Annotated in this window: 63 protein-coding genes and 1 tRNA gene (1 of these 64 only partly in view); 47 read left to right on the top strand and 17 right to left on the bottom strand. The window is 71.8% G+C overall.

Translation table 11 applies throughout. The annotated features are described in order from the left end of the window. The 10 genes in view from EKO23_RS25405 to EKO23_RS18650 are tightly spaced (at most 39 nt apart) and all read left to right on the top strand, a layout consistent with a single transcriptional unit that may run on beyond the window. Positions 1-66 carry the final stretch of a histone protein gene (locus EKO23_RS25405; protein WP_167880550.1) on the top strand. 774 nt of this gene lie to the left of the window's left edge, so only the last 66 of its 840 coding nucleotides appear in the window; the start codon falls outside the window, past its left edge; the stop codon is at positions 64-66. A 6-nt stretch (positions 67-72) separates the two neighbouring features. Then, positions 73-1209: an SRPBCC family protein gene (locus EKO23_RS18690; RefSeq protein WP_134719646.1), complete on the top strand. Its 1137-nt coding sequence runs from the start codon at positions 73-75 to the stop codon at positions 1207-1209. Positions 1210-1248: 39 nt separating this feature from the next. Continuing rightward, positions 1249-1653: a gas vesicle protein GvpJ gene (gvpJ, locus tag EKO23_RS26740; RefSeq protein ID WP_134719645.1), complete on the top strand. Its 405-nt coding sequence runs from the start codon at positions 1249-1251 to the stop codon at positions 1651-1653. After that, on the top strand, positions 1646-2428 hold the full coding sequence (locus EKO23_RS18680) for a GvpL/GvpF family gas vesicle protein (RefSeq protein ID WP_134719644.1): 783 nt from the start codon (positions 1646-1648) through the stop codon (positions 2426-2428). The genes gvpJ and EKO23_RS18680 overlap by 8 nt, the downstream gene beginning before the upstream one ends. After that, complete coding sequence (locus EKO23_RS18675) at positions 2419-2673, top strand: gas vesicle protein GvpG (RefSeq protein WP_134719643.1); 255 nt, start codon at positions 2419-2421, stop codon at positions 2671-2673. Before EKO23_RS18680 ends, EKO23_RS18675 begins: the two co-directional genes overlap by 10 nt. Further along, positions 2670-3104, top strand: a complete 435-nt coding sequence (locus tag EKO23_RS18670) for a gas vesicle protein GvpO (RefSeq protein ID WP_134719642.1) — start codon at positions 2670-2672, stop codon at positions 3102-3104. The genes EKO23_RS18675 and EKO23_RS18670 overlap by 4 nt, the downstream gene beginning before the upstream one ends. 1 nt (position 3105) lies before the next feature. After that, positions 3106-3456, top strand: a complete 351-nt coding sequence (locus tag EKO23_RS18665; protein ID WP_134719641.1) for a gas vesicle protein — start codon at positions 3106-3108, stop codon at positions 3454-3456. After that, positions 3456-4211: a GvpL/GvpF family gas vesicle protein gene (locus EKO23_RS18660; RefSeq protein WP_134719640.1), complete on the top strand. Its 756-nt coding sequence runs from the start codon at positions 3456-3458 to the stop codon at positions 4209-4211. The genes EKO23_RS18665 and EKO23_RS18660 overlap by 1 nt, the downstream gene beginning before the upstream one ends. Then, entirely contained in the window at positions 4208-4450 is a 243-nt protein-coding gene (locus tag EKO23_RS18655) for a gas vesicle protein (protein WP_134719639.1), read from the top strand. Before EKO23_RS18660 ends, EKO23_RS18655 begins: the two co-directional genes overlap by 4 nt. After that, the gene (locus EKO23_RS18650; RefSeq protein ID WP_134719638.1) at positions 4440-4742 is read left to right on the top strand and encodes a gas vesicle protein K; all 303 of its coding nucleotides are present in this window, start codon (positions 4440-4442) and stop codon (positions 4740-4742) included. Before EKO23_RS18655 ends, EKO23_RS18650 begins: the two co-directional genes overlap by 11 nt. Before the next feature lie 7 nt (positions 4743-4749). Here EKO23_RS18650 and EKO23_RS18645 read toward each other — a convergent pair whose 3' ends face one another. The 3 genes from EKO23_RS18645 to EKO23_RS18635 all read right to left on the bottom strand — a co-directional run bounded on the left by EKO23_RS18645 (position 4750) and on the right by EKO23_RS18635 (position 6140). Next, a complete protein-coding gene (locus tag EKO23_RS18645; protein ID WP_134719637.1) occupies positions 4750-4968 on the bottom strand; it encodes a hypothetical protein in 219 nt (72 codons plus the stop codon). Between the two features lie 260 nt (positions 4969-5228). Further along, positions 5229-5834 (bottom strand): GAF domain-containing protein, encoded by a 606-nt coding sequence (locus EKO23_RS18640; RefSeq protein ID WP_167880549.1) that lies wholly within the window; start codon positions 5832-5834, stop codon positions 5229-5231. Between the two features lie 217 nt (positions 5835-6051). Further along, positions 6052-6140: transfer RNA gene (locus EKO23_RS18635), tRNA-Leu, on the bottom strand. Between the two features lie 79 nt (positions 6141-6219). On the opposite strand from EKO23_RS18635, the gene EKO23_RS18630 reads away from it, so the two are divergent. Both EKO23_RS18630 and EKO23_RS18625 read left to right on the top strand, forming a co-directional pair. Further along, on the top strand, positions 6220-7548 hold the full coding sequence (locus EKO23_RS18630; protein WP_134719635.1) for a M20/M25/M40 family metallo-hydrolase: 1329 nt from the start codon (positions 6220-6222) through the stop codon (positions 7546-7548). Positions 7549-7708: 160 nt separating this feature from the next. Beyond that, entirely contained in the window at positions 7709-8755 is a 1047-nt protein-coding gene (locus tag EKO23_RS18625) for a hypothetical protein (RefSeq protein ID WP_134719634.1), read from the top strand. Between the two features lie 76 nt (positions 8756-8831). Here EKO23_RS18625 and EKO23_RS18620 read toward each other — a convergent pair whose 3' ends face one another. Together EKO23_RS18620 and EKO23_RS18615 are read right to left on the bottom strand one after the other, a co-directional pair. Beyond that, entirely contained in the window at positions 8832-9056 is a 225-nt protein-coding gene (locus EKO23_RS18620) for a DUF5703 family protein (RefSeq protein ID WP_134719633.1), read from the bottom strand. Between the two features lie 4 nt (positions 9057-9060). Further along, the gene (locus tag EKO23_RS18615) at positions 9061-10011 is read right to left on the bottom strand and encodes an aldo/keto reductase (RefSeq protein ID WP_134719632.1); all 951 of its coding nucleotides are present in this window, start codon (positions 10009-10011) and stop codon (positions 9061-9063) included. A gap of 68 nt (positions 10012-10079) precedes the next feature. Between EKO23_RS18615 and EKO23_RS18610 the strand changes: the two genes are divergently transcribed. Beyond that, positions 10080-10904, top strand: coding sequence for an undecaprenyl-diphosphate phosphatase (locus EKO23_RS18610; protein WP_134719631.1), 825 nt, complete (start codon positions 10080-10082; stop codon positions 10902-10904). Here the strand turns inward: EKO23_RS18610 and corA are convergent. Continuing rightward, a complete protein-coding gene (gene corA, locus EKO23_RS18605; RefSeq protein WP_134719630.1) occupies positions 10901-11881 on the bottom strand; it encodes a magnesium/cobalt transporter CorA in 981 nt (326 codons plus the stop codon). The two genes, EKO23_RS18610 and corA, sit on opposite strands and share 4 nt — an antisense overlap. 33 nt (positions 11882-11914) lie before the next feature. Between corA and EKO23_RS18600 the strand changes: the two genes are divergently transcribed. The 8 genes from EKO23_RS18600 to EKO23_RS18565 all read left to right on the top strand — a co-directional run bounded on the left by EKO23_RS18600 (position 11915) and on the right by EKO23_RS18565 (position 21396). Continuing rightward, the gene (locus EKO23_RS18600; protein WP_134719629.1) at positions 11915-12619 is read left to right on the top strand and encodes an MSMEG_4193 family putative phosphomutase; all 705 of its coding nucleotides are present in this window, start codon (positions 11915-11917) and stop codon (positions 12617-12619) included. 9 nt (positions 12620-12628) lie between these two features. Beyond that, positions 12629-13213 (top strand): DUF3090 domain-containing protein, encoded by a 585-nt coding sequence (locus EKO23_RS18595; RefSeq protein WP_134719628.1) that lies wholly within the window; start codon positions 12629-12631, stop codon positions 13211-13213. 35 nt (positions 13214-13248) lie between these two features. After that, positions 13249-14025, top strand: coding sequence for an SCO1664 family protein (locus tag EKO23_RS18590; RefSeq protein WP_134719627.1), 777 nt, complete (start codon positions 13249-13251; stop codon positions 14023-14025). 24 nt (positions 14026-14049) lie between these two features. Then, positions 14050-15276 carry a cysteine--1-D-myo-inosityl 2-amino-2-deoxy-alpha-D-glucopyranoside ligase gene (mshC, locus tag EKO23_RS18585; RefSeq protein ID WP_134719626.1) on the top strand — a complete coding sequence of 409 codons (1227 nt, stop codon included), beginning with the start codon at positions 14050-14052 and terminating at the stop codon, positions 15274-15276. Positions 15277-15317: 41 nt separating this feature from the next. Continuing rightward, a complete protein-coding gene (locus EKO23_RS18580; protein WP_134719625.1) occupies positions 15318-16172 on the top strand; it encodes a PAC2 family protein in 855 nt (284 codons plus the stop codon). 110 nt (positions 16173-16282) lie between these two features. Then, a complete protein-coding gene (metH, locus tag EKO23_RS18575) occupies positions 16283-20002 on the top strand; it encodes a methionine synthase (protein ID WP_134719624.1) in 3720 nt (1239 codons plus the stop codon). Between the two features lie 5 nt (positions 20003-20007). Further along, positions 20008-20658 carry an HAD family hydrolase gene (locus tag EKO23_RS18570; protein WP_134719623.1) on the top strand — a complete coding sequence of 217 codons (651 nt, stop codon included), beginning with the start codon at positions 20008-20010 and terminating at the stop codon, positions 20656-20658. Positions 20659-20667: 9 nt separating this feature from the next. Then, positions 20668-21396: a Type 1 glutamine amidotransferase-like domain-containing protein gene (locus tag EKO23_RS18565; RefSeq protein ID WP_134719622.1), complete on the top strand. Its 729-nt coding sequence runs from the start codon at positions 20668-20670 to the stop codon at positions 21394-21396. Positions 21397-21476: 80 nt separating this feature from the next. Here EKO23_RS18565 and EKO23_RS25400 read toward each other — a convergent pair whose 3' ends face one another. Next, the gene (locus tag EKO23_RS25400; RefSeq protein WP_167880548.1) at positions 21477-21629 is read right to left on the bottom strand and encodes a hypothetical protein; all 153 of its coding nucleotides are present in this window, start codon (positions 21627-21629) and stop codon (positions 21477-21479) included. 146 nt (positions 21630-21775) lie between these two features. Here EKO23_RS25400 and EKO23_RS18560 point away from each other — a divergent pair, with 146 nt between their 5' ends. The 5 genes from EKO23_RS18560 (at position 21776) to EKO23_RS18540 (ending at position 26558) form a co-directional block, all read left to right on the top strand. Beyond that, positions 21776-22336, top strand: a complete 561-nt coding sequence (locus tag EKO23_RS18560) for a CGNR zinc finger domain-containing protein (RefSeq protein ID WP_217702693.1) — start codon at positions 21776-21778, stop codon at positions 22334-22336. Positions 22337-22364: 28 nt separating this feature from the next. Continuing rightward, positions 22365-24059 carry an aminotransferase class V-fold PLP-dependent enzyme gene (locus tag EKO23_RS18555; RefSeq protein ID WP_134719621.1) on the top strand — a complete coding sequence of 565 codons (1695 nt, stop codon included), beginning with the start codon at positions 22365-22367 and terminating at the stop codon, positions 24057-24059. Between the two features lie 99 nt (positions 24060-24158). Then, the gene (locus EKO23_RS18550) at positions 24159-24548 is read left to right on the top strand and encodes a hypothetical protein (RefSeq protein ID WP_134719620.1); all 390 of its coding nucleotides are present in this window, start codon (positions 24159-24161) and stop codon (positions 24546-24548) included. A 91-nt stretch (positions 24549-24639) separates the two neighbouring features. Then, complete coding sequence (locus EKO23_RS18545; protein WP_134719619.1) at positions 24640-25914, top strand: sensor histidine kinase; 1275 nt, start codon at positions 24640-24642, stop codon at positions 25912-25914. Then, a complete protein-coding gene (locus EKO23_RS18540) occupies positions 25911-26558 on the top strand; it encodes a response regulator (protein ID WP_134719618.1) in 648 nt (215 codons plus the stop codon). Before EKO23_RS18545 ends, EKO23_RS18540 begins: the two co-directional genes overlap by 4 nt. 10 nt (positions 26559-26568) lie before the next feature. Here EKO23_RS18540 and EKO23_RS18535 read toward each other — a convergent pair whose 3' ends face one another. Both EKO23_RS18535 and EKO23_RS18530 read right to left on the bottom strand, forming a co-directional pair. Continuing rightward, a complete protein-coding gene (locus EKO23_RS18535) occupies positions 26569-27000 on the bottom strand; it encodes a hypothetical protein (RefSeq protein ID WP_134719617.1) in 432 nt (143 codons plus the stop codon). Between the two features lie 180 nt (positions 27001-27180). Next, entirely contained in the window at positions 27181-28140 is a 960-nt protein-coding gene (locus tag EKO23_RS18530) for a RecB family exonuclease (protein ID WP_425464409.1), read from the bottom strand. Between the two features lie 122 nt (positions 28141-28262). Here EKO23_RS18530 and EKO23_RS18525 point away from each other — a divergent pair, with 122 nt between their 5' ends. The 5 genes from EKO23_RS18525 (at position 28263) to EKO23_RS18505 (ending at position 33017) form a co-directional block, all read left to right on the top strand. Continuing rightward, complete coding sequence (locus EKO23_RS18525) at positions 28263-29429, top strand: site-2 protease family protein (RefSeq protein WP_246051179.1); 1167 nt, start codon at positions 28263-28265, stop codon at positions 29427-29429. A 43-nt stretch (positions 29430-29472) separates the two neighbouring features. After that, on the top strand, positions 29473-30489 hold the full coding sequence (locus EKO23_RS18520) for a tRNA (adenine-N1)-methyltransferase (RefSeq protein ID WP_134719616.1): 1017 nt from the start codon (positions 29473-29475) through the stop codon (positions 30487-30489). A gap of 121 nt (positions 30490-30610) precedes the next feature. Continuing rightward, the gene (arc, locus tag EKO23_RS18515; RefSeq protein WP_134719615.1) at positions 30611-32350 is read left to right on the top strand and encodes a proteasome ATPase; all 1740 of its coding nucleotides are present in this window, start codon (positions 30611-30613) and stop codon (positions 32348-32350) included. A gap of 42 nt (positions 32351-32392) precedes the next feature. Beyond that, the gene (locus EKO23_RS18510) at positions 32393-32743 is read left to right on the top strand and encodes a hypothetical protein (RefSeq protein WP_134719614.1); all 351 of its coding nucleotides are present in this window, start codon (positions 32393-32395) and stop codon (positions 32741-32743) included. 85 nt (positions 32744-32828) lie between these two features. Next, positions 32829-33017 (top strand): hypothetical protein, encoded by a 189-nt coding sequence (locus EKO23_RS18505; protein ID WP_134719613.1) that lies wholly within the window; start codon positions 32829-32831, stop codon positions 33015-33017. Between the two features lie 9 nt (positions 33018-33026). Here the strand turns inward: EKO23_RS18505 and EKO23_RS18500 are convergent, their stop codons facing one another. Both EKO23_RS18500 and EKO23_RS18495 read right to left on the bottom strand, forming a co-directional pair. After that, positions 33027-33800 carry an MBL fold metallo-hydrolase gene (locus tag EKO23_RS18500; protein WP_134719612.1) on the bottom strand — a complete coding sequence of 258 codons (774 nt, stop codon included), beginning with the start codon at positions 33798-33800 and terminating at the stop codon, positions 33027-33029. 72 nt (positions 33801-33872) lie between these two features. After that, positions 33873-34493, bottom strand: coding sequence for a class I SAM-dependent methyltransferase (locus EKO23_RS18495; protein WP_134719611.1), 621 nt, complete (start codon positions 34491-34493; stop codon positions 33873-33875). A gap of 214 nt (positions 34494-34707) precedes the next feature. On the opposite strand from EKO23_RS18495, the gene EKO23_RS18490 reads away from it, so the two are divergent. From EKO23_RS18490 to EKO23_RS18425, 14 genes are all read left to right on the top strand, one after another. Beyond that, entirely contained in the window at positions 34708-34917 is a 210-nt protein-coding gene (locus tag EKO23_RS18490) for a hypothetical protein (RefSeq protein ID WP_134719610.1), read from the top strand. Between the two features lie 30 nt (positions 34918-34947). After that, positions 34948-36456: a depupylase/deamidase Dop gene (gene dop / locus EKO23_RS18485; protein ID WP_134719609.1), complete on the top strand. Its 1509-nt coding sequence runs from the start codon at positions 34948-34950 to the stop codon at positions 36454-36456. 24 nt (positions 36457-36480) lie between these two features. After that, a complete protein-coding gene (locus EKO23_RS18480; protein ID WP_134719608.1) occupies positions 36481-36678 on the top strand; it encodes a ubiquitin-like protein Pup in 198 nt (65 codons plus the stop codon). Then, the gene (gene prcB, locus EKO23_RS18475) at positions 36675-37517 is read left to right on the top strand and encodes a proteasome subunit beta (protein WP_134719607.1); all 843 of its coding nucleotides are present in this window, start codon (positions 36675-36677) and stop codon (positions 37515-37517) included. Before EKO23_RS18480 ends, prcB begins: the two co-directional genes overlap by 4 nt. A gap of 72 nt (positions 37518-37589) precedes the next feature. Beyond that, positions 37590-38591 carry a proteasome subunit alpha gene (gene prcA, locus EKO23_RS18470; RefSeq protein ID WP_134719606.1) on the top strand — a complete coding sequence of 334 codons (1002 nt, stop codon included), beginning with the start codon at positions 37590-37592 and terminating at the stop codon, positions 38589-38591. Positions 38592-38668: 77 nt separating this feature from the next. Further along, positions 38669-40030, top strand: coding sequence for a Pup--protein ligase (pafA, locus tag EKO23_RS18465; protein WP_134719605.1), 1362 nt, complete (start codon positions 38669-38671; stop codon positions 40028-40030). Between the two features lie 65 nt (positions 40031-40095). Then, positions 40096-41016, top strand: a complete 921-nt coding sequence (locus EKO23_RS18460; RefSeq protein WP_134719604.1) for an FKBP-type peptidyl-prolyl cis-trans isomerase — start codon at positions 40096-40098, stop codon at positions 41014-41016. 20 nt (positions 41017-41036) lie between these two features. Continuing rightward, positions 41037-42029, top strand: coding sequence for a helix-turn-helix transcriptional regulator (locus EKO23_RS18455; protein WP_246051178.1), 993 nt, complete (start codon positions 41037-41039; stop codon positions 42027-42029). Then, positions 42026-43000, top strand: coding sequence for a helix-turn-helix transcriptional regulator (locus EKO23_RS18450; RefSeq protein WP_134719602.1), 975 nt, complete (start codon positions 42026-42028; stop codon positions 42998-43000). Before EKO23_RS18455 ends, EKO23_RS18450 begins: the two co-directional genes overlap by 4 nt. 46 nt (positions 43001-43046) lie before the next feature. Then, positions 43047-43316, top strand: a complete 270-nt coding sequence (tatA, locus tag EKO23_RS18445; RefSeq protein ID WP_134719601.1) for a twin-arginine translocase TatA/TatE family subunit — start codon at positions 43047-43049, stop codon at positions 43314-43316. Between the two features lie 39 nt (positions 43317-43355). Next, positions 43356-44198 (top strand): twin-arginine translocase subunit TatC, encoded by an 843-nt coding sequence (gene tatC, locus EKO23_RS18440; protein ID WP_134719600.1) that lies wholly within the window; start codon positions 43356-43358, stop codon positions 44196-44198. A 66-nt stretch (positions 44199-44264) separates the two neighbouring features. Next, on the top strand, positions 44265-44681 hold the full coding sequence (locus EKO23_RS18435) for a hypothetical protein (RefSeq protein WP_134719599.1): 417 nt from the start codon (positions 44265-44267) through the stop codon (positions 44679-44681). Between the two features lie 22 nt (positions 44682-44703). Beyond that, the gene (locus EKO23_RS18430; RefSeq protein ID WP_134719598.1) at positions 44704-45576 is read left to right on the top strand and encodes a diacylglycerol kinase; all 873 of its coding nucleotides are present in this window, start codon (positions 44704-44706) and stop codon (positions 45574-45576) included. 13 nt (positions 45577-45589) lie between these two features. Further along, on the top strand, positions 45590-48361 hold the full coding sequence (locus tag EKO23_RS18425; RefSeq protein ID WP_134719597.1) for a DEAD/DEAH box helicase: 2772 nt from the start codon (positions 45590-45592) through the stop codon (positions 48359-48361). A 49-nt stretch (positions 48362-48410) separates the two neighbouring features. On the opposite strand, the gene EKO23_RS18420 is transcribed toward EKO23_RS18425, so the two are convergent. From EKO23_RS18420 to EKO23_RS18410, 3 genes are all read right to left on the bottom strand, one after another. Further along, positions 48411-48974 carry an urease accessory UreF family protein gene (locus EKO23_RS18420; protein ID WP_134719596.1) on the bottom strand — a complete coding sequence of 188 codons (564 nt, stop codon included), beginning with the start codon at positions 48972-48974 and terminating at the stop codon, positions 48411-48413. A gap of 156 nt (positions 48975-49130) precedes the next feature. Continuing rightward, entirely contained in the window at positions 49131-50072 is a 942-nt protein-coding gene (locus tag EKO23_RS18415) for a 5'-3' exonuclease (protein ID WP_134719595.1), read from the bottom strand. 36 nt (positions 50073-50108) lie between these two features. Continuing rightward, positions 50109-50588, bottom strand: coding sequence for a GNAT family N-acetyltransferase (locus tag EKO23_RS18410; RefSeq protein ID WP_134719594.1), 480 nt, complete (start codon positions 50586-50588; stop codon positions 50109-50111). Between the two features lie 167 nt (positions 50589-50755). Between EKO23_RS18410 and EKO23_RS18405 the strand changes: the two genes are divergently transcribed. Beyond that, positions 50756-51364, top strand: coding sequence for a hypothetical protein (locus EKO23_RS18405; RefSeq protein ID WP_134719593.1), 609 nt, complete (start codon positions 50756-50758; stop codon positions 51362-51364). A 12-nt stretch (positions 51365-51376) separates the two neighbouring features. On the opposite strand, the gene EKO23_RS18400 is transcribed toward EKO23_RS18405, so the two are convergent. Then, complete coding sequence (locus EKO23_RS18400; protein ID WP_246051177.1) at positions 51377-52147, bottom strand: HNH endonuclease family protein; 771 nt, start codon at positions 52145-52147, stop codon at positions 51377-51379. 106 nt (positions 52148-52253) lie between these two features. On the opposite strand from EKO23_RS18400, the gene EKO23_RS18395 reads away from it, so the two are divergent. Then, positions 52254-52697 (top strand): Lrp/AsnC family transcriptional regulator, encoded by a 444-nt coding sequence (locus EKO23_RS18395; RefSeq protein WP_134719592.1) that lies wholly within the window; start codon positions 52254-52256, stop codon positions 52695-52697. A 3-nt stretch (positions 52698-52700) separates the two neighbouring features. Here the strand turns inward: EKO23_RS18395 and EKO23_RS18390 are convergent, their stop codons facing one another. Beyond that, positions 52701-53840, bottom strand: a complete 1140-nt coding sequence (locus EKO23_RS18390; protein WP_134719591.1) for a MalY/PatB family protein — start codon at positions 53838-53840, stop codon at positions 52701-52703. 112 nt (positions 53841-53952) lie between these two features. After that, on the bottom strand, positions 53953-54903 hold the full coding sequence (locus EKO23_RS18385; RefSeq protein ID WP_134719590.1) for a hypothetical protein: 951 nt from the start codon (positions 54901-54903) through the stop codon (positions 53953-53955). Positions 54904-55107 lie beyond the last annotated feature (204 nt).

The following is a 55107-nucleotide window of genomic DNA, read 5'->3' as shown; positions in this document are numbered from 1 at the left end:
AAGGCACCTGCGAAGAAGTCGTCGAGCCGCAGCGGTTCCCGCTCGCGCAGCACCTCGAGGAGCTGATCGGACATGGCAACCACCGAAAAGAACACGGAGGCGATGGACAAGCTCCGCGGCGTCTCCCAGGACCTGCTGAAGGCGCTCGGCGAGAAGGCCCTGAGCACCGCCGGTGAGAAGCTCACGGGTGCCACGGACAAGCTGCAGTCGGTCGCCGACGGCGGCCCGATCGGCAAGGCCGTCGCCAAGGGCGCCGAGGCCAAGGTCAAGGGCGACTCGCCCGTGATGGGCGGCATCAAGGGCATGGCCTCCGGGCTGAAGGACAAGGTCACCGGCGGTGGCCAGAGCTCGGGCGGCGGCAAGGCCACCAAGTCGACGAACATCGTCGAGACCATCGACGTGGGTGTCCCCGTGTCGGTCGCCTACAACCAGTGGACCGAGTTCGGGGCCTTCCCGAGCTTCATGAAGAAGGTCGAGAACGTCGAGGCCCCGGACGACAACAAGATCACGTTCAAGGCCCAGATCTTCCTCAGCCACCGCAGCTGGGAGGCGACGATCCTCGAACAGATCCCCGACGAGCGGATCGTGTGGCGCTCGAAGGGCCAGAAGGGCCACGTCGACGGCGCGGTCACCTTCCACGAGATCGGGCCCAACCTGACCCGGATCCTGGTCGTGCTCGAGTACTACGCCCAGGGACTGTTCGAGAAGACCGGCAACATCTGGGAGGCCCAGGGCCGCCGTGCCCGCGCCGAGATCCGGCACTTCCGCCGCCACGTGATGACCCGGACCATCCTCGACCCGGACGAGGTCGAGGGCTGGCGCGGCCGGATCGAGGACGGCGAGGTCGTCGAGACCCACGAGGAGGCCCTCGAGCGCGAGGAGCAGGAGCGCGAGGAGGCCGAGTACGACGAGTACGGCGACGAGGAGGGTGCCGAGGAGGGCGCCGAGGACGAGCCGGTCGACGAGGACGGCGAGTACGACGAGTCCGCCGAGGACGAGCCGGTCGACGAGGAGGCGGAGTACGCCGAGGAGGCCGACGAGGAGCCCGAGGAGGGCGACTACGAGGAGGAGCCCGTCGACGAGGAGGCCGAGTACGAGGAGGAGCCCGAGGAGGGCGACTACGAGGAGGAGCCTGCCGACGAGGAGGCCGAGTACGAGGAGGAGCCGGAGGAGGAAGAGGAGCCTCGCCGCCGGCGCCGTGCCAGCTAGCAGCCAGCCCACATCCGAGAACGACCGGAAGGACTCACAGTGACCGTTCAGACCTCCCAACGACGCGGCGGGGGCTACCTCGAGCGACCTGCTCCGAGCGGGCTGGCCGACGTCGTCGAGATCATCCTCGACAAGGGCATCGTCATCGACGCCTACGTCCGGGTCTCGCTGGTGGGCATCGAGCTCATCACCATCGACGCCCGCATCGTGATCGCCAGTGTCGACACCTACCTGCGCTTCGCGGAGGCCACCAACCGGCTCGACCTCTACGAGAAGGGCGGGCAGCCGCTGACCGAGGCCATCGGAGACCTCCAGGAGAGCGGTGCGGCGAAGAAGGTGGGCGGCGCCGTCAAGGGTGTGAAGAAGGCCCTCAAGCCGGGCGACGACGACGAGCGGCCGGCCAAGAAGTCCAGCTCGAGGCGGCGACAGTCCGAGAATGCCTGAGCAGACGACAGTCGAGCAGGCCGTCGAGCACCGTCCGGACGCGGGCCGCTACGTCTATGCCGTGCTGCCCGCGTCCGGCGTGCCCGAGCAGGAGCTGACCGGGATCGACGAGGCCCCGGTGGAGTACGTCGCCCTCGGGGGCCTCGTGGCCGCCACCACCGCCGTCGCGCTCGATCGCACCTTCGGTCGGCGGGCCGACCTGCTGGCCCACAGCAAGGTGGTCGAGCAGCTGGCGCGGGAGACGTCGACCGTGCCGGTCCGGTTCGGTTCCGTGCTCATCGACAGGGACAGCGTGGTCAGCGACCTGCTCGGCCCGAGCGAGCCCTGGTTCACCGAGGCGCTGGCCGCCCTGGAGGGGGTCGAGCAGTTCTCGCTCCGCGCGACGTACGACCGCGACCAGGTGCTGGCCGAGATCGTGCGGGCCGACCCGCGGGTCGCCGACCTCCGGGCCCGGACCCGCGACCTGCCGGACGGGGCGATGCACCCGGACCTGGTCGCGCTCGGTGAAGCGGTCGCGACGGCCTGGGAGCACAAGCGCGTGGAGGAGAGCCAGGCCCTCCTCTCGCACGTGACCCCGCTGGTCGCGGACCTGCGCGTGAAGCCGGTCTCCGGCGACCACGTGCTCGACGTCGCGCTGCTGGTCGAGCGCACGCGCCGCGACGAGCTCGAGGCGGTGCTCGAGGACGTGGCCGCGGCCGTGCACGAGCGGATCCGGATCCGGCTCATGGGCCCGCTCCCGCCGTACGACTTCGTGGGGGACGGGCCGTGGGTCTGATCACCGGGATCCTCGGGCTGCCCCTGGTCCCGGTGCGCGGCACCATCTGGGTCGCCGACCAGGTCCTCCAGCAGGCCGAGGAGGACTACTACGACCCGGGCCGCATCCGTGACCAGCTCGAGCTGGTCGAGCGGCAGCGACAGGACGGCACGATCACCGAGGACGAGGCGGCGGCCTGGGAGGAAGAGCTGATCGAGCGACTGATGACCGGACAGGAACGACGCAGAGAGAGGGATTCCTCGTGACCACCAGCAGAACACGCAAGACCAGCTCGGGTGGCCAGTCGACGACGTCCGAGGCCGGTAGCAGCGACTCCGGCGACACCGGCTCCGGGACCGGGGCGAAGAAGACGACCAAGAGGACGAGCTCGAGCTCCTCGCGCAAGCGGGCCTCGGCCCCCCGGGCGGAGGCCAGGCCCCGGCTCAAGGGGCCGCAGGCAGCGGCCGAGGGATCGCGCCAGCTCCTCGAGCTCACCGGCAAGGACGTCGAGGGCGTCACCGCCCTCGAACGCACGGACGACGGCTGGAAGGTCCAGGTGGAGGTGCTGGAGCTGAGCCGGATCCCGGCGACCACCGACGTGCTCGCGCTCTACGAGCTCGAGGTCGACGAGCAGGGGTCGCTCGACGCCTACCGCCGGCTGCGCCGCTACGTCCGCGGGACCCCCGGGGAGGAGTGACATGACGGACGCCCAGACCCCGGTCGGCACGCGGGCCTCGGGCCTCCCGACCAACCAGGGGCCCTACTCGCGCCCGCAGCCGGCGAACCTCGCCGACATCCTCGAGCGCGTGCTCGACAAGGGCATCATCATCGCGGGCGACATCCGGGTGAACCTGCTCGACATCGAGCTCCTCACGGTGAAGATCCGGCTGCTCGTGGTCTCCGTCGACAAGGCCCAGGAGATGGGGATCGACTGGTGGCGCAACGACCCGATGTTCAACGCCCGCGCCGAGGACCTGGCGAACGAGAACCGCGAGCTCAAGCAGCGTCTCAAGGAGCTCGAGCCGGGCTCGGGCACGGAGGAGGACTGATGAGCGGCGGCCTCTACCTGTTCGCGGTCTCGCGCGGGCTTCCCGAGGGTGCGCTGTCCGCGGTCACCGGCTTCGACGGCGAGCACCTCCGGCTCGTGCGGTCCGGGGACCTGCAGGCCGTGGTGTGCGCGGTCGACCTCGCCGAGTTCGGCGAGGCGGCCCTGCCGAGGAACCTCGAGGACCTGCGCTGGGTGGAGCACGTCGCCCGCACCCACGACGAGGTGGTGCGGGCGGTCGCCCGCCACGCCGAGGCCGCCCCGATGCGGCTGGTCACCATCTACGCCGACGAGGACGGCGTACGCCGGCAGCTGGACCGGGTGCACGACGACCTGGTGGCCGCGCTCGACCGGGTCACCGGTCGCTCCGAGTGGGGCGTCAAGGTCTACGCACGGCCCGGCGAGCCGCCGGCCGCGCCGGCACCCCGCGAGGCGAGCGGGGCCGCGTACCTCCAGCGGAAGCGCGAGGCCGCCCAGGCCCGCCGTACCGCCGACGAGCAGGTGGAGCACGTCGCCCGCGCGCTGCACGAGGCCCTGAGCGGCGCCACCGTGGCGGCCCGGGTGCTGGCGCCGCAGGACCCGCGGCTCAGCGGGCGCCACGAGCGGATGATCCACAACGGCGCCTACCTGGTCCCGGAGGAGCGGGCCGACGAGTTCCAGGCCACCGCCACCCTGCTCGGGTCGTCGCGGCCCGACCTCATCGTGGAGCTGCAGGGGCCCTGGCCGCCGTACTCCTTCGCCGTGCTGGAGACCGGGTGACCGTCACCGAACCCGCCCGCGCGACCGGCGTCGAGCCCGTCGGGTCCGGCCCCGGCGGGCAGATCGCGCTGGTCGACCTGCTCGACCGCCTGCTCGGCACGGGAGTCGTGCTGGCCGGCGACGTCGTGATCTCGCTGGCCGGTGTGGACCTGGTGCAGGTCCGCCTGCACGCCCTGATCACCAGCGTGCGCTCCGAGATGGGCGCCGGGATGCGGGTCGGGGACGACTGTGACCTCTGACGAGCGGCACCTCCTGACCCAGCGGATCGAGTCGGACCCCGAGTCGGTGCAGCGGGACCTGTTCAAGCTGGTGCTCACCCTGGTCGAGCTGGTCCGGCAGCTGATGGAGGCCCAGGCCATCCGTCGCGTCGACGAGGGTGACCTGACCGACGACCAGGTCGAGTCCCTCGGGGTCGCGCTGATGCACCTCGAGGACGCCATGGAGGAGCTGAAGCAGCGCTTCGACCTCACGGCGGAGGACCTCAACATCGACCTCGGGCCGTTGGGGCCGCTGCTGCGCAGCGACCCCTGACCCGCGGTCAGGCGAACGCGGTGACGCGTGCCAGCAGGTCCAGGCTCGGGAACTGGTCCGCCCGGATCTTGTCGAGCAGGATGTCGGTGTAGGTCGGCACGTCCTCGGGACGCAGCAGGCCCTCGATCATGTCCAGCATCGTGACCGAGGGGTACGGGTCCTCCTCGACCTTCTCCAGCAGGACCCGGAGCACCTCGTGGTGCAGGTCCGTCGCGTCGTCAGCCATGTGTCGTTTCCTCCCTCGTGTGGTTCCCGCGGACGTACCCATCGCGCCCGAGATCAAGCCCGGTACGCCGATGCCGTTCTGTGCGGCGCGCGGGCGGGGAGGACACATGAAGGCGCCGCCCGAGCGGCTCTGACGAGCGGGGTCTCGAGCGGCGCCGACGCGGCCGTGCGGGGTTGCATCGGAAGAGCGGCCGCGGCGCCGCCTTCGTACCCGTCCGTTGCGTCGCCAAGCAGCTGGTCTGGACGGCGGCGGCCTGGGCGTCAGAGATCACCACGGATCACCGTGATCGCCAGCTCCACCGGGGTGACGCCGGCCCGGGCCGCCGCCCTGTGCAGGTGCTGCCGTGCCGCGTCCGGGGCGATCTCCAGGTCGCGGGCCAGGATCTCGGCCGCCTGGGCGACCAGGATGGAGCCGGCGACCTTGCGCGGTGCCCGGGTCGCGGACGCCAGCGAGGCGAAGGAGAGGTCGGCGTTCGTGACGGCGCCCTCCGCCCATGCACCCAGCACGTCGGCCAGCTCCTCGTGCTGCCCGCCGAACGCGTTGGGCGACCCGCCGTACAGGCTGACCGCGCCGACCAGGCGGTCGTGGTCGAAGACCGGCATCGACAGCGTCGAGGCCACCCCTCGGGCCGAGCTCTCGAGCGAGAGGCGCCGCCAGCGACGCTCGTCCAGGACGTCGGCTGGCTCCTGGTCCGCCCCGGGCGCCGCTGCGTCGTCGGGGGACCGTGGGGTGCCGGAGTCGTCGACGAGGTACTGGAGGGCGTCGAGCAGCACGAACTCGCTGGGGTTCGCGACCAGGGTCAGGGTCACGTCGTGGTCGAGGAGCGCCAGGCTGATGCCCAGGCAGTCGGGAACCAGCTCGCGCACGCGGCTGGCCTTGCTCCGCAGGTCCGGCAGAAGATCCTGGTCGGTCTGGAAGCGTAGGAGCCGTGCCGCCTTCGACGTCTCGGGCAGAGGTTCCATGCCCCGACGTACCCGCTGAGCCGCGTCCCATACCCCGGCCCCGTGGCGGAGCCAGACCGGTGCGGGGCCGCAGTTGCCCGGGAGCACGAAACCCCGGGTCCGTGGGACCCGGGGTTCTCGTTGGTGTCCGAGGGGGGACTTGAACCCCCACGCCCTAATACGGGCACTAGCACCTCAAGCTAGCGCGTCTGCCAATTCCGCCACCCGGACGAGTGCGGGTGGAACTGTAGCAAGGAACCGCGCGGATCCTCACATCGGCCCCTCACTCCGCAGATGTCAGGATGGACGCATGGCTGACCAGGACCAGACCGGCACCCAGGGACCGTCGTACGACCCCGCCGCTGAGGTGGTCGAGCTCTGTCGGGAGCTGATCCGGATCGACACCTCCAACTACGGCGACGAGGAGGGTCCGGGGGAGCGGAAGGCGGCCGAGTACGTCGCCTCGCTGCTCGACGAGGTGGGCATCGAGAGCAACCTCTACGAGTCCGAGCCGGGGCGCACATCGCTCGTCGCCCGGTGGGGTGACGGGCCCGGCGAGCCGCTGCTGCTGCACGGCCACCTCGACGTCGTACCGGCCGCCGCGGAGGACTGGCGGGTCGACCCGTTCTCGGGGGAGATCCAGGACGGCTACGTCTGGGGCCGCGGCGCCGTCGACATGAAGGACTTCGACGCGATGGCGCTCTCGGTGGTGCGGGCCCGGGCCCGGGCCGGCGTGCCGCCGCCGCGGCCGATCGTGCTCTGCTTCACCGCCGACGAGGAGGCCGGCGGGCACAAGGGTGCCGAGCACATCGTCGACAACCACGCGGACGAGATCGCCGACTGCACCGAGGCCGTGGGCGAGGTGGGCGGCTTCAGCACCACCGTCCGCGGGAAGCGGATCTACCTCGTCGAGGCCGCCGAGAAGGGCATGGCCTGGATGCGGCTGACCGCCCGTGGCCGGGCCGGGCACGGCTCGATGATCAACCACGACAACGCGATCACCGAGCTGGCCGGCGCCGTCGCCCGGATCGGCGCCCACGAGTGGCCGGTGCGGCTGACCCCCGCCATGGAGGTACTGCTCGCCTCGGTGGCCGGGATCGCCGGCACCGAGGCGACGCCGGAGAACGCCGAGGAGCTCGTCTCGGAGTTCGAGAGCTCCGCCCGGATGCTGGGCGCGGTGATCCGCAACACCGCCAACCCGACCATGCTCGGCGCCGGCTACAAGGTGAACGTGATCCCGACCGAGGCCACCGCGCACGTAGACGGGCGGTTCCTGCCCGGGTTCGAGGACGAGTTCTTCGCCACCCTGGCCGAGCTCTGCGGCGACAACGTGTCCTGGGAGTTCGTCTCCAAGCAGCAACCGTGGGACTCGCCGTACGAGACGTCGCTGGTCGAGGCGATGACCCAGTCGATCCTGGCCGAGGACCCCGACGGCATCGTGGCGCCGTACCTCATGAGCGGCGGCACCGACGCCAAGCACTTCCGCAAGCTCGGCATGTCGTCGTACGGCTTCGCCCCGCTGCGCCTCCCGCGCGACCTCGACTTCGGCGCCCTCTTCCACGGCGTCGACGAGCGAGTTCCGGTCGACGCGCTCGAGTTCGGCGCCCGGGTGTTCGACCGGTTCCTCTCCCAGGCCTGACCCCCGCCCCGGCGTTTCGCACGTTCTGGTCGAAATCCGGCGTGACCTCCAGCCAGAACGTGCGACATGCGCGGGGCGGGGCGGCCCTGGAGGGAGGGCTCCGACGCGGGGCTGTGGATGAGCTCCGCGGAGTGGGCGGCAGTCGGGGCAGCATCACCGCATGGCACGCCACCGGTGGGACCCCGTGTGCCCGGCACCGACCGGGCTGGTGGTCCCCGTGCCCGTCGATCCCCAAGGCCGTCGCGGCCCGACCCGCGCACAGGCTCGCGGCAAGGGATGGCGTACGACGACGCGAGGGCTGTTCGTTCCCGCGGCGACAGCCAACGACATGCCCGAGCAGCGCATTCTCGAGCAGAGCATGCTGTTGCCGACGGTGGGGGCGGTCACCGGCTGGGCGGCGTGCCGGCTCTTCGGCGGCAACTTCTTCGACGGGTTGGCGGGGGACGGGAGCACGCTCCTGCCGGTCCCGCTCTCCATCGGACCCGGCGGCAACATCCGTCAACAGCCCGGGATCGTGTTGTGTTTCGACCGCCTGCCGCTCGTGGACGTCGTCCGGCGCCACGGGATCCGGACCGTCCCGGCGACGCGGGCGACGTTCGACGCGATGCGCCTCGCGTCTGGCGTGCGCTCAGCGGTGGTCGTCCTGGACATGGCGGTGGCCGCCAGCGTCACCTCGATCGAGCGCGTCGCGGCGTACACCCTCGCCCACCCAGGTCTGACAAGGATCGCGCAGGTGCGGACCGCGCTCCCGCTCGGGCGTGAGGGCAGCCGGTCGCCGAGGGAGACCTGCCTGCGCCTGGTCTGGGGCCTTGATGCCGGCCTACCGCGGCCGGAGGTCAACTGTCCGGTCTACGACCGTGAGTCGGGTCGACTGCTCGGCATCGCGGACCTGCTCGACGTCGAGGCCGGACTGGCGGTCGAGTTCGACGGAGCCGACCACCGATCGGTCGGGCAGCACACCAGGGACGTCGAGAAGGACGAGGCGTTCCGGTCCCGGGGGCTCGAGGTCTGCAGGGTCACCGGACCCGACCTGCGCGATCGTGCGCTCGTCGTACGACGTCTCCTCGCGACGCGCCGCAGGGCGCTGTTCGAGCCTACCGAGACGCGGGCGTGGGTCGGCATCCCATTCCCCGACAGCGCCGAGCGCGCGATCGCCGAGCGCGAGCTGCGGGAGGCGCTCCGGTCCGACCTGGCCTCCGGGAGCTGAGGTCTCCCGCGTTTCGCACGTTCTGGTCGAAATCCGGCCACGAACGCAGCCACAACGTGCGAAACGCGGGGATGACTCAGACGTAGAACGGACGCTGCTGGCGGATGATCTTCCGCCGCAGGGTCACCCGCCGGGTGCCGTCGGGGGAGATCCGGACCCGGTCCAGCTCCCAGCCACCGTGCTCGGCCCGTTCGACCAGCAGCTTCGTGACCACGTTGCGCGAGAACTCGCGGGACAGGACCAGCTTGTCGAACTCCCACTCCACCCCGGGGCGGAGGGCACGGCGGGCGGCAGGGTGCATGCGATCAGTCTCCTCCGGACACGTCGTCGAGGGCTTCCACGATCTCAGGGGGCAGACTCAGCTCGTCGATCCCGAGCGACGCCTTGAGCTGCGCGGCGGTGCGGGCGCCCACGATCGGGGCGGTCACGCCGGGACGGTCGCGCACCCACACCAGGGCCACCTCGATCGGGGTCCAGTCGAGGCCCTCGGCGGCCCGGACCACCGCCTCGACCACCCGCTGGGCACGGTCGTCGAGGTAGGTGCCCACGAAGTTCGAGAAGTGCGGGGAGGCGGCGCGGGAGTCGGCGGGCAGGCCGGTGCGGTACTTGCCGGTGAGCACGCCGCGGCCCAGCGGCGACCACGGCAGCACCCCCAGCCCGAGCGCCTGGGCGGCGGGCAGCACCTCCTGCTCGACCCCGCGGCTGAGCAGGGAGTACTCCACCTGCGTGGAGGCGATCGTGGCCCGGCCGGGCACCGCCCGCTGCCAGGTCGCGGCCTGCGCGGTCTGCCAGCCCGAGTAGTTCGAGATCCCGACGTACGACGCCCGGCCGCTGCTGACGGCGAAGTCCAGCGCGCTCAGCGTCTCGTCGAACGGGATGTCGTCGACCCAGGTGTGCACCTGCCAGAGGTCCACGTGGTCGACCTGGAGCCGTGCCAGCGACTGGTCGAGGGTGGCCAGCAGGTGGCCCCGGGAGGTGTTGGTCTCGCGGTGCCCGCGGCGGCGCGAGATGCCGGCCTTGGTGGCCAGCACGATGTCGTCGCGGGGGACCACGTCGCCGACGAGGTTGCCGATCAGCTCCTCGGACGCGCCGTCGCCGTACCCCGCCGCGGTGTCGAGCAGCGTCCCGCCGGCCTCCGCGAAGGCGATCAGCTGGTCCCGGGCCTCGTGCTCGTCGGTGTCACGCCCCCACGTGAGCGTGCCGAGACCCAGCCGGGACACCTTCAGGCCCGTGGCACCCACGGCGCGTTGCTGCATGGGGCAACGGTAACCACCCGACCCGGGGGTGCCGGGCACGGCTCGCCGTCCCCGTAGGCTTCGGTCCCGTGTCCGATCTCCTCCAGGCCATCGTCCTCGGCACCATCCAGGGGCTGACCGAGTTCCTCCCTATCTCGAGCAGCGCACACCTCCGGATCTTCCCGGAGATCTTCGGCTGGGGTGACCCGGGAGCCGCGTTCACCGCGGTGATCCAGATCGGGACCGAGCTGGCGGTGCTCATCTACTTCCGCAAGGACATCTGGCGGATCGCCACCGCGTGGCTGAAGTCGCTGGTGAAGCCGGAGTACCGCGGGTCCCTCGACGCCCGCATGGGGTGGTACGTCATCATCGGCTCGCTGCCGATCGTGGTGCTCGGCATCCTGCTCAAGGACACCATCGAGTCGGAGTTCCGCAGCCTGTGGCTGGTCGGCACCACCCTCATCGTCATGGGCATCGTGCTCGGCATCGCGGACCGGGTGGGCTCGCTGGACCGGACCATGAAGAGCCTGCACGTCTCGCACGCGGTCTACTTCGGCATCGCCCAGTCGATGGCGCTGATCCCGGGTGTCTCCCGCTCCGGCGCGACGATCTCGATGGGCCGCTTCCTCGGGTACGACCGCGAGGCGGCCACCCGCTTCGCCTTCCTGCTGGCGATCCCGGCGGTGATCGGTGCCGGCCTGTTCGAGCTCAAGGAGATTCCGCACGGCGACAACGCCTACGGCTGGGGCCCGACCATCGTGGCCACGGTGGTCTCGTTCGTCATCGGGTACGCCGCCATCGCGTGGCTGCTGCGCTACGTCTCGACCCGGTCCTACCTGCCGTTCGTGATCTACCGGATCTCCCTCGGCGTGCTGGTGTTCGTGCTGCTCGGGACGGGTGCCATCGCGGCCTAGAGCCAGCCGGACTTCTTGAAGAACACGTAGACCCCGAACGAGCTGAGCACCATGAGGCCCAGGGCGAACGGGTAGCCGAGGTACCAGTGCAGCTCGGGCATGTAGTGGAAGTTCATGCCGTAGATCGCGGCGACCAGCGTGGGCGCCGCGACCAGGCCGACGCCGGCCGAGATCTTGCGCATGTCGTCGTTCTGCTGGACGGTCACCCGGGCCAGGTGGGCGTCGAACGCCGACGCGAGCAGCCCGTCGAGGTTGTCGACGACCTCCGCGACCCGGGCGAGGTGGTCGGCGACGTCACGGAAGAACGGCGCAGCCTCGGGGGCCAGCCCGTCGACCGTGCCCTCGGCCGCCTGCCGCATCGGCTCGCGCAGCGGCAGCACCGCGCGGCGTACCTCGGCGATCTCGCGGCGCAGGGTGTAGATCCGCTCGGAGTCGTTGGTGCGCTCGGTGGAGAACACCGACGTCTCGATCTCGTCGACGTCGACCTCGAGCTCGCCGCCGACCCGGGTGTAGCCGTCGACCACGCGGTCGCAGACGGCGTACACGACCGCGGTCGGGCCGTGCCGGAGCACCCGTTTCTTGGCCTCGAGGTGGAGCCGTGCCGAGTGCAGCTCCGAGCCCTGGCCGTGCCGGACCGAGACCACGAAGTCGGGTCCGACGAACAGGTTGATCTCCCCGGTCTCGACGGCGTCGTGCTCGTCGACGTACCAGAGCGTCTTGAGCACCAGGAACAGCGACTCGTCGTAGCGCTCGAGCTTGGGCCGCTGGTGCGCCTTCAGCGCGTCCTCGACCGCCAGCGGGTGCAGGTCGAAGACGCCCGCGACCGCGGAGAGCTCCGCCTGCGACGGCTCGTGGAGGCCGATCCAGACGAAGTCGTTCTCGCCCGTGCAGCGCGCGCGTACGCCGGCGAGGTCGGATGCGTCGCAGTCCAGCGGCACCCGGACGCCGCCGCGGTAGAGCGCGTTGTCGACGATCACGTGGGCGAGGTTACGCCGGATACGCTCGCCCGCATGGCAACCGTGATCCTGGTGCGGCACGGCCGCACGTCCGCCAACGCGACGGGCGTCCTGGCCGGCCGGTCGCGTGGCGTGCGCCTCGACGACGTGGGCACCCCGCAGGCCGAGCGGGTCGGAGCCCGGCTCGCCGGGGTCCGGCTTGCCGGGATCGTGTCGAGCCCGCTGGAGCGCTGCCGGCAGACCGCCGCCGCGATCGCCGCCGCACAGCCCGAGAGGCCGAACGTGACCACCGACCGGGGGTTGCTCGAGGTCGACTACGGCGAGTGGACGGGCCGGCCGCTCAAGGACCTGGCCCGGGAGAAGGCCTGGGCGACCGTGCAGCGCCAGCCGTCAGCCGCCTCGTTCCCCGGCGGCGAGTCGCTGGCCGGCATGGGCGCCCGCGTCTCGGCCGCGGTGCGGCGCCTCGACACGGACCTCGAGGGTGAGCACGGCCCCGGCGCCGTGTGGGTCGCGGTCAGCCACGGCGACCCGATCAAGGCGGTGCTCGCGGACGCGCTCGGCCTCCACCTCGACCAGTTCCAGCGGATCGTGGTCGACCCCGGCTCGGTGTCGTTGGTCCGCTACACCGCCGACCGGCCGTTCGTGCTCGCGTGCAACACCCACGAGGGCGATCTGTCCTGGCTCACCCCACCTCGTCGTACGTCGCGCCGCAGGCGCTCCTCGGACGCGGCGGTCGGCGGCGGCTCGGGCCCGGAATAGGGTGGCGCCATGGCACCTGTCGTCCACGGCTTCGACCCGCCCGAGCGCTTCGTAGCGGGGACCGTCGGCCCGCCCGGCCAGCGCACCTTCTTCCTCCAGGCCCGCGCCGGCGCCAAGCTGGTGAGCGTGGCGCTGGAGAAGCAGCAGGTCCAGGTGCTCGCGGAGCGCATCGACGACCTGCTCGACGAGCTCATGAGCAACGACGCCACGCAGGGCATCATCCCGGCGGTGGCTCCGCTCGACCTCGACGACGCGGAGCCGCTGGAGCAGCCGATCGAGGAGGAGTTCCGGGCCGGGACCATGACCCTGTCGTGGGACGCCTCCGACGAGCGGATCGTGATCGAGGTGTTCCCGTTCAACGAGGCCGCCGTGGTCGCCCCGGACCAGGTCGACGAGGACTTCCAGGAGCCGGAGCCCGAGGAGGTGCTCGTGGTCCGGATCCCCGCCGGTGACGCCCGCGCGTTCGTGAAGCGCGCCGAGCAGGTGGTCGGCGCCGGCCGCCCCAGCTGCCCGTTCTGCGGCAACCCGATCGACCCCGAGGGCCACCTGTGCGTCCGGGCCAACGGGTTCCGCCGTCGCGACCCTGCCACGTGACGGCCCCCCTTGGGTGAGGCGGAGGGAGAGGCTCGATGACCGTGGCCGGTCCGGCGACCGCGGACCAGCTCCTCGACGGCGAGATCGAGCTGGTCGGCCGGGTCATGCCAGCCTCCAACGCGACGTTCATCGGCACCCTGGGCGACCTGCAGGTGGTCTACAAGCCGGTGGCGGGGGAGCGGCCGCTCTGGGACTTCCCCGACGGCACGCTCGCCGGCCGTGAGGTCGCGGCGTACGCCGTCTCCGATGCGCTGGGCTGGGGGATCGTGCCGACCACGGTGCTCCGCGACGGCCCGCACGGACCCGGCATGGTGCAGGCCTGGGTGGAGCCCGACGAGGACCTCGCACCGGTCGACGTGGTGCCCGTGGACGTGCTGCCCGACGGCTACCTCCACGTGCTCGACGCGCTCGGCCCGGACGACGAGCCGGTCGCGCTGGTCCACGAGGACACCCTGGCGCTGCGCCGGATGGCGGTCTTCGACGTGGTCGTCAACAACGGCGACCGCAAGGGCGGCCACGTGCTGGCCACCGCCGACGGCAGCCGGTACGGCGTCGACCACGGCGTCTCCTTCCACGTGGAGAACAAGCTGCGCACCGTGCTCTGGGGCTGGCTCGGCCGGCGCCTCACCGACGAGGAGCGGCAGGGCGTGGCCGCGGTGCGCGGCGACCGGGACCTGCTGGAGCGCCTCGGCACGCTGGTGAGCGACCGGGAGGTGGACGCGTTCGTCCGCCGCTGTGACCGGCTGCTGGCGAAGGACGTCTTCCCGTCGCCCTCGACGGAGTGGCCGGCCATCCCGTGGCCGGCGTTCTGAGCGGGGTTGGTTAGGCTTCCGGCCATGCGCACGTGGTCTGCCCCGGAGGTTCCCCCGCTCCCCGTGACGGGCCCCGCGGTCCGGCTCCACGACACCTCCACCGGGACGCTCGTCGAGACCCGTCCCGAGGGGCCCGCCCGGCTCTACGTCTGCGGCATCACGCCGTACGACGCGACCCACATGGGCCACGCCGCGACGTACGTCGCCTTCGACCTGCTCAACCGGGCCTGGCGGTCGGCGGGCCACGACGTCACCTTCGTGCAGAACGTCACCGACGTGGACGACCCGCTGCTCGAGCGGGCCACCAAGGTCGACGTCGACTGGCAGGAGCTGGCCGAGCGCGAGACCCAGCTGTTCCGGGACGACATGGAGGCGCTGCGGGTGCTCCCGCCGGCGCACTACATCGGCGCGGTGGAGTCGATCCCGCTGGCGATCGCCCTGATCGAGAAGCTGGTGGACGCCGGGGCGACGTACACCGTCGACACCGACCTCTACTACTCGGTCGCCGCCGACGAGGCGTTCGGCGCCGAGTCCGGCTGGGAGCGCGAGCAGATGCTGGCGATCTACGCCGAGCGGGGGGGAGACCCCGACCGGGCCGGGAAGAAGGACCCGCTGGACTGCGTGCTGTGGCGCGGGGAGCGCGAGGGTGAGCCGTCGTGGGAGAGCCCGTTCGGCCGCGGACGCCCCGGCTGGCACATCGAGTGCTCGGCGATCGCGCTGGAGCACCTCGGCCACGCCTTCGACGTGCAGGGCGGCGGGTCCGACCTGGTCTTCCCGCACCACGAGATGAGCGCCGGGCACGCCCAGGTGGCGTTCCCCGGGCACCGCTTCGCGCAGGCCTACGTGCACGCCGGGATGGTCGGGTACGACGGCGAGAAGATGTCGAAGTCGCGGGGCAACCTGGTCTTCGTCTCCGCCCTCCGGATGAGCGAGGTCGACCCGATGGCGATCCGGCTGGTGCTGCTGCGCCAGCACTACCGCTCGGACTGGGAGTGGACCGACCAGCTCCTGTGGGACGCCGTCGACACGCTGGACGCCTGGCGGCTGGCCGTGGCGGCCGGCGCCGGCGCCCCCGTCGGTCCGGTCGTCGAGGCGGTGCTCTCGGACCTCGCCGACGACCTCGACGCCCCGGCCGCGGTCGCGGCCGTCCAGGCCTGGGCCGAGGCCACCCGGGCCGGGGACACCAGCGACCCGGACGCCGGGGCCGGAATCCGGGCGCTCGCCGACGCCGCGCTGGGGCTGGCCCTCTGAGCTTCCCCCGCCCTCCCCGTCCGGCGCACTAGGCTGGAGGGGTGATCGAGATCGACGACCTTCCCGACCTGGTCGACCCCGTGGTGATCGCCGCGTTCGAGGGCTGGAACGACGCCGCGGACGCCGCGTCCGGGGTGATCGACCACCTCATGGACGTGTGGTCGGCGCGCATCGTCGGCACGGTGGACCCGGAGGAGTTCTACGACTACCAGGTCAACCGGCCGGTCGTGGCGACCGACGAGCGCGGCCACCGCAGGATCACCTGGCCCGGCACCCAGATCGCGGTCGCCTCCCCGCCCGACCTCGACCGCGACATCATCCTGATCCGCGGCCTGGAGCCGAACATGCGGTGGCGCCAGTTCTGTGCAGAGCTGCTGGCCGCGTGCGACGAGCTCGGCGGCCAGCTGGTGGTGACCCTGGGCGCCCTGCTCGCGGACACCCCGCACACCCGTCCGATCCCGGTCACCGGGACGGCCACGGAGCCGGAGCTGGTGGACCGGCTCAAGCTGGAGCAGTCGACCTACGAGGGGCCGACCGGCATCGTCGGGGTGTTCCAGGACGCCTGCGTCCAGGTCGACATGCCAGCGGTGTCCTACTGGGCGGCGGTGCCGCACTACGTCGCCCAGCCGCCGTGCCCGAAGGCGACGCTGGCGCTGCTCGGCCAGCTCGAGGACCTGCTCGAGGTGTCCGTCCCGCTCGGCGACCTGCCCGAGGACGCCCGGGCCTGGGAGCGCGGCGTCGACGAGCTGGCGCAGGAGGACGAGGACATCGCCGACTACGTGCGGGCCCTGGAGGAGACCCGCGACACCACGGACCTCCCGGAGGCGTCGGGAGAGGCGATCGCCCGCGAGTTCGAGCGCTACCTCAAGCGCCGGGGGACCGACGGCCAGTCCTGAGACCCGCATGTCATCATGCGGGAAGGGTGTCCACGTGTCGGGACACCCTCCGTACGCTGGGTCGGGACCCACACCCGGGGCCGCACTGACGCACACCGAGAGGATCCTCTGTGCCGGAGACGAACGCCCGCCCTGACGCGACCGCGGAGCTGACCGCGGCGCTCGCCGATCGCATCCTCGTGATCGACGGCGCGATGGGCACGCTCATCCAGGGGCACGGGCTCGGCGAGGAGGAGTACCGCGGGGCGCACTTCGGCGACCACCACCGGGACCTCAAGGGCAACTCCGACCTCCTGTCGATGACCCAGCCGGACATCATCCGCCAGATCCACACGACGTACCTCGAGGCCGGTGCGGACATCATCTGCACCAACACCTTCACCGCGACCAGCATCGCCCAGCTCGACTACGGGCTGGAGGAGCACTGCTACGAGATCAACCGGCAGGCGGCGGCCCTGGCCCGCGCGGCCGCGGACGAGGCCGGCACCCCCGACCACCCGCGGTACGTCGCGGGCTCGCTCGGCCCGACCAACCGCACCGCCTCGATCTCCCCGGACGTCAACGACCCGGGCGCCCGCAACGTGACCTTCGACCAGCTGGTCGCGGCGTACCTCGAGGAGGCGGAGGGGCTGGTCGACGGCGGCGTCGACCTGCTGCTGGTCGAGACCATCTTCGACACCCTCAACGCCAAGGCCGCGATCTTCGCGCTCGAGACCCTCTTCGACCAGCGCGGGCGCCGCTGGCCGGTGATCATCTCCGGCACCATCACCGACGCCAGCGGGCGCACCCTCTCCGGCCAGACCACCGAGGCCTTCTGGAACTCGGTGCGCCACGTCCGCCCGCTCGCGGTCGGCCTCAACTGCGCGCTGGGCGCCGAGGAGATGCGTCCCTACGTCCAGGAGCTGGCCCGGCTCGCGGACACCTTCGTCTCCTGCCACCCGAACGCCGGGCTGCCCAACGAGTTCGGCGAGTACGACCAGACGCCCGAGGACATGTCCGGCGTGCTCGGCCAGTTCGCCGCCGACGGCCTGGTCAACCTGGTCGGGGGATGCTGCGGCACCACGCCGGAGCACATCGCGGCGATCGCGGACGCCGCCAAGGGAGTCGCGCCGCGAGCGGTCCCGGAGGCCTTGCCGGCGATGCGGCTCTCGGGGCTGGAGCCGTTCAACCTCACCGACGCGTCGCTGTTCGTCAACGTCGGCGAGCGCACCAACATCACCGGGTCGGCCCGGTTCCGGAACCTCATCAAGGACGGCGACTACGACACCGGGCTGACGGTGGCCGCGCAGCAGGTCGAGAACGGCGCCCAGGTCATCGACGTCAACATGGACGAGGGCATGATCGACGGCGTCGCCGCGATGGACCGCTTCCTCAAGCTGGTCGCCTCCGAGCCCGACATCAGCCGGGTTCCGGTGATGGTCGACTCGTCCAAGTGGGAGGTCATCGAGGCCGGCCTGAAGTGCCTGCAGGGCAAGGCGATCGTCAACTCGATCTCCATGAAGGAGGGCGAGGAGCCGTTCCGCGAGCACGCCCGGCTGTGCCGGAAGTACGGCGCCGCTGTGGTCGTGATGGCCTTCGACGAGGACGGCCAGGCCGACAACCTCGAGCGACGCAAGCAGGTCTGCGAGCGCGCCTACCGGATCCTGGTCGACGAGGTCGGCTTCCCGCCCGAGGACATCATCTTCGACCCCAACGTCTTCGCGGTCGCCACGGGCATCGAGGAGCACGCGACGTACGGCGTGGACTTCATCGAGGCGACCCGCTGGATCAAGCAGAACCTCCCCGGAGCCAAGGTGTCCGGCGGCATCTCCAACGTCTCCTTCTCCTTCCGCGGCAACAACCCGGTCCGCGAGGCGATCCACGCGGTGTTCCTCTACCACGCGATCGAGGCCGGGCTCGACATGGGCATCGTCAACGCGGGCGCCCTCGCGGTCTACGACGAGGTCGACGCGGAGCTCCGCGAGCGCATCGAGGACGTGGTGCTCAACCGCCGCGCGGACGCGACCGAGCGGCTGCTGGAGATCGCCGAGCAGCACCGGGGGAGCGGCGACGCCGCCGACGAGAAGGCCGCGGCGGAGTGGCGCTCGATGCCGGTCGCCGACCGGGTCACGCACTCCCTGGTCAAGGGCATCGACGCGCACGTCGAGGACGACACCGAGGAGCTGCGGGCGGCCGTGGTCGCGCGCGGCGGCCGCACCATCGAGGTGATCGAGGGCCCGCTCATGGACGGCATGAACGTGGTCGGCGACCTGTTCGGCGCCGGCAAGATGTTCCTGCCCCAGGTCGTGAAGAGCGCCCGGGTCATGAAGAAGGCGGTCGCCTACCTCATCCCCTTCATCGAGGAGGAGAAGGCCAGGGACCCGGAGCTGGCGAAGGCCAAGGACACCAACGGCACCATCGTGATGGCGACCGTGAAGGGCGATGTCCACGACATCGGCAAGAACATCGTCGGGGTGGTGCTGCAGTGCAACAACTACGAGGTGATCGACCTCGGGGTGATGGTGCCCGCGCAGAAGATCCTCGACACCGCCCGCGAGCACGAGGCCGACCTCATCGGCCTGTCCGGCCTGATCACCCCGTCGCTGGACGAGATGGTCAACATGGCCACCGAGATGCAGCGGCAGGGCTTCGAGATCCCGCTGCTGGTCGGCGGTGCCACCACGTCCCGGGCGCACACGGCCGTGAAGGTGGAGCCGAAGTACGACGGCCCGGTGGTGTGGGTCAAGGACGCGTCGCGGTCGGTCCCCACCGCGTCGGCACTGCTCTCCGACGAGCAGCGGCCGAAGCTGCTGGCGGACATCAAGGCCGACTACGACTCGCTGCGGGCCCGGCACGCCGCCAAGCACGACCGGCCGATCCTGCCGCTGGCCCGGGCCCGCGAGAACGCGACACCGATCGACTGGAGCGGCTACGTCCCGCCCGCGCCGAAGCAGCCGGGCGTGCACGTGCTCGACGACTACGACCTGTCCGAGCTGCGGGAGTTCATCGACTGGCAGCCGTTCTTCAACGCCTGGGAGATGAAGGGGAAGTTCCCCGACATCCTCAACAACCCCTCGACCGGCGAGGCCGCGCGCAGGCTCTACGACGACGCCCAGGCGATGCTCGACGGGATGATCGCCGAGAAATGGATCACCGCGCGCGGCGTCTACGGCTTCTGGCCGGCGGTCGGCCGGGGCGACGACACTGAGCTGACCACCGACGGCGGCCCGGTCGTGCTGCACCACCTGCGCCAGCAGGGGGAGCACCGTCCCGGCGTGCCCAACCGGTCGCTGGCCGACTTCGTGGCACCGGCGGAGACCGGCCTGACCGACCACGTGGGCGGCTTCGCGGTGACGGCCGGCATCGGCCTGCCGGAGAAGGTCGCGGCGTTCAAGAAGGACCTCGACGACTACTCCGCGATCCTGCTGGAGTCGCTCGCGGACCGGCTGGCCGAGGCCTTCGCCGAGCGGCTGCACCAGCGGGTGCGCACCGAGCTGTGGGGGTACGCCGCCGACGAGACGCTCGACAACGACGACCTCATCGCCGAGCGCTACCGGGGCATCCGGCCGGCGCCGGGCTACCCGGCCTGTCCCGAGCACACGGAGAAGCGGACGCTCTGGTCGCTGCTCGACGTCGAGGCCAGCACCGGCATCGAGCTCACCGACTCGATGGCCATGTGGCCGGGCGCCTCGGTCAGCGGCTGGTACTTCTCCCACCCGCAGTCGCAGTACTTCGTGGTCGGGCGCCTCGGTCGCGACCAGGTCGCCGACTACGCCGAGCGCAAGGGCTGGACCCTCGCGGAGGCCGAGCGCTGGCTCTCGGCCAACCTCGGCTACGACCCGGAGGACTGAGCGGGGTGGGTGAGTACGCGGCGGTGCTCTGGGACATGGACGGCACGCTCGTCGACACCGAGCCGTACTGGATCGAGACCGAGTACGCCATCGCCGAGCGGCACGGAGGCAGCTGGAGCGAGGAGCACGCGCTCAACCTGGTCGGGAACGACCTGCTCGACTCGGGCCGCTACATCCGCGAGCACATGGGCATCGACCTCGAGCCGGCCCAGATCGTCGAGGAGCTGCTCGACGGAGTCGTGGCCAGGGTCGAGCGTGAGGTGCCGTGGCGGCCCGGTGCGGTGGACCTGCTGGCCGACCTCAACCGGGCCGGCGTGCGCTGCGCCCTGGTCACCATGTCGTGGCGGCGGTTCGTCGCGCCGATCCTGGCCGCGCTGCCACCGGACACGTTCGAGGCGGTCGTGACCGGCGACGCGGTCAGCAACGGGAAGCCGCACCCCGAGCCGTACCTCACCGCGGCCGGCATCCTCGGCGTCGAGCCGGCCGACTGCCTCGCGATCGAGGACTCCAACACCGGGGCCCGCTCCGCAGAGTCCGCCGGCTGCACCGTGCTGGTCGTGGAGAACCACGTGCCGGTGCTCCCTGGCGAGCGGCGGGTGTTCCGCGAGACCCTCGTCGGCACGACGTACGACGACCTCCCGGCGCCGGCACGCTAGCCTCCCGACATGGCGATCTACCTGGTGGGCGGCGACCCGTCGACCTGCCCCACCGCTGGCCTCCTCGACGGCTTCCGCGCCGAGGTGGCAGCCCGTGAGGGCGCGCTGGTCGTGGTGCTGGTCGAGACCGAGGGCGTCCTCGAGCGCCACCTCCCGAGCTACACGGGCCTGGCCGGCCCCGGCGTCGAGATCCGCGCGGTGCTGATCGGTGACGACGCCGAGGTGGCGCCCGAGAGCTTCGAGGGCGCGGCCGGCATCGTGGTGGCCGGCGGCTCGACGCCCCGGTACCACGCGGGGCTGCACGACGTGGCCGGCGTCGTCCGGTCGGCCGTGGCCGGGGGCACGCCGTACGCCGGGTTCTCGGCCGGGGCGATGGTCGCCGGGGACACCTCGCTGGTCGGCGGGCACCGGATGGGCACCCTGGAGGTGGTGCACGAGGACTGCTCGGAGGGCCTGACCCAGATCGCCCTCGAGTCGGGGCTCGGGCTGGTGCGATTCACCAGCGACGTCCACGCCGCCCAGGCGGGGACGCTCAGCCGCGCGGTCGCGATCGTCGACAACGGCTGGGTCACCCGGGCGGTGGCCATCGACGAGGACACCGTGCTGGTCGTGGGCGAGACCGGGATGCGCGTGGTCGGCACCGGCTCGGTGTGGTTCTGCGAGGCCGAGCCCGTGCACGCGGTGCGGATCATCCGCCGCTCCGCCGGACCCGTGGACCTCCCCGGCTGGCTCCGCTGACCGTTGAGTCGCGCCCCGCTGCGCGTTGAGTTGCGCCCCGCTGCGCGTCGACTCGCGCCTCGCAGGGTGTTTGAGCTGCGTCAGAACGTGCCGGTCGTGTCCTCGCGGCCGCGCGTCGACGCGCGGCGGCGGGTGACCCGGGCCGCCTTGCGGCGACTGTGCCGTCGGCGCTCCTCACGGGTGCGCTGGTCCTCGTGGGTGAGCTGCTCGATGACGAAGCCCCAGTGGCTCATGGTGTCCTCCTGACCTCGGTGCGACTGGCTTGTTCGACACCAGTCATGACGCTACGCCGGTGTCGCCACCGCTGCAACTGGTATTCGCGTTATGCTGGTGTCGCACCCTGTTGGCCCGCAGACCGCGGACGACCCGAGGAGCGCTGGTGAGCACCGTAGACCTGCCCCGTCCCGACGTACCTGCCTCGGTCGCCGTGGTGCGCGACTTCGTCAACACCACCGATCACGAGACGGCGAGCGACGAGCTGGACAGCCGGGCGGCGCTCGGGCGCTACCTGCGCAGGGAGGGCCTGCTGACCGGCTCGGCCCGGGCCACCGCCGACGACCTCGACCTCGCGTTGCGCCTGCGGTCGGGGCTGCGGCGCGCCCTGGAGCTGAACCACGACGGGGGAGGGGCGGACCTGCCGGCCCTGGCCGCGGCGCTCGCCGACCTGCCGATCGCGCTGACGTGGGCGGGTAGCGCCCCGGTCCTCGGCGCCGACGCCGCGGGCGTGCGCGGGGCGCTCGCCCGGATCGGGATCGCCGCCCACGAGGCGGCTGCCGCCGACCAGTGGTGGCGCCTGAAGATCTGCTCGTTCGACGAGTGCGAGTGGGCCTACTACGACCGCTCCAAGAACCGTTCACGTTCCTTCTGCGAGTACGGCTGCGGGAACAAGCTGAAGACCCGTGCGTACCGGGCCAGGCAACGTGCCCGAACCCCCGGCTGAGGAGCCGGTCGCGGGACTACATTGAGTCATGGCCAGCTCGCTGATCGTGCTCATCCGGGGGTCGGTGATCGGCGAGGACCACGTGATGACCACGCCGTACGGCCGACGCCGGGTGACGTACGCCGACTACACCGCCTCCGGGCGCGCGCTCTCCTTCCTCGAGGACTTCATCCGCGACGAGGTCCTCCCCAGCTACGCCAACACCCACACCGAGTCCAGCGGCACCGGCCTGCAGACCACGCGCCTGCGCGAGCAGGCCCGCCGGATCATCCACGACGCGGTCCGCGGCGACGACGACACCGTCGTGATCTTCGCCGGGTCCGGGTGCACCGGCGCCATCTCGAAGCTGATCGGCGTGCTCGGCCTGCGGATCCCCTCGGCGATGGAGGACCGCTACCACCTCACGCAGCACATCCCGCGGGACGAGCGGCCGGTGGTGTTCATCGGCCCCTTCGAGCACCACTCCAACGAGATCCCGTGGCGTGAGTCGATCGCCGACGTGGTGACCATCCACGAGGACCACGACGGCGGCATCGACGTCGCACAGCTGCGCGAGGAGCTCGAGCGGTACGCCGACCGGCCGCTGCGGATCGGCTCGTTCTCGGCCGCCTCGAACGTCACCGGGATCGTGGCCCCGACCGCCGAGATCGCCACCCTGCTCCACGAGCACGGAGCCCTGAGCTTCTGGGACTTCGCCGCCGCGGCGCCGTACGTCGACATCGACATGACCTCGCCCGACCCGGACCTGCCGCTGGCGTACAAGGACGCGCTCTTCCTCTCGCCGCACAAGTTCATCGGCGGCCCGTCGACCCCCGGGGTCCTGGTCGCCCGGCGCGAGCTGTTCGCCAACCGGGTGCCGGAGACGCCGGGTGGCGGGACCGTGCTCTACGTCAACCCCGACGAGCACCGCTACCTCGACGACCCCGAGCACCGCGAGGAGGGCGGCACCCCGGCGATCATCGAGGCGGTGCGGGCCGGCCTGGTGTTCCAGCTCAAGGCCGCGGTCGGAGTTCCGACGATCCGGCGGATGGAGGAGGAGTTCCTCTCCCGGGCGATCAAGGCCTGGCTGGCCGAGCCCACCATCGAGCTGCTCGGCAACCTCGACGCCGAACGCCTCTCGATCGTCTCGTTCGTGGTGCGCTCGCCGTCCGGGCGCTACCTGCACCACAACTTCGTGGTCGCCGTGCTCAACGACCTGTTCGGCGTCCAGTCCCGTGGCGGCTGCTCGTGCGCCGGCCCCTACGGCCACCGGCTGCTCGGGATCGACCTCGACCGCTCCCACGAGTTCGAGCGCGAGATCGCCGGCGGCTGCGAGGGGATCAAGCCGGGCTGGGTCCGGGTGAACTTCAACTACTTCATCTCCGACACCGTCGCCGACTACATCGTGGAAGCGGTCCGGATGGTGGCCCGCGACGGCTGGAAGCTGCTCGGCGACTACCTCTTCGACCCGGTCACCGGGCGCTGGCGGCACCGCGCCGGTGTGGTCGAGCCGCCGATCAGCCTGTACGACGTCCGGTACGACGACGGGTCGGTGTCGATGCCCACCAACTGCCTCGACGCGGGCGAGGAGATGCTGGCCCAGCAGCTCGAGGACGGAGCCGCGATCCTGGCGGCCGCGGTCGGGCCGGACCTGGACCGACACCCCGGCGAGGTGAGCGCCGACTTCGAGCACCTCCGGTGGTTCGACCTCCCCGCGGACGCGATCGACGTACGCCCGCGCTGACCCCGTCGGGAGCGGGCCGACAGGTCCTAGTACCAACAGACAATGGCGACTCCGACCGCGGGAGTCGGAGGCTGGGTGCACACCGACGAGGAGGCACCCATGAACATCCGCCACGGCATCGCGATCGCCACCCTGACGGCCGTCGCCGTCCCCATCGCGGTCGCCGCGCCCGCGACCGCCCGCGGCGACGAGGTGGTGCGGCGCGGCAGCTGCACCGGCTCCGCCGACTGGAAGCTCAAGGCCAAGCACGACGACGGCCGTATCGAGGTCGAGGGCGAGGTCGACAGCAACCGCAACGGCCAGACCTGGCGCTGGCGGCTCGTGCACGACGGGTCGGTCTCGGCCCGCGGCTGGGCCCGCACCCACGCACCCAGCGGCTCGTTCTCCGTCGAGCGCCGGCTGGTGAACCGTCGCGGGACCGACACGATCACCTTCCGCGCCAAGAACCCGCGCAGCGGCGAGGTCTGCCGCGGCACGGTGCGCATCTGAGCGGTACGGGACTGCGCGTCCCGGCCGGGTCGGCGACCTATCCTGACGTCGTCGTCCACCCAGGAGGGGCGTCGAACCAGGAGGGCCGGCCGTGCGCGTGATCAGGAACCCGGTCGCGCAGTTCCTCGTGGTCGGGATCCTCACCGCCGTCGTGATCGCCGTGGGCACCTGGCTGCTGAGCGGCCGAGCCGCCAGCACGGAGGCGATCAACGACGCCCGGACGACCACCGAGATCCTGGCGCACTCGGTCGCCGAGCCCGCGATGCCGCGGGGCCTCGCCGACGGGGACCCCGGAGCCGTCGACCGGTTCGACCAGCGGGTGGTCGACCGGCTCCTGGTCCGCGACGTGCTCCGGATCAAGATCTGGGACGCGAACGGCACCATCGTCTACTCCGACCGGCCCGAGCTGATCGGCACCAGCTTCGATCTCGGGGACGAGGAGCAGGAGATCCTCGGCGGAGGCGGCACGGACGCGGAGGTCTCCGACCTCGGCCGGCCGGAGAACCGCTTCGAGCGGTCCAGCCGCGGTGTCGTCGAGGTCTACACACAGATCGTCTCCCCGGAGGGCAAGCCGTTGCTGTTCGAGGCGTACTTCTCGGTCGACGACCTCGACGCCCGCAAGCAGGAGGTCTTCCGGCCGTTCAACCGGATCACGCTGGGCGGCCTGGCCGTGCTCCTGCTGGTGGCCACCCCGATGCTCTGGGTGCTCACCCGGCGCCTCACCGGCGCCGCGGCCGACCGCGAGCGGCTGCTGCGCACCGCGGCCACCGCCAGCGACTACGAGCGCCGGCGGATCGCACGCGACCTGCACGACGGGGTGGTCCAGGACCTTGCCGGTACGGCGTTCGCGGTCTCGGCGCTCGCCCGCTCCGAGTCCGACCCCACCCAGCGGGAGGCGCTGGACCGGGCAGGGGCGTCGATCCGCGACAGCCTGACCTCGCTGCGCTCGCTGCTGGTCGAGATCCACCCGCCGGACCTGCAGGCGGACGGGCTGACCGCGGCGCTGCACGACCTGGTCGCCCCGGCCGCTACCGTCGGGACCGCGGCCAGCGTGTCCGTCGAGGGCCTGGCGGGGGTGCCCGACGAGCAGGTCGCGCTGGTGTGGCGGGTCGCCCAGGAGGCGGTACGCAACGCGATCCGGCACGCCGGCGCCGCGCACCTGTCGGTCACCGTCCGCGGGGACGCGGACCGGGTGCTGCTCGAGGTCTCCGACGACGGCCGCGGCTTCCGCCCCGACCGCGTGCAGGACCCCACGCGCTTCGGGCTGCGTGGCCTCGAGAGCCTGATCGCCGACACCGGCGGTCAGCTCGAGGTGCGCTCGCTGCCCGGGCACGGAACCACGATCCGCCTGGAGGTGCCCCGATGACCGGCCCGACCGTGGGTGGGAAGATCCGCGTGCTGGTGGTCGACGACCACCCGGTGCTCCGCAGCGGGCTCGAGCAGCTGGTCGCCGGCGCCGCCGACATGGAGGTGGTCGGGTCGGCCGCGGATGGCGCGGAGGCCCTGGAGAAGGTGCACGAGACGACCCCCGACGTGGTGCTGATGGACCTGCAGATGCCCCACGTGGACGGGGTCAGTGCGACTCGCTCGATCCTGGCGGAGACGTCCGGCACGCAGGTGCTGGTGCTGACGTCGTTCTCCGACGGGGAGCGGATCGTGGCCGCCCTCGACGCCGGGGCGGTCGGCTACCTGCTCAAGGACGCCGATCCCGACGACGTGCTCGACGGTATCCGCGCGGTCAGCCGTGGCGAGTCCCCGATCCACCCCCGGGCCGCCCGGGAGCTGCTCGGCGCCCGGGTCGGGCAGGGCCCGCCGGCCGGCTCGGTCCAGCTCACCCCGCGGGAGATCGACGTGCTCACGCTGGTCCGGCAGGGGCTGGCGAACAAGCAGATCGCTCGCCGGCTCGGCATCACCGAGCGCACCGTCAAGGCACACCTCACCTCGGCGTTCGCCCGGATCGGCGTCCGCGACCGCACCCAGGCCGCGATCTGGGTCGAGCGGAACCTCTGACCCCGCGCCGTCAGCCGGCGTCCGGCCGGGCCAGCTGCCACATCCCGGGCTGCCCCTTGGTCATCGCACCCTCGCTGATCAGGGCCTGCCGCGCCCGGCGGGCGGCGTACCACCAGCGCAGCTCACCCTCCGGGGTCAGCTCCCGGTCGCCGGGCAGCAACCGGTCCTCGGCTGCGATCTCCAGCTCGAGGAACAGGTCGTCGGCCTCGAGCTCGCCGCCGGCCTCCTCGAGCACGGCCACGATGAGCGGCTTGAAGACGTCGGGCGGCGTCCAGCGCCGGGTCACCGGCTTCGGAGGACTCCCGGGAGTGCGGGTCCGCGCCACGCTGGGCCTGCGCTTCGGGGGAGTCTTCGCGACCGGCTTCGGCTCCGCCGGCGACATCCCGTGGACGCACTGCGACAAGGGGAGGTCGCACAGGTCGCAGTAGTCGGACTCGCTCATCGAGGCCACCCTAGTGAACCGGCCGCCCGTGGAAGGGGTCACCCCTCACGCCACCCGTCCGGCGATCCGTGCAGAACCCAACCGATCCGGGCCTCGAGACATGCTTCTCGCACGGATCGCCGCAAGACGGGGCCGCTCGGCCCGCGAGGCCTGGCAGCTCGCGCGGTCGACGGGCAGTGCTCAGGGCCGGCCGGCCACGCCCTCGTCGGTGCCGACGTCGCCGGCGGGGTCGGCGGCGGGTGGCGGGATCTGGAAGATCGGCAGCGGCGGAGGCGTGCCACCGAACTCGGGGCACAGCGCCTGGTGGCTGCACCAGTCGCAGAGCCGGCTGCGGTGAGGCCGCCAGTCGCCGGAGAGCTCGGCGCGACGGATGGCCTGCCAGATGGCCTCCACCTTGCGCTCGGTGGCGAGCAGGTCGGCCTCGTCCGGCTGGTAGCGCAGCATCTCGCCGTTGCCGAGGTAGACCAGCTGCAGCATCGCCGGGATCACGCCGCGGGTGCGCCAGATCACCAGCGCGTAGAACTTCATCTGGAACAGCGCCTTGGCCTCGAACGACTCGCCCGGCGACCGCCCGGTCTTGTAGTCGACCACCCGGATCATGCCGTTCGGGGCCACGTCGATCCGGTCCACGAAGCCGCGCAGCAGGAGCTTGGACTCCAGCAGCGTCTCGACGTACAGCTCCCGCTCGGCCGGCTCGAGCCGGCGCGGGTCCTCGAGCTCGAAGTAGCGGTCGAGCACCTGCCGGCACGAGGTCAGCCAGGCGCCCAGGTCGAGGCCCGGGTCGTCCTCGGACGGCGGGGCGAACATCTCGGCGACGGCCGGCTCGGCCTCGAGCAGCGCGTCCCACGCCGGGGTCAGCATCTCGCGGGCCTGCTCGGGAGTGCGCTCGGGCGCCGGGAGGTCGAAGAGGTCCTCCAGCACCTTGTGCACCAGGGTCCCCCGAACGGCGTCGGGTGACGGCTCCTCGGGCAGCTTGTCCACGGTGCGGAAGCGGTAGAGCAGCGGGCAGGTCATGAAGTCGCCGGCCCGGCTCGGCGAGAGCGCACCGAGCACGTCGACACCGTCGACCGGCGTCCCGTGGTGGTCGGCCGGCGACCCTGCGGGCTCGGTGGCCGGCTGCTGCCGCGGCATCGCTGTCATGGCTCGACCCTAGGACACCGCACCGACACGTCCCCGGACCCGGGAGGCATTTCGGAGAGGTGCCGTGGAGGCACGGGACCCGGGGACCCCGGCGGCCATCGCCGATCGGCTAGCCTCGCCACGTGTCGGCACATGATCCCCAGCGCAGCGATCCCGACGGACCGTTGCGCCGCCCCCGGCCCCCGGGCACGATCCGCATCGGTCAGATCGCCGGCACCGACGTGCTGATCACCACCTCGTGGTTCTTCATCGCGGCCCTGATCTCGTTCGTCATGGGGCCTGCCGTGGACCAGGCGCGGCCCGGCCTCGGCGGCTGGAAGTACGTCGCCGGGTTCGCGTTCGCTGTCGTCCTCTACCTCTCCGTGCTGGTGCACGAGGCGGCGCACGCCATCGCGGCCAAGCGCTACGGCCACCCGGTCGACTCGATCACCCTCCACTTCCTCGGCGGCGCGACCGCGATCGAAGGAGAGGCCCGCAACCCACGCGAGGAGTTCGTGATCGCGGTGGTCGGCCCGATCGCCTCGATCCTGGTCGGGCTGCTCGCCGGCCTCCTCTGGCTCGCCGTGCCGGGCGGCCTCATCAAGCTCGCCCTCGGCGGCCTGCTGTTCGCCAACCTCCTCGTCGGCGTGCTCAACCTGGTCCCCGGCCTGCCGCTCGACGGTGGTCGGGTGCTCAAGGCCGGCGTCTGGCGCATCACCGGCAACCCGCACCGCGGCACCATCGCCGCCGGGTGGGGCGGGCGCGTCGCCGCGGTGGTGGTGCTGTTCTGGCCGGCGCTGCAGGAGCGGTTCACCGGCAGCTCGCCGCAGATCGTCGACTACGTCCTGACCTTCGTCATCGCGCTGTTCCTGTGGACCGGTGCGACCGCGGCCATGCAGAGCGCCCGCATCCGCCGGCGGCTGCCGTCCCTGGTCGCCCGTGACCTCGCCCGCCGTACCCTCACCGTGCCCGACAACCTGCCGGTCGCCGAGGCCGTACGCCGCGCGCAGGAGGCACAGGCCGGGAGCATCGTCACCGTGTCCAGCGCGGGCACGCCGATCGGCATCGTCAACGAGGCCGCCCTGCTCGCCCTCCCCGAGGACCGCCGCCCCTGGCTGACGGTCTCCGCGGTGTCGCGCACGATCGAGGACGGACTCACGCTCCCGGTGTCGATCTTCGGCGAGGAGCTGATCAAGGCGATCACGCGCAAGCCGGCCCAGGAGTACCTCCTCCTCGAGGACGACGGCTCGATCTACGGCGTGCTCGCCACGGCCGACGTCGACCGCGCGTTCAGCCAGCGCGGGCACTGACCTCGCCGTCCGCCGGCCCGGTGCCGGTACTAGGGTTCCGGGCATGCCGGACCCCGCCGACGCCCGCAGCGAAGCCCCCGCCGCACCCACCGCGGGCGGACCCGCCTCGACCGACGTGCCCGCCGAGGCCTGGTCGGGCGTCCACCGCGGGCCGCTGCGGGCCGGGGAGTGGGTGCGCCTCACCGACCAGAAGGGCCGGCGGCACAACATCTGCCTCGAGCCGGGCAAGCGCTTCTTCAGCAACCGCGGCCACTTCGACCACGACGAGCTGATCGGACGCGAGGAGGGCTTCACCGTCCAGTCGTCGGCCGGTGGCGTCTACCTGGTCTTCCGCCCCCTGCTCTCCGAGTTCGTGGTGTCGATGCCCCGCGGCGCCGCGGTGGTCTACCCCAAGGACGCGGCCCAGATCGTCGCGATGGCCGACATCTTCCCGGGCGCACGCGTGGTCGAGGCCGGCGTCGGCTCCGGCGCGCTGACCTGCTCGCTGCTCCGCGCGGTCGGACCCCTGGGACGGGTGCTGTCCTTCGAGCGCCGCGAGGAGTTCGCGGACGTCGCCCGTCGCAACGTCACCCAGTTCTTCGGCGGGACGGAGGGGCAGTCCCACCCCGCCTGGGAGCTGCGGCTCGGCGACCTGGCCGAGGAGCTGCCCCGGGCCGGCGAGACGGTCGACCGGATCATCCTCGACATGCTCGCGCCGTGGGAGTGCGTGGACGTCTGCTCCGACGCACTGGTGCCCGGCGGCATCCTCGTCGCGTACGTCGCGACCACGACCCAGCTGTCCCGCTTCGTCGAGACCGTGCGTGCCCACGGCGGGTTCACCGACCCGCACGCCTGGGAGTCGCTGGTCCGCGACTGGCACGTCGAGGGGCTCGCCGTACGCCCCGGCCACAAGATGATGGGGCACACGGCGTTCCTGGTGACCGCCCGCCGGATGGCGCCGGGGGAGAAGCCGCCGGCCAAGAAGCGGCGCCCGGCGCCCGGCGCCTACGGCGTGGACTACACCGGCCCCCGCCCGTTGGACCTGCCGCCGCAGGTCGCCGATGAGCCGTTCGAGTCATGAAGTCGGACCAGCCGGGTACGACAGGTGGGCATCGCTGCCGAATCGTTGTCCGTCTGGGCGTGCCAACGGCTCCGTAACGTCGCAGGAGTAGGTAAGGTCGCAGAGGTAGGAGGTGAGGCAGATGCCGGCTTCGGACAACTCACGCAACGCCGACGAGCTCGCCGCCCAGGTTCGCTTCCTGGAGGCCGAGGTCACCGACCTGCGCCGCCGCCTGGCGGACGGCCCGTCGCACTCCCACGCGCTCGAGCAGCGGCTCGCCGACACCCAGCGATCGCTGGCCGCGGTGACCTCGCAGAACGAGCGCCTGGCCCAGACCCTCCGTGAGGCTCGGGACCAGATCATGACGCTGAAGGAAGAGGTCGACCGGCTCGCGCAGCCACCGGCCGGCTTCGGCACCTTCCTCAACCGCAACGAGGACGACTCGATCGACGTGTTCACCGGCGGCCGCAAGCTACGCGTGAGCGTCAGCCCGAGCGTCGACCTCGAGACCCTCCAGCGTGGCCAGGAGGTCATGCTCAACGAGGCGCTGAACGTCGTCGCCGCGCTCGACTTCGAGGAGGTCGGCGAGGTCGTGATGCTCAAGGAGATCCTCGCCGACGGCGACCGCGTCCTGGTGATCGCGAACGCCGACGAGGAGCGCGTGGTCCGCATCGCCGAGCCGCTGCGCCAGGTGACCCTGCGTGCGGGCGACTCGCTGCTGCTGGACACGCGCGCGGGCTACGTCTACGAGCGGGTCCCCAAGTCCGAGGTCGAGGAGCTCGTGCTCGAGGAGGTCCCGGACATCGCCTACGAGTCGATCGGTGGCCTGGTCGGCCAGATCGAGCAGATCCGCGACGCCGTCGAGCTGCCCTACCTCTACCCCGAGCTCTTCAAGGAGCACCAGCTCAAGCCGCCGAAGGGCGTGCTGCTCTACGGCCCGCCCGGCTGCGGCAAGACGCTGATCGCCAAGGCGGTCGCGAACTCCCTGGCCAAGAAGGTGGCGGCGCGGACCGGGCAGGAGGGGAAGTCCTACTTCCTCAACATCAAGGGCCCCGAGCTGCTCAACAAGTACGTCGGCGAGACCGAGCGGCACATCCGGCTCGTGTTCCAGCGGGCCCGTGAGAAGGCCAGCATGGGCACGCCCGTCATCGTGTTCTTCGACGAGATGGACTCGCTGTTCCGCACCCGCGGCTCCGGCGTCTCCTCCGACGTCGAGAACACCATCGTCCCGCAGCTGCTCAGCGAGATCGACGGCGTCGAGACGCTGGAGAACGTCCTGGTCATCGGCGCCTCCAACCGCGAGGACATGATCGACCCCGCGATCCTGCGCCCCGGCCGGCTGGACGTGAAGATCAAGATCGAGCGCCCCGACGCCGAGTCGGCCCGTGACATCTTCAGCAAGTACCTCACCGCCGACCTGCCGCTGCACGCCGAGGACCTCGCCGAGTTCCACGGCTCCCGCGACGAGTGCGTGGGCGGCATGATCCGGGCCACGGTCGAGCGGATGTACTCCGAGACCGAGGAGAACCGCTTCCTGGAGGTCACCTATGCCAACGGCGACAAGGAGATCCTCTACTTCAAGGACTTCAACTCCGGCGCGATGATCCAGAACATCGTCGACCGGGCGAAGAAGATGGCGATCAAGGACCTCCTCGACCACGACCAGAAGGGCCTGCGGGTCCAGCACCTGCTCCAGGCGTGCGTGGACGAGTTCAAGGAGAACGAGGACCTCCCGAACACCACGAACCCCGACGACTGGGCGCGGATCTCCGGCAAGAAGGGCGAGCGGATCGTGTTCATCCGCACGCTCATCACCGGCAAGCAGGGCACCGAGCCCGGACGCTCGATCGACACCGTCTCCAACACCGGCCAGTACCTCTAGGCCCGGCGGTCTCGGACGGGCGGCGTCGCGGGGGAGGAAGTCGTGGGAGACGAGCAGGTCGAACGACGCGACATCGAGGCGCTGCTCGCTGCCCGCCAGGAGCTGGGCCCGGCGTACGACGCGGACCTGGTGCAGTCCTTCGCCGACCGGGTCGAGCGTGCCGTCGACCAGCGGGTCGGGGCCACCGCGGACCGGCGCCACCACCGCGAGATGATGGAGCGGCGGCAGATGATCTTCCAGTTCGTGCTGGGTGCCGCCTCCGTGACCGCGGCGATCCCGATCAGCATCACGCTCGGGGTGACCGGCAACTACCTGGCCCTGCTGATCGCCTGGGTCGGGATCGTGCTGGTCAACGTCGCCCACGCCTCGACGATGCGCCGCGACGACCGGTGAACGCGCCGACCGTTGACGTGGTCCCGCGCGTCGTCCACAGTGTCTGGACCGGTTCGCAGGGCCGCTCGGAAAAGGGGGAACGGTCATGATGTTCTGGTTGGTGGTGGCAGCGGTGGTCGTGGTCGGGTTCGCGATCGCGTGGTGGTCCAGCGGTCGCGCGACGGGCGCGGTCCCCCCGGGCGGGGACCGGCACACGCGTGAGGCCGAGACCGAGCAGAAGTACGGCAACAGTCCCGGTCGCGGCGGGATCATGCCGCCCACCAGCGGGAGCTGACCGGGCCTGTCAGGGCGCGGGCCAGGTGGTAGTCCCCCCGGGCGGCACCTCGAGCAGCGTCGTGTCCGGGCACCGCTGCGGGAGCACCTCACGGAACTCCTCCAGCGCCCGGTGGATCCACGGCCCACCCATCCGGGGCGGGTGCAGGGTCCCGTGGTGGATCGGCAGCACCGCCGCCGGCCGGACCATCGCGCACGCCTCCGCCGCCTCGACCGGACCCATGTGGCCGGGTGACAGCTTCGGCCCCCAGCCGCCGATCGGCACCAGCGCGACGTCCACCCGGCCGCCCGCCAGGTCGGGGAGGCCGGCCATCTCCGGGTAGAGCGAGGTGTCGCCCGCGAACCACACCACCGTCGACCCGTCCCGGACCAGGTGACCGTGCGCGTCGTTGGGCCGGTGCGGCATCGGGCGGGCCGTGTGGTCGGCGCGCACCAGTCGCACCCGGACCCCGTGCCCGACGTCGTACCAGTCCTCCCCGAGGTGGGGGCAGTCCGCGTCCAGCCGGCGACGTACCCAGGCGGCGTTGGCCGGCCCGGTCAGCACCGGTACGCCGCCCACCTGGCGCAGCGAGGCGACCTCGGCGTGGTCATGGTGCAAGTGCGAGATCAGCACCGCGTCCGGGTCCCGCCACAGGTCGGGGTCGGGGAGCGGGCCGACCCGCCGCAGCAGGCCGACGTTGGGGCGCAGCAGCGGGTCGGTGAGCAGTCGCACGCCGTCGAAGTCGAGGACCACCGTCGCGTGCCCGAGCCAGCTCAGGCTCAACGGGGGGCGACCGGGGCTCATGCGGCCAGTCAACCGGGGGCGGCGCGCGGCGGGATCACCCCAGACGGGCGATGCCGCACCGCTCGGTCCCGGTCAGCGGGTCGCCCGCGCAAGGTAGCCGTAGGTCCAGGGCCGGGAGACCCGAGGGCCGGGGAGGTACGCCTCCTCGAGCCTGTCGACGGAGAACCCTGCCTCGCGGACCAGTGCCGGCATGTCGCGGCTGAGGTGGCAGCCGCCGAACAGCGCGCCCTGCAGCGGGTCCAGGCGATGCTGCCACCGCTCCACGCCCGGGTCGGGCGAACGGCCGTGCTCGAAGAAGTGCAGCGTCCCACCGGGGCGGAGCACCCGGCGGAGCTCGGCCAGCGCGGCGCCCACGTCGGGGATGGTGCACAGGGTGAGCGTCGACAGCACGCAGTCGGCCGTGCCGTCCGCCTCGGTGAGCCGCTGGCCGTCCAGACCGGATCGGCGTACGGGAACCTTCGAGGCCGCGCGCCGGGCCTCGGAGAGCGCCCAGGCAACCTCGGACGGCTCCACCGCGAGCACCTCGGTGACGGCCGCGGGGTAGTGCGGGACGTTCAGACCGCTGCCGAAGCCCACCTCGAGGACCGTGCCGTGCAGGCCGGCGCAGACCTCGGCCCGCAACCGTCGCAGCTCGGCCGTGTCACCGGCCTTGTCGATGACGTGCGGCAGCAGCCGGTCGCCCCAGATCCCCACATCGCCTCCTCAGCACCGCCCCTGCCGAGCGTAGACCGCCCCCGGGACGCCCGCCGGAGACCGGTGGCAGCCCCCACCGCGGGTGCGGGCAGCCCACCCCCGGACGTGCGGAAGCCCGGCGCGGCCCGCGGGTCCGCCCCATCCCGGGGAGGGCCCCGGCTGCCTAGCGTTTAGGTACATCCAGATCGGGTGCACCACGGACCAGGAGCCGGCCATGAGCCTCACGATCATCGACGAGAGCGGCAGCTGCACGTCCCCGCGCGTCCGCGACGCGTGGGGCTGGCCGCGACAGGACACCCCGGTGCGCACCACCGGCGCGAGCTTCCGCTTCCCGCACCCCGCCTCCGGCCTGTCCGCCAGCCCGGCCGCCAGCCCGGCCGCCGGCTCGTCCGCCCCGTTCTCCACCAGCCGGTCCTGGAGCTGATCGCACGCCGCAGCGCGTAGGCTCGGTGCCATGAGCGTTCGCCGGGTCATGGGCACCGAGATCGAGTACGGCATCTCGGTGGCCGGCCAGCCCATGGCCAACCAGATGGTGGCGTCGTCGCAGGTGGTCAACGCCTACGCGTCGGCGACCGCGAAGGCCCGCCGGGCCCGCTGGGACTTCGAGGAGGAGTCACCGCTCCGCGACGCCCGCGGGTTCGACATGTCCCGGCAGGTGGCCGACCCGAGCCAGCTCACCGACGAGGACATGGGCCTGGCCAACGTCATCCTCACCAACGGCGCGCGGCTGTACGTCGACCACGCCCACCCGGAGTACTCCACGCCCGAGGTCACCACCCCGCTGGACGTGGTCCGTTTCGAGAAGGCGGGGGAGCAGGTCATGCTCGACGCCGCCCGCCGCGCCTCCGCAGTCCCGGGCGCGGCACCCCTGTTGCTCTACAAGAACAACACCGACAACAAGGGCGCGTCGTACGGCGCCCACGAGAACTACCTGATGCGGCGCTCGACGCCGTTCGCCGACATCGTCAAGCACCTCACCCCGTTCTTCGTCTCCCGGCAGGTGGTCTGCGGAGCCGGCCGGGTCGGCATCGGCCAGGACGGCCGCGACGACGGCTTCCAGATCAGCCAGCGTGCCGACTACTTCGAGGTCGAGGTCGGGCTCGAGACCACGCTCAAGCGGCCGATCATCAACACCCGCGACGAACCGCACGCGGACCCGGAGAAGTACCGCCGGCTGCACGTGATCATCGGCGACGCCAACCTCTCGGAGGTCTCGACGTACCTCAAGGTCGGGACCACCGCCCTGGTGCTCGCGATGATCGAGGAGCGGTTCATCACCCGCGACCTCGGGCTGGAGACGCCGGTGGCCTCGCTCCGGGCGATCTCGCACGACCCCACCTGCACCGAGCTGGTCGGCCTGCTCGACGGCCGCAAGCTGACCGCCGTCCAGCTCCAGATGGAGTACCTCGACCTGGCCCGGAAGTACGTCGACGAGACCCTCGGCGACGACGCGGACACCCAGACCCGCGACGTGCTGGCCCGCTGGGAGTCGGTGCTGACCCGGCTCGAGTCCGACCCGATGCAGTGCGAGCGGGAGCTGGACTGGGTGGCCAAGAAGGCACTGCTCGAGCAGTACCGCGAGCGCGACGGGCTGGCCTGGGACGACGCCAAGCTGGCCCTGATCGACCTCCAGTACGCCGACATCCGTCCCGAGAAGGGCCTCTACCACCGGCTGGCCGGCCGGGGCCGGATCGAGCGGCTGCTCGACGACGTCACCATCGAGGGGGCGATGCACGACCCCCCGGAGGACACCCGGGCCTACTTCCGCGGTCGCTGCCTCGAGAAGTACGCCGACAACGTGGCCGCCGCGTCCTGGGACTCGGTGATCTTCGACCTGCCCGGGCGCGAGTCGCTGCAGCGAGTCCCCACGATCGACCCGCTGCGGGGCAGTCGCACCCACGTCGGCGAGCTGATCGATCGGTGCGACACGGCAGAACAGTTGTTCGCGGCGCTCACGCGCTGACCGTCGGGTGGATAGGGTCAAGGCATGGCACAGGAGCAGAAGCAGCCGAAGAAGTCTTCCGAGACCGAAGAGGCTCCCGAGGTCGCGCCCGACGCGGCGGTCGCCGAGCGCAAGGAGCAGCTCGACGAGGACATCGACGCGATCCTCGACGAGATCGACGACGTTCTCGAGTCCAACGCCGAGGACTTCGTGAAGTCGTTCATCCAGAAGGGTGGCGAATGATCCCGGCCGGTTCGGGATCGCGCCTGCCGGACGCGTTCCTCGCGCCCGGCACGTCGTCGTTCACCGACTTCCTGACCGCCCAGTCGCCCGAGCTGCTCCCGTCGTCGCGCTCGCTGCCCCAGGGCAACGCCGGTGACCTGGCGCCGCACGGCACCACGATCGTCGCCGCGACGTACCCGGGCGGCGTGGTCATGGCCGGCGACCGGCGCGCCACGATGGGCAACATCATCGCCCAGCGCGACATCGAGAAGGTCTTCCCGGCCGACGAGTTCAGCTGCGTCGGCATCGCCGGCACCGCGGGCCTCGCGGTCGAGATGGTGCGGCTGTTCCAGACCGAGCTCGAGCACTACGAGAAGATCGAGGGCACCACGCTCTCCATGGACGGCAAGGCCAACCGCCTGGCCGCGCTGATCCGCTCCAACCTCGGCATGGCGATGCAGGGGCTCGCGGTGGTGCCGCTGTTCGCCGGCTACGACCTCACCGGCGATCAGGGCCGGATCTTCTCCTACGACGTGACCGGCGGCCGCTACGAGGAGACCGCGTTCCACTCGGTCGGCTCGGGCTCGCTGTTCGCGCGTGGGGCCCTGAAGAAGCTCTACCGCGACGACCTCTCGGCCGAGGAGTGCGTGACCGCTCTCGTGCAGGCGCTCTACGACGCCGCCGACGACGACTCCGCGACCGGTGGTCCGGACGTGACCCGCCGGATCTTCCCGGTGGTGCAGGTGATCACCGCCGACGGCGGCCGCCGGCTGCCCGACGAGGAGGTCGCCTCGACCGCCGACCGCGTGATCGCCGCCCGCATGAACCGACCCGACGGCCCGGCCGCGGCCCTGACCTGATCGGATCCCTGACTCCATGAGTTCATCCCACGACACCACTCGCTCCGCTCGCGCTTCCGCGGGGACCCCGAAATGAGCATGCCGTTCTACGTCTCCCCGGAACAGCTGATGAAGGACCGGGCGGACTTCGCACGCAAGGGCATCGCCCGGGGACGGTCCGTGGTGGCCGTCCAGTACGCCGACGGCGTGCTGTTCGTCTCCGAGAACCCCTCCCAGGCGCTGCACAAGGTGTCGGAGATCTACGACCGGATCGCGTTCGCCGCGGTCGGCCGCTACAACGAGTTCGAGAACCTCCGGATCGCCGGCGTCCGGCTCGCGGACATGCGCGGCTACGCCTACGACCGGCGGGACGTGACCGGCCGGGGCCTGGCGAACGCCTACGCCCAGACCCTCGGCACGATCTTCTCCTCCGGCGGCGAGAAGCCGTACGAGGTCGAGATCTTCGTGGCCGAGATCGGCGAGCTCGCCGCCGACGACCAGATCTACCGGCTCACCTACGACGGCCAGGTGGCCGACGAGCACGGCTACGCCGTGATGGGGGGCGCGGCCGACGTGGTCGCGGCGTACCTCAAGGAGCGGTACGCCGAGGGCGCGTCCCTCGAGGACGCGCTCCGCCTCGCCGTGGCGGCCCTGGGACACACCGCCAATGAGCGGGGAGAGTCCTCGGACCGGGTGATCCCCGACGAGGACCTCGAGGTCGCGGTGCTCGACCGCACCCGCACCCAGCCGCGGAAGTTCCGCCGGATCCGGGCCGCCCGCCTCTCCGAGCTGCTCGGCGACCGTGGCCCCGGCGAGCACGCCGCGGACGAGGCGCCCGAGGAGCCCGAGGAGCCCGGCCCGGCGGCGACGTCCCCTGAGGCCGACCAGCCCTCCGACCCGACCGACCAGGTCAGCGGCGGCATGCCCCCGCTCGAGAGCCCGGTCACCGGCGAGCCGCCGATCGCCCCGCCGATCGCTCCGCCGAACGCCCCGCCGCCTCCGCGACCCGACGAGCCGTCCGGCACCGCACCAGCCGAGCCCGGCCCCGAGGAGCCGGACCGGCCGCCGATTGACCCGAACGACCCCCTGGGCTGACCCCGTTCCCTGGCCCGGTCTGATCGTTTTCGGCACGGCGCCCACCGAATTGGGGAGGCGGGCCTAGGCTGAGTCCCATGGACCGCCGGATCTTCGGGATCGAGAACGAGTACGGCGTCACGTGCACGTTCCGGGGCCAGCGACGGCTGAGCCCGGACGAGGTGGCCCGCTACCTGTTCCGCAAGGTCGTGTCCTGGGGCCGGTCCAGCAACGTCTTCCTCCGCAACGGTGCCCGGCTCTACCTCGACGTCGGCAGCCATCCCGAGTACGCCACCCCCGAGTGCGACGACATCACCGAGCTGGTGACGCACGACAAGGCGGGGGAGCGGGTCCTCGAGGGGCTGCTGGTCGACGCCGAGCGGCGGCTGCACGACGAGGGCATCTCGGGCGACATCTACCTCTTCAAGAACAACACGGACTCGGCCGGCAACTCCTACGGCTGCCACGAGAACTACCTGGTCGGCCGGCAGGGCGAGTTCAGCCGGCTGGCCGACGTGCTGATCCCGTTCCTGGTGACCCGGCAGATCATCTGCGGGGCGGGCAAGATCATCCAGACCCCGCGCGGGGCGTCGTACTCCGTCTCGCAGCGCGCCGAGCACATCTGGGAGGGCGTCTCCAGCGCCACCACGCGCAGCCGCCCGATCATCAACACCCGCGACGAGCCGCACGCCGACGCCGAGAAGTACCGCCGGCTGCACGTGATCGTCGGTGACTCCAACATGAGCGAGACCACCACGCTGCTCAAGGTGGCCAGCTGCGACCTGGTGCTCCGGATGATCGAGGAGGGCGTGGTGATGCGCGACCTCACGATGGAGAACCCGATTCGCGCGATCCGCGAGATCTCCCACGACGTGAGCGGCCGCCGCAAGGTCCGGCTCGCCAACGGCCGGGAGGCCAGCGCCCTCGACATCCAGCTCGAGTACCTCACCCGGGCCCGGGAGTTCGTCGACCGGCGCGAGCTGCGGACCCCGGTGGTCGACCAGGCGCTCGACCTGTGGGAGCGCGGGCTCAAGGCCATCGAGTCCGGCGACCTCGACCTGGTCGAGCGCGAGATCGACTGGGTCATCAAGTGGAAGCTGATCGAGCGCTACCGCGCCAAGCACGGCCTGCCGCTCGGCCATGCCCGGGTCGCCCAGCTCGACCTCGCCTACCACGACATCCACCGCGGCCGCGGCCTCTACTACCTCCTCGAGAAGCGTGGGGCGGTGGCCCGGGTGACCAACGACCTCAAGATCTACGAGGCGAAGTCCAAGCCCCCGCAGACCACGCGGGCTCGGCTCCGGGGAGAGTTCATCAAGCGGGCGCAGGACCGGCGGCGTGACTTCACCGTCGACTGGGTGCACCTCAAGCTCAACGACCAGGCCCAGCGGACGGTCCTGTGCAAGGACCCGTTCCGCGCCACCGACGAACGGGTGCAGCGCCTCATTGACGGCATGTGAGGAATCTTCAGGATCCCCGGTTAGGCTGTGCGCGCTCATGCACCCGGATCGATGAAGGTAGGACCGTGCGTCGCCTCGTAGTAACCCTCGGAACCCTCAGCCTGCTGCTCGTCGGCCTGTCCGCGTGCGGTGACGACGACGGCTCCGGGAACACCGGCGCGGTCAAGGTCACCGGCGAGTTCGGCCAGGCCCCCAAGGTGACGTACGACGGGGAGCTGAACCGCAGCACCACGGAGACCAAGGTCCTGACCGAGGGCGACGGCGCCCCGATCGCGGACGACGGCACCGCGATGGTCCACCTCTACATCGGCAACGGGTACACCGGCGAGAAGGCCCTCTCCAGCTGGGACCAGAAGACCCCGCAGGTGGTCACCCTGTCCAAGGACACGCTCCCGGCGCTCAAGGACGCCATCGCCGGGCAGAAGACCGGTTCCCGGGTCGAGGTGCTGGCCACGCCGAAGGACGCGTTCCAGAACCAGGGCAACCCCGACCTCTACATCGGAAACGGCGACTCCGTGGTCTTCGTCGTCGACATCCTGAGCAACGTGCTCGACGCCCCCCAGGGCACCGAGAAGACGGTCTCGAAGGGCTGGCCGGTCCCGGTCGAGAAGGACGGCAAGGTCACCGCCCTGAAGTTCGCCCCCGGCGTCAAGCCGAAGAAGGACCTGAAGGTGATCACGCTGGTCGAGGGCGACGGCCCGGCCATCGAGAAGAAGGACTACGCCGTGGTCCGCTACCTCGGCCAGACCTACGACGGCAAGAAGCCCTTCGACGAGTCGTTCAGCTCCGACACCCTGGAGGCCCGCCAGGTCGGCGTGGGTGGCTATATCAAGGGCTGGGACCAGGGCCTGGTCGGCGTGAAGCAGGGCAGCCGGGTGCTGATCCTGGTGCCCCCGAAGTACGGCTACGGCGCGAAGGGCTCCGGCAAGGACATCCAGGGCGACGACACGCTCGCCTTCGTCATCGACGTGCTCGGCGTGGCCTGAGCCATCCCGGGGGTGAGGCCGTGACCAAGAGCGAGCGCCTGCTCAACCTGCTGATCCTGCTGCTCGTCCAGCGTCACTACATCTCCAAGCAGCGGATCCGCGAGACCGTCCCGCCGTACGCCGAGGCCACCAACGAGGCCTTCGAGCGGATGTTCGAGCGGGACAAGGACGAGCTGCGCGCGCTCGGCGTCCCGGTCGAGGTGGCCAGCATCGACGCATTCTTCGACGAGCCCGGCTACCGCATCCGCCCCGACGACTTCGCCCTGCCCGGCATCGACCTGACCGCCGACGAGGCGGCCGTGATCGGGCTGGCCACCCGGGTCTGGCAGCACGCCGGGCTCGCCGCCCACACCAGCGACGCCCTCGCCAAGCTCACCGCGGCCGGTGTCGACGTCGACCGCACCCGGCTCGACCTGGCCAGCCCGGTCGTGACCGTCCAGGACCCCCAGTTCGACGCGTTCTGGGAGGCCTCGCTGGACCGGGTCCGGGTGAAGTTCGACTACCAGCGCAGCGGCTCCGCGGAGGTCACCACCCGCACCCTCGAGCCGTGGGGCGTGGTGTCCTACTCCGGCCGCTGGTACGTCGTGGGTCGCGACGCCGACCGCGACGAGGAGCGGATGTTCCGGCTCAGCCGGGTCCGCAGCGCCGTGAAGCGGGTCGGCAAGGGCGGCGCCTACGAGATCCCGCCGGGCACCGACCTGCGCGAGATCACCCGGCGGCTGGCGCCGGCGCCGAACACCCACCACGGCAGCGTCCTGGTCCGCTCCGGCACGTGCCTGGGCATGCGCCGGCACGCCACCGGCGAGGAGTCCGGGGTGACCGGCCCCGACGGCACGACCGGCTGGGACCGGCTCACGGTCGCCTACGGCACCGTCTCCTCGTTCGCCGAGGAGGTCATGTCGTACGGCGCCGACGCCTGCGTGGAGGCCCCCGACGAGGTCCGCGACCTGGTCGTACGCCGGCTGGCCGGGGCTCTCGGGGAGCCGACCGGCAGCGGGAAGGGACCGGCATGAGCGGGGGAGCCAAGGAGCAGGTCGGCCGGCTGCTGGCCCTGGTGCCGCTGATCCAGCGCCGGGGCGCGATGGCGGTCGACGAGGCGGCCGCGGCGCTCGGCGTGGCACCCGACCAGCTGGTCAAGGACCTCCGGGTCCTCATCTACTGCGGCTGGCCGGGCTGGCTGCCGGGCGACCTGATCGAGGTCGACCTCGACGCGCTCGACGGCGAGGGCGTCATCCGGATCACCAACGCCGACTACCTGCGCGCCCCGCTGCGGCTCTCGCCGGCCGAGGCCTCGGCCATGATCGTCGCCCTGCGCACGCTGCGCGAGTCCGCCGACGGCGCCACCCTGGCCAGCCTCGACAGCGTCCTCGCCAAGCTCGAGGGCGCCGCCGAGGACGGCCGCGTGGCCACCGGCCGGGTCGACGTGCACCTGCCCCGCGGGCAGCGGGAGGCCGCCGCGCTGCGGGCCCGGCTCGGGCAGGCGATCACCGAGGGACGGCAGGTCCGGCTCACCTACTACGTCCCCTCGCGAGACGAGGAGACCGTGCGCACGGTCGACCCGCTGGAGCTCGTCGACGCCCAGGGCTCGGCGTACCTCCAGGCCTGGTGCCACGTCGCGGACAACCGCCGGCTGTTCCGGATGGACCGGGTGCGCGCGGCCGAGGTGCTCGACGCACCGGCCCAGGCGCACCCGGAGGTGCCGCCGCTGGACCTGCGCGACACCCTGTTCCAGCCGGCCGCGGACAACGCGCTGGTGACCCTCCTGCTGCGCCCCGAGGCACGCTGGGTGGCGGAGTACTACCCCGTCGAGGCCACACGGGAGACCGGCGACGGCGGCCTCGAGGTGGACCTGTACGTCGCCGACCCGCGGTGGCTGACCCGGCTGCTGCTCCGACTGTCCCCGTCCGCGGCGGTGGTGCGCCCCCAGGAGCTCACCGAGTCGTTCACCGCCGCGGCCCGGGACGCACTCCGTCTCTACTCGTGAGGCGGCGTACGATGGACGACGTTCGTTCGACCGAGGTGAGGAACCCATGACTCCGCTGATCACTACCCCCGGTGTCCCCGAGATGATCCTGATCCTGCTCGTGCTGGTGCTGCTCTTCGGCGCCAAGAAGCTGCCCGAGCTGGCACGGGGTAGCGGCCGGGCGCTGCGGATCTTCAAGGCCGAGACCAAGGGCCTCATCGACGACGATGACGACGACCAGAAGACTCCCGAGCAGCGACAGATCGACGCGGCCGCCGCCCGTGAGGCCGAGGAGCGGCGCGCTCGCGAGGAGCACAACGGCCCCACTGCCGGCTGACCGGCGCCGACGTACCCTCTTCACCGTGACAGGCATGCCATGACGATCGCGGGCGTGGTCGAGCTGTTCCGTGGCCGCCCGCGGCACGAGATCGGCGACGACGGCCGGATGGCGCTCTCGGACCACCTCCGCGAGCTCCGGGCCCGGATCCTCAAGATCGCGGTCATCCTGACCGTCGGCACGATCGTCTCGCTGTTCTTCTTCGACCAGATCTTCGAGCTGATCCTCAAGCCCTACGAGGACGCCCGTGACGCCCTCGGCGAGGACGTCACCACGACGCCGACGATCAACGGCGCCGGCGGCCCGCTGATGCTGCACCTGAAGCTGTGCGGCGTCACCGCGGTGGTCCTGACCAGCCCGCTGTGGCTCTACCAGATCTGGGCGTTCATCCTCCCCGGGCTGCACAAGAACGAACGCAAGTGGACCCGGGTGTTCGCGGCGGTCGCGGGGCCGCTGTTCCTGGTCGGTGCCGCGGTCGGCTACCTCACCCTCCCCAAGGGCCTCGAAGTGCTGATCTCGTTCACCCCGGCGGACCTGACCAACCTGATCGAGTTCGGTGACTACCTCACCTTCCTGACCCGGACGCTGCTGGTCTTCGGCATCGCCTTCGAGATCCCGGTCTTCGTGATCCTGTTGAACCTCGCCGGCATCCTCAGCGGCAAGGCGCTGGGGGCACACCGACCGTGGATCATCGTCGGGGTCTTCGTGTTCGCCGCGGTCGCGACACCCTCCACCGACCCGTTCTCGATGCTGTTCCTGGCGATCCCGATGGTGGCGCTGTTCCTGGTCTCCGAGCTGATCTGCCGGGTGCTCGACCGGCGCCGGCGCGACCGGAACGTGCTGGCCCGGCTCGACGACGACCAGCAGTCCCCGCTGGACTGACCGGCCGCCGTACGACCGCGCGAGGGTGTGCCCGGGCCGCCGGAGCGGTCGTGCTTGACTGGGCCCGTGCCCGATCTCGACGAGCTGGACCCCTTCGACCTCCCGGACTGGCTGGGCACCGGCTGCGTCACCTGGCAGGCCCGGGAGGCCGACCGGACCGGCTTCCACGTGCGGGGCGTGCTCCGCGCGGACGACCCCGGTCGGGACGCCCAGGAGCAGCCCTGCGACCTGCTGGCGGTCGACCAGGCCTACCCCGTGCCCGTCGTGGGGGAGGAGACCCGGCGCCACGCCCACCAGGCCTGGCGCAACGGACAGGTCCTGCTGGTGGCGTACGACGGCACTCCGGCCCTCGCCGTGCCCGGCACCGGGTTCGCCGCCGACCGGATCGTCGACGTGGTCGGGCGGCTGGCCCGGGCCGTCGGCGCCCGGCCGGACGACTACGTGGTGGCCCTGCGGCTCGGTGTCGTGCGGCGCGACGAGTGACCACGGCGGATAGGGTCCGGGTGTGGCTCGCCGGATCGCCTTCCTGACCAACCCCACCTCGGGCAAGGGCAGGGGCGCGCGTTACGCCGCCGTCGCCCTGCCCCGGCTCCGCGCCGCCGGCTTCGTGGTGGAGGACCTGGTCGGCCGCGATGCCGACGAGGCCCGGGTGCTCGCGGACCGGGCCGTTGCCGACGGTGTGGAGGCGCTCGTCGTCTGCGGTGGCGACGGCCTCGTGCACCTTGCGGCGCAGGCCGTGGCCGACACCGGGGTCGCGCTCGGCATCGTCCCGGCCGGCACCGGCAACGACGTGGCCCGCTACCTCGACATCCCGCGCCGGGACCCGGCCGCGGCGGCCGACGTGGTGGTGGCCTCCCGGCGCCGTACCCTCGACCTGGCCCGCTCCGGCGACCGCTACTTCGTGACCGTGCTCGCGGCGGGTTTCGACGCCGTGGTCAACGAGCGGGCCAACCGGATGACCTGGCCGCGCGGGCAGATGCGCTACAACCTGGCCACGCTGGCCGAGCTGCGGGTCTTCGAGCCGATCCCATACACGCTCGACCTGGACGGCGCGACCCGGCGGCTCGACGCCATGCTGGTCGCGGTCGGCAACGGGCCGTCGTTCGGCGGTGGGCTGCGCATCACCGAGGGCGCCCTTGTCGACGACGGCATGCTGGACGTCGTGATCATCAAGCCGATGAGCAAGCCGGACCTGGTGCGCACCTACCCGAAGCTGTTCAAGGGCACCCACGTCACCCACCCGCAGTACGAGCACCACCGGGTCCGGGAGGTCACCGTGGCGGCGCCCGGGATCGTGACCTACGCCGACGGCGAGAGGTTCGGGCCGTTGCCGCTGACCGTCTCGTGCGCGCCCGCCGCGCTCACGGTGCTGGCATGAGGACGGTGCTGGCATGAACGACGCCTCCAGCCCCGCCGAGCGGTACGCCGAGTACCGCCGCGGCCGGCAGCACCCGGTGTTCACCGACTTCGCCTCGCTCTACGACTTCCCGCTCGACGACTTCCAGGTCCGCGCCTGCCACGAGCTCGAGGACGGCAGCGGCGTGCTGGTCGCCGCCCCGACCGGCTCCGGCAAGACCATCGTCGGCGAGTTCGCCGTGCACCTGGCGCTGGAGTCCGGGCGCAAGTGCTTCTACACGACCCCGATCAAGGCGCTGAGCAACCAGAAGTACCAGGACCTCGTCCGCCGCTACGGCCCCGAGAAGGTCGGCCTGCTCACCGGCGACAACACGATCAACGGCGAGGCCCCGATCGTGGTGATGACCACCGAGGTCCTCCGCAACATGCTGTACGCCGCGTCCCGGACGCTGCTGGGCCTCGGCTTCGTGGTGATGGACGAGGTGCACTACCTCGCCGACCGGTCCCGCGGCGCGGTCTGGGAGGAGGTCATCATCCACCTGCCCGACAGCGTCGCCGTGGTCTCGCTGAGCGCCACCGTGTCGAACGCCGAGGAGTTCGGCGAGTGGCTGGAGACGGTGCGCGGCGGCACGACCACGATCGTCGAGGAGCTGCGCCCGGTGCCGCTCTTCCAGCACGTCATGGTCGGCCGGCGGCTGTTCGACCTCTTCGACGGCGAGGAGGAGCTAGCCCAGGCCGGCTTCGCCCAGGAGGGCGCCCGGGTCAACCCGGAGCTGCTCAAGGTCGCCCGCGACGACTGGGCCGCCTCGCGGATGCGCGACCGCCGCGACAAGAAGGGCAACCGGGGCCGCGGCAGCCGGCCGCAGGGGCGGCGGACCTACCTGCCGACCCGGTTCGACGTGGTCAGCCGGCTGGACTCCGAGGGCCTGCTCCCGGCGATCTACTTCATCTTCAGCAGGGTCGGCTGCGACGCCGCCGTCACCCAGTGCGTGGAGGCCAACCTGCGGCTGACCACCCCGGAGGAGCGCGACGAGGTCTACCAGTTCGTCGAGGAGCAGTGCCGACACCTGCCCGAGGAGGACCTGCACGTCCTCGGCTACCACGAGTTCCTCGACGGCCTGACCCGCGGCGTCGCCGCCCACCACGCCGGCATGCTGCCGACGTTCAAGGAGTGCGTCGAGGAGCTCTACCTGCGGGGCCTGTGCAAGGTGGTCTTCGCCACCGAGACGCTGGCGCTCGGCATCAACATGCCCGCTCGCACCGTCGTGCTCGAGAAGCTCAGCAAGTGGAACGGCGAGGCGCACGTCGACCTGACGCCGGGGGAGTACACCCAGCTCACCGGCCGGGCCGGCCGCCGGGGGCTCGACGTCGAGGGTCACGGGGTGGTGCTGTGGGAGCCCGGGATGAGCCCCAAGGAGGTCGCCGGGCTGGCCTCCACCCGCACCTACCCGCTCCGCTCGTCGTTCCGGCCGTCATACAACATGGCGGTCAACCTCGTGCACCAGTTCGGCCGCGAGCGCGCCCGCGAGCTGCTCGAGTCGTCGTTCGCGCAGTTCCAGGCCGACAAGGCGGTGGTCGGACTCGCCAGGCAGCTGCGCAAGAGCGAGGACGCCCTGGCCGGGTACGCCGAGGCCGCGCAGTGCCACCTCGGCGACTTCATGGAGTACGCCGCCCTCCGGCGCCGGCTCTCGGACGCGGAGAAGAACGCTGCCCGGGCCCGGAAGTCCGACCGCCGCGACGAGGTGCTGCAGTCGCTGGAGAGGCTGCGCCCCGGCGACGTCATCGACGTGCCCGCCGGGAAGTTCGCCGGCATGGCCGTGGTCGTCGACCCCGGCCTCGGCGCCGAGGGACCGCGCCCGTACGTCGTCACGGCCGGTCGGCAGGCCCGGCGGCTCAGCCTGATCGACTTCCCGACGCCGGTGGCCGCGATCACCCGGATGCGGCTGCCGCGCAACTTCAGCGGCCGCAACCCGCAGCAGCGTCGTGACGTGGCCTCCGCGCTGCGGGACCGGACCCACGGGCTGACCCCGCCGCCCCCGTCGAAGCGCCCGCCCCGCGGCGGCCCCACGACCGGGGCGGACCCCGAGATCGACCGGTTGCGGGCCGCGCTCAAGGCGCACCCCTGCCACCAGTGCCCGGAGCGGGAGGACCACGCCCGCTGGGGCGAGCGGTGGTTCAAGCTCGACCGGGACGCGAAGACCCTGAAGCGGCGGGTCGAGCAGCGCACCAACACCATCGCCCGGCAGTTCGACCGGGTGTGCGAGGTGCTGACCGCGCTGGAGTACCTCGACGGTGACACGGTGACCCCGCGCGGCGTGCACCTGCGCCGGATCTATTCCGACATGGACCTGGTCGCCGCCGAGGCGCTGCGGCAGGGGCTGTGGGCGGACCTCGACGCCTCCGAGCTGGCTGCGGTGCTCTCGTCGCTGGTCTACGAGGCCCGGCGGCCCGACGACGCGCGACCGCCACGGATCCCGGGCGGCCGCTCCCGGGAAGCGCTGCGCGACGTGGTGCACCTGTGGGGGCAGCTGGACGCGCTCGAGAAGGACCACCGGGTCGACTACCTCCGCGAGCCGGACCTCGGCTTCGCGTGGGCGGCGTACCGCTGGGCGGAGGGGGACGCCCTGGACGACGTGCTCGGTGTCGTGGACCTGGCTGCGGGCGACTTCGTGCGCTGGATGAAGCAGCTGGTCGACCTGGCGCTGCAGGTGGCCGACGCGGCCGCCGGCACGCCGGTGCGCGACGTGGCCCGCGAGACCGCCGACCGGCTGCGTCGCGGCGTGGTCGCCTACTCGTCAGTGGGGTGAAGCCGCTGAGGCCGGTGGACCCGCACACCACGGGCCCACCGGTGGCATCTCAGCTGGCGAACGCCCCGAGGAGGGCGGCGCCGGTGGCCGGGATCCGCATCGGGTCGTCGAGGTGCGCGACCTGCCGTCCCATGGCCTTGATGTCCGGGAGCAGCAGCTGCATCCAGACGTGGGCGTCGGCCGGGTTGTGGTCGGAGAGCATCATCCGCATGTCGTCGTACCCCACGATCCGGGCGACGTCCTCGGCACCGAGGCCCATGGTCGCGGCGATGATGCCGACGGCGACCGGGACCGGGCAGGGCCGGACCTCGGCCACGAGCTCGGGGTAGGACTCCGCGGCGCGGGCCAGCAGGCTGCGACCCTCCTCGCGCGACAGCATCCGGGTGTACGGGTCGGGCGTGCGGACCTTCCAGGCGTCGGCGACCGGGAAACGGTCGACGCCGCTGGTCACCGCGTTGAGGGCGACCACGGCGGTCGCGGCCTCGACGGTGGTCACGGTCAGCAGGCGCACGCGGCAGGCGTGCACGGTCGAGCTCATCTCGGCGAGCTCCGTGTCGGTGTCGCGACGGGTGCGGCGCTCGGCGAGCAGGTTCAGCAGCCAGGTCTCGTTCATGTCATACCCCCTGAACACATGGCAGCAGAGAGCAGGACTCTCCGCTGTCCTGTTTACCGTGTTGTGGACATCGTGGGGGCGATGTTGACCCGACGTGTGGACCTGGTCTGGACCATGGCCGGCCCGTGTGGGGAACCGGTGGCCGGGCGGGACGTCTCAGGCGGGCAGGCCGGCCAGGGTCTCGAGCAGCCGGTCGACCGAGCCGCCGAGCCCGAACTTCTCCGAGATCGCGGCCAGCAGGTCGGCGTCGGCGGGACTGCGCGGCAGCGTGAAGTCGGTGTCGTCGAGGGCGATGTCGCGGGCCACCGCGACCACGGTGGGCGCGACCGCGAGGTAGTCCCTCGCGGCCTTGATCCTGCCGCGCGGACCAGGTCCCATGTCGCCGTCGGGGTCCTCGGCCGCGGCCACGATCGTGGGGATGTCGCCGAACCGCTGCAGCAGCGTGGCCGCGGTCTTCTCGCCGACGCCGGCGACTCCGGGGAGGCCGTCGCTGGCGTCGCCGCGCAGCGTGGCGAAGTCGGCGTACTGGTGCGCGTCGATGGCGTACTTCTCGCGCACCACGTCGTTGGTCACCCGCTCGTGCCGGCCGACGCCGCGGGCGATGTAGAGCACCCGGACCCCGGCGTCGTCGTCGACGAGCTGGAACAGGTCGCGGTCACCGGTCACGATGTCGACCGGCATCGTCGCAGTCGTGGCAAGGGTGCCGATCACGTCGTCGGCTTCGTACCCGTCGGCGCCGACCACCGCGATCCCGAGCGCCTCGAGGGTGGCCTCGATGATCGGCACCTGGGCCTCCAGCGGGTCGGGCACCTCCTCGATGTCGGGCGTCTCGCCCGGGTTCACCCTGACCACCCGGTGCGCCTTGTACGACGGCACTAGGTCGACCCGCCACTGGGGGCGCCAGTCGTTGTCCCAGCAGCAGACCAGGTGCGTCGGGTGGTACTCGCCGACCAGCCGGTTGATGAAGTCGAGCAGCCCCCGCACCGCGTTGACCGGTCGTCCGTCCGGCGCCGTCATCGTGTCCGGCACCCCGAAGAAGGCACGGAAGTAGAGCGAGGCGGTGTCGAGCAGCATGAGCTTCTGCGGGCGCGAGGTCATGCCTCGGAGCCTAGGGGAGTGGCGCCGGCACCGGTGTCAGGCAGGGCCAGCACCGGGGAGGTGCAGCGTCATGAACGTGCTGTGCCGGCTGGGGTCGTAGTCGCCGAAGGGCGGGCACTCGGTGAAGCCGGCGGCGGCGTAGAGCGCCCGGGCCGGCGCGAACGCCGCCATCGACCCGGTCTCCAGGCTGACCTGCCGGTAGCCCTGTGCGGTCGCCAGCGCGACGAGGTGGGAGAGGATCGCCCGGGCGACGCCCCGTCCGCGGGCCTCGACCGCCGTGTGCATCGACTTGAGCTCCGCGTGGGTGGCGTCGAGCCGCTGGACCGCGCCGACCCCGAGCAGCACGCCGTCCTCCCGGGCACCGACGAACGTGATGCCGGGGGCGGTCAGCCGCTCCACGTCGAGCGCGTGCACGTCCCCCGGCGGGCTGTGCTCGTGGGCGAAGGTCAGGTGCCGCGCCAGCAGCGCGACCACGTCGCCGGAGCGGGGGTCCTCCGGACCGATCTCGAGTGCCACGCGGCGATGCTACGGCGGCGCCGCGCCGGGCCGCTGCCGGGACGCCGTCGCGCGACCCGTCCGACCCCGGGCGGGAGTGACCCGCCCGTGCCTGCCCGCACGGGTCTGCCGCCCGTCGTGGCCCGGGCGTAGCGTCGGCAGACGCGGGGGCCGAAGGGAGGATCCAGATGTTCGTGCAGGTGATCCAGGGGCAGGTCGCGGACGCGGCACGGCTGCGGGCGCGGCTCGACGCGTGGCTGACCGACCTCGCACCCGGTGCGCAGGGCTGGCTGGGGAGCACCGGCGGGGTGACCGCGGACGGGCGGGCCGTGATGCTGGCCCGGTTCGAGTCGGCCGAGGCCGCCCAGGCCAACAGCGACCGGCCCGAGCAGGGGGCCTGGTGGGCGGAGACGGCGTCGGTGTTCGACGGCGAGCCGACGTTCAAGAACAGCCAGACCGTCGACGCGGACACGCCCGGTGACCCCGAGCAGGCAGGCTTCGTGCAGATCATGCAGGGCAGGTCCTCGGACCCGGAACGGGCCCGGGCGCTGATGGCGGAGGACGACACCGACTGGGCGGCGTTCCGTCCCGACATCCTCGGCACGCTGTCGATCGGCCATGACGACGGTGAGTGGACGATGGCGATCTACTTCACCTCCGAGGCCGAGGCACGCGAGGGGGAGCGGAAGGAGCCGCCGCCGGACGTCGCGGCGATGATGAAGGAGATGGATTCGCTGAGCGTCGGCGAGACGACCTTCCTGGACCTCACCGACCCCTGGCTCAGCTCGCCCGGCTGAGCCGGCCGGACCTCAGCGGTACTCCACGCGGGCGACCCGGATCGACAGGCGCAGGTTGTCGCACCGGGCCGCCCGGCGGACCAGCACGTCCTTCTCGGCCTGGTTCACGCGCAGCTGCCAGCGGGTCTTCACCACGGCCCAGTAGCGCAGGTAGCGGCAGGTTGCGCGCTCCGGCAGCCACTCGGCGGGGTCCCGGTCGCCCTTGGACCGGTTGGACGAGGCGCTGACCGCGACCAGCGACCGCCGGTCGGCGAGATCGTTGGCGTAGCGCTCCCGGGTGTCCGCGGTCCACCGCTTCGCGCCCGAGTCCCACGCCTCCGCCAGCGCCACGGTGTGGTCGATGTCGAAGTCGCTGGAGTCGCGGGTCTCGACGCCGTCGTAGTAGGAGCGCCACTTCCCGCGTTGCACGTCGCAGCCGCTCACCGCGACCAGGGACTCCTGCGCCAGGACCTCGTCCCGGGTGTCTCGGCAGTCACCGTCGGCGTCGACCCAGTGCACGAACAGGTCGCGGTCGTAGCCTGCACGCGTCTCGCGCGCCACCGGCAGGTCGCGGACGACCGCCCGGAACCGCTTCGTCACGGTGCGGCCGCTGGCGGAGACGCCTTCCGTGGCCGCGGATCGCTCGGCACGGCCTCCGCCCGTCTGCGCGGACGCCGTGGCTGACGCAGGGACGGCGAGCCCTCCCAGCAGGGTGCAGCTGGCGACGGCGAGGGCGGCGAGGGCGGCGAGGCGGGCAGCGTGGCTACGGCGGGCAGCGTGGCTACGGCGGGGGCGGAGAGGCACGGGCGAGAGGGTACGTCGCGCCGTACGGTCGCGTGCGGGGTTCCTGGGATCCCGGGCGCGTCTCACGTGGCGGTTCGCGGTGCCCCGACTTCGCTAGGGTGCCGCTGTGGAAGACACCGACCGCCAGATCCTCACGCTGCTCGCCGCCGATGGCCGCATGTCCTACACCGACCTCGGCAAGGCGACCGGGCTGTCCACCTCGGCGGTCCACCAGCGAGTGAAGCGGCTGGAGAGCCGGGGGCTGATCAAGGGGTACGGCGCCACCGTCGACCACGAGCAGATCGGGCTGCCGCTGACCGCGTTCATCTCGATCCGGCCGATCGACCCTTCCCAGCCGGACGACTCGCCCGACCGGCTGTCCGGGATCAACGAGATCGAGTCCTGCTGGTCGGTGGCCGGGGACGAGTCCTACATCCTCAAGGTGCGGGTGGCGACGCCGACGGACCTCGAGGACCTGCTGGCGCGGATCCGGGCGGCCGCGAACGTGGCGACGCGGACCACGATCGTGCTGTCCACGCCGTACGAGAACCGGCCGGTCACCGGCGCCTGACCGTCACCCCTCCAGCGCAGCACCCAGGCGCTGCACCGCCAGCCGGGTGCGCTCCGGCGTGGTCGCGATGTTGATCCGCGCGTGCCCGGCCAGCCCGGGGTGGTAGTCGCTCCCCGGCGCCACGCGGACGCCGTGCCGCAGCCCGGCCGCGGCGGGGTCGTCGACGCCGTACTCGCGGAGGTCGAGCCACGCGAGGTACGTCGCCTCCAGCGGCCGCATCCGGGCCTTCGGCAGGTGGTCGTCGAGCGCGTCGGCGAGGTGCCGTCGCTGGCCGTCGAGCCGCTCCACGAGGGCCGCCAGCCAGCCGTCGCCGTCGGTGAACGCGGCGGTGGTGGCCAGCATGCCGAACGTCGTGAACGCGTGGTTGAGCGGCATCGGCAGCGCGCGCAGCCGCTCCCGCTCGCCGGCGTCGAGCGTGACCAGCTGGGCGCAGTGGAGACCGGGAGTGTTGAACGCCTTGGACGCCGAGGTCACCAGGATCGCGGTCGGGTCGACGGAGAGGTACGGCGTGAAGGTCGAGCCCGGCAGGACCAGCGGCCCGTGGATCTCGTCGGCGAGCACGCGCACGCCGTACTGCCGGGTGAGGTCGCGCAGCGCCTCGAGCTCGCCCCGCGTCCAGACCCGTCCGAGCGGGTTGTGCGGGCTGCACAGCAGGAACGTCCGGGCGCCCGCGCGGAACGCCTGCTCGACCGCGGTCAGGTCGAGCACGGCCTCGTCGTCGTCGGGGTCTGTCTCGACCGGCACCAGCGGGCGGCCGCAGAGGTCGACGACCACGCGGAACGGCGGGTAGCAGGGGAGCGGCACCACCACCGGCCCCGGTGGGCAGAGCGTGTCCAGTGCCAGCCGGATCGCCGCGACCACGTCGCCGGTGACGACCGTCGCCTCCGGCGCGACCTCCAGGCCCCAGTGCCGGCGCGCGAACCCCGAGAACGCCGCGCCGACCCCGAGGTCTCCGAACGGCGGGTACCCCGTCGTCCCCGCCTCGACCGCCTCCCGCAGCACCTCGGTCACCACGGGCGCCGGGGCGTAGTCCATCTCCGCCACCCACGCCGGCACCGTCCCGGCCGGAACCTCCCCCCACTTCAACCGAAGCGCGCTCCGCGCCTCCTCGTCCGCGAGGTCCTTGATCTCGTCCCGAGCCATGTCTTCGAGGGTACGGGTGTGTAGTGCAGGATTCCCCGGTCAACCGGGGGATCCTGCGCATGACGGGCGAAGTTCTGCCTGACAAGTGCAGGACGTGCCTGACAAGGAGGCGTCACGCCGCCCGCTGCTGCGCGAACGCGGCTCGGATGCGGGCTGCGGTGCGAGCAGGGTGCTGGAGGTCGGCCCAGGTGATCCGGATGCAGATCCACCCCGTCAGCTCACGGACGAGGTCCTCACGCCGCTTCTCGCGCATGACGGCGTCAGACGTGGTCTCGCCGGGACGGAGGTGCTTCGTGTACTTGCCGACGCCGTCGAACTCCACCCAGACCCGCAAGGCGGGCCACGCGAAGTCGAGCCTGGCCACGAGGCGCCCGGAGGCGTCGTGGATCGGGAACTGGGGTATCGGCCGAGGCAGGTCCTGGAACCAGAAGAGATGGTCACTTCGAGACTCTCCTGCCGACTCGAGCCGTCCGTCGGCCCGGCGGAGCACCAAACCAGTCTTCAGCGAGTGCGGCCACGTGACCATCGACTCGTAGCGCCGGAGCATGTCCTCGAGGTCAACCACACCTGTGTTCAACATGGCATTGATCGAGACCAGAGCCGACTCCGTGTCGGTGACCGTGGTGAGCTCGAGCGCAGCCCGGTCGGGCGACATCACCGGGAGCTCGCCGGATCCGCTCACGTCGCCGGGCATGACGATGCCACGGTGCTGACGGACGCCGGCCTCGGCTCGGCCGGTGCGTCCGTCGAGGCGCGTGACATGGACGTCGGCCAGATCGAGGCCCCAGAACGTGTCCGTGTACTCGAGCACCGCGCTCGTGTGCGACAGCACGACCGGGGCCCGGGCCGCGCGTACGACGGCTCGGCAGGTGATCCGATGCCGTTCACGCGCGTCGGCCGAGGCCCAGATGTCCTCGAAGGTGTAGGCGCCCCATCGGATGCGGTGCCACACGTCGTACTTGACCATGCGCGCGATCGTCCGGTCGTCGTACCCCACAGCAAGGGCGTCTGACCTGAGGAATGCGCCGCCTGCCTCGCAGATTGCCCGCAGTCGCTGCTCCATGGCCGGAGCGTCGCCCGAACAGCGCGTGTCTCGCCGCGCCCTCCCGAGCTTCTGTGGACAAGTGCCTGAGCGCACCTGCCTGTGCACGAAAACCGGGTCCGCCCAGGACGAGCCGACGCAGCTCGCCCGACCTTGACAGGCGAAACCTGCACTTGGCGGTCGGAATTCTGCCCGTCATGCGCAGGATTCCCCGGTCAACCGGGG

The sequence above is a fragment of the Nocardioides guangzhouensis genome, from assembly GCF_004519545.1.
GTDB classification, from domain to species: domain Bacteria; phylum Actinomycetota; class Actinomycetes; order Propionibacteriales; family Nocardioidaceae; genus Nocardioides; species Nocardioides guangzhouensis.
Note: the sequence above shows the minus strand (reverse complement) of the source record. Positions and strands in the feature narration are given on the sequence as shown.

Bases quoted from the DNA above. Each gene is read 5' to 3' on its own strand.
- EKO23_RS18690 (WP_134719646.1), top strand. From the start codon at position 73: ATGGCAACCACCGAAAAGAACACGGAGGCGATGGACAAGCTCCGCGGC.
- EKO23_RS18680 (WP_134719644.1), top strand. From the start codon at position 1,646: ATGCCTGAGCAGACGACAGTCGAGCAGGCCGTCGAGCACCGTCCGGAC.
- EKO23_RS18665 (WP_134719641.1), top strand. From the start codon at position 3,106: ATGACGGACGCCCAGACCCCGGTCGGCACGCGGGCCTCGGGCCTCCCG.
- EKO23_RS18660 (WP_134719640.1), top strand. From the start codon at position 3,456: ATGAGCGGCGGCCTCTACCTGTTCGCGGTCTCGCGCGGGCTTCCCGAG.
- EKO23_RS18645 (WP_134719637.1), bottom strand. From the start codon at position 4,968: ATGGCTGACGACGCGACGGACCTGCACCACGAGGTGCTCCGGGTCCTG.
- EKO23_RS18630 (WP_134719635.1), top strand. From the start codon at position 6,220: ATGGCTGACCAGGACCAGACCGGCACCCAGGGACCGTCGTACGACCCC.
- EKO23_RS18625 (WP_134719634.1), top strand. From the start codon at position 7,709: ATGGCACGCCACCGGTGGGACCCCGTGTGCCCGGCACCGACCGGGCTG.
- EKO23_RS18620 (WP_134719633.1), bottom strand. From the start codon at position 9,056: ATGCACCCTGCCGCCCGCCGTGCCCTCCGCCCCGGGGTGGAGTGGGAG.
- EKO23_RS18615 (WP_134719632.1), bottom strand. From the start codon at position 10,011: ATGCAGCAACGCGCCGTGGGTGCCACGGGCCTGAAGGTGTCCCGGCTG.
- EKO23_RS18600 (WP_134719629.1), top strand. From the start codon at position 11,915: ATGGCAACCGTGATCCTGGTGCGGCACGGCCGCACGTCCGCCAACGCG.
- EKO23_RS18595 (WP_134719628.1), top strand. From the start codon at position 12,629: ATGGCACCTGTCGTCCACGGCTTCGACCCGCCCGAGCGCTTCGTAGCG.
- EKO23_RS18590 (WP_134719627.1), top strand. From the start codon at position 13,249: ATGACCGTGGCCGGTCCGGCGACCGCGGACCAGCTCCTCGACGGCGAG.
- mshC (WP_134719626.1), top strand. From the start codon at position 14,050: ATGCGCACGTGGTCTGCCCCGGAGGTTCCCCCGCTCCCCGTGACGGGC.
- EKO23_RS18565 (WP_134719622.1), top strand. From the start codon at position 20,668: ATGGCGATCTACCTGGTGGGCGGCGACCCGTCGACCTGCCCCACCGCT.
- EKO23_RS25400 (WP_167880548.1), bottom strand. From the start codon at position 21,629: ATGAGCCACTGGGGCTTCGTCATCGAGCAGCTCACCCACGAGGACCAG.
- EKO23_RS18555 (WP_134719621.1), top strand. From the start codon at position 22,365: ATGGCCAGCTCGCTGATCGTGCTCATCCGGGGGTCGGTGATCGGCGAG.
- EKO23_RS18550 (WP_134719620.1), top strand. From the start codon at position 24,159: ATGAACATCCGCCACGGCATCGCGATCGCCACCCTGACGGCCGTCGCC.
- EKO23_RS18540 (WP_134719618.1), top strand. From the start codon at position 25,911: ATGACCGGCCCGACCGTGGGTGGGAAGATCCGCGTGCTGGTGGTCGAC.
- EKO23_RS18535 (WP_134719617.1), bottom strand. From the start codon at position 27,000: ATGAGCGAGTCCGACTACTGCGACCTGTGCGACCTCCCCTTGTCGCAG.
- EKO23_RS18530 (WP_425464409.1), bottom strand. From the start codon at position 28,140: ATGACAGCGATGCCGCGGCAGCAGCCGGCCACCGAGCCCGCAGGGTCG.
- EKO23_RS18520 (WP_134719616.1), top strand. From the start codon at position 29,473: ATGCCGGACCCCGCCGACGCCCGCAGCGAAGCCCCCGCCGCACCCACC.
- arc (WP_134719615.1), top strand. From the start codon at position 30,611: ATGCCGGCTTCGGACAACTCACGCAACGCCGACGAGCTCGCCGCCCAG.
- EKO23_RS18505 (WP_134719613.1), top strand. From the start codon at position 32,829: ATGATGTTCTGGTTGGTGGTGGCAGCGGTGGTCGTGGTCGGGTTCGCG.
- EKO23_RS18500 (WP_134719612.1), bottom strand. From the start codon at position 33,800: ATGAGCCCCGGTCGCCCCCCGTTGAGCCTGAGCTGGCTCGGGCACGCG.
- EKO23_RS18490 (WP_134719610.1), top strand. From the start codon at position 34,708: ATGAGCCTCACGATCATCGACGAGAGCGGCAGCTGCACGTCCCCGCGC.
- dop (WP_134719609.1), top strand. From the start codon at position 34,948: ATGAGCGTTCGCCGGGTCATGGGCACCGAGATCGAGTACGGCATCTCG.
- EKO23_RS18480 (WP_134719608.1), top strand. From the start codon at position 36,481: ATGGCACAGGAGCAGAAGCAGCCGAAGAAGTCTTCCGAGACCGAAGAG.
- prcB (WP_134719607.1), top strand. From the start codon at position 36,675: ATGATCCCGGCCGGTTCGGGATCGCGCCTGCCGGACGCGTTCCTCGCG.
- prcA (WP_134719606.1), top strand. From the start codon at position 37,590: ATGAGCATGCCGTTCTACGTCTCCCCGGAACAGCTGATGAAGGACCGG.
- pafA (WP_134719605.1), top strand. From the start codon at position 38,669: ATGGACCGCCGGATCTTCGGGATCGAGAACGAGTACGGCGTCACGTGC.
- EKO23_RS18450 (WP_134719602.1), top strand. From the start codon at position 42,026: ATGAGCGGGGGAGCCAAGGAGCAGGTCGGCCGGCTGCTGGCCCTGGTG.
- tatA (WP_134719601.1), top strand. From the start codon at position 43,047: ATGACTCCGCTGATCACTACCCCCGGTGTCCCCGAGATGATCCTGATC.
- tatC (WP_134719600.1), top strand. From the start codon at position 43,356: ATGACGATCGCGGGCGTGGTCGAGCTGTTCCGTGGCCGCCCGCGGCAC.
- EKO23_RS18425 (WP_134719597.1), top strand. From the start codon at position 45,590: ATGAACGACGCCTCCAGCCCCGCCGAGCGGTACGCCGAGTACCGCCGC.
- EKO23_RS18420 (WP_134719596.1), bottom strand. From the start codon at position 48,974: ATGAACGAGACCTGGCTGCTGAACCTGCTCGCCGAGCGCCGCACCCGT.
- EKO23_RS18415 (WP_134719595.1), bottom strand. From the start codon at position 50,072: ATGACCTCGCGCCCGCAGAAGCTCATGCTGCTCGACACCGCCTCGCTC.
- EKO23_RS18405 (WP_134719593.1), top strand. From the start codon at position 50,756: ATGTTCGTGCAGGTGATCCAGGGGCAGGTCGCGGACGCGGCACGGCTG.
- EKO23_RS18390 (WP_134719591.1), bottom strand. From the start codon at position 53,840: ATGGCTCGGGACGAGATCAAGGACCTCGCGGACGAGGAGGCGCGGAGC.
- EKO23_RS18385 (WP_134719590.1), bottom strand. From the start codon at position 54,903: ATGGAGCAGCGACTGCGGGCAATCTGCGAGGCAGGCGGCGCATTCCTC.